The 53,721-nt window shown below is 56.9% G+C and carries 67 protein-coding genes and 1 pseudogene (2 of these 68 running past the window's edge); 26 read left to right on the forward strand and 42 right to left on the reverse strand.

Annotated elements, in window-relative coordinates:
- Positions 1–551, reverse strand: the 5' portion of a protein-coding gene (locus HUO12_RS09375; RefSeq protein ID WP_176273302.1) for an HAD family hydrolase. Its footprint begins 79 nt before the window's first position; the window shows 551 of its 630 coding nt (coding positions 1–551); its start codon is at positions 549–551; its stop codon lies beyond the left edge, outside the window.
- Positions 548–799, reverse strand: a complete 252-nt coding sequence (locus HUO12_RS09380; protein WP_176273303.1) for a DUF3572 domain-containing protein — start codon at positions 797–799, stop codon at positions 548–550. Before HUO12_RS09380 ends, HUO12_RS09375 begins: the two co-directional genes overlap by 4 nt.
- A 116-nt stretch (positions 800–915) precedes the next feature.
- Between HUO12_RS09380 and HUO12_RS09385 the strand changes: the two genes are divergently transcribed.
- The 3 genes from HUO12_RS09385 to spt all read left to right on the forward strand — a co-directional run bounded on the left by HUO12_RS09385 (position 916) and on the right by spt (position 2,907).
- The gene (locus HUO12_RS09385; protein ID WP_176273304.1) at positions 916–1,281 is read left to right on the forward strand and encodes a response regulator; all 366 of its coding nucleotides are present in this window, start codon (positions 916–918) and stop codon (positions 1,279–1,281) included.
- Between the two features lie 141 nt (positions 1,282–1,422).
- On the forward strand, positions 1,423–1,665 hold the full coding sequence (locus HUO12_RS09390; RefSeq protein WP_176273305.1) for an acyl carrier protein: 243 nt from the start codon (positions 1,423–1,425) through the stop codon (positions 1,663–1,665).
- Positions 1,666–1,680: 15 nt separating this feature from the next.
- Positions 1,681–2,907: a serine palmitoyltransferase gene (gene spt / locus HUO12_RS09395; RefSeq protein WP_176273306.1), complete on the forward strand. Its 1,227-nt coding sequence runs from the start codon at positions 1,681–1,683 to the stop codon at positions 2,905–2,907.
- 76 nt (positions 2,908–2,983) lie between these two features.
- Here spt and HUO12_RS09400 read toward each other — a convergent pair whose 3' ends face one another.
- Positions 2,984–3,823 (reverse strand): sterol desaturase family protein, encoded by an 840-nt coding sequence (locus HUO12_RS09400; RefSeq protein WP_176273307.1) that lies wholly within the window; start codon positions 3,821–3,823, stop codon positions 2,984–2,986.
- 49 nt (positions 3,824–3,872) lie between these two features.
- Here HUO12_RS09400 and HUO12_RS09405 point away from each other — a divergent pair, with 49 nt between their 5' ends.
- Positions 3,873–4,556 carry a Crp/Fnr family transcriptional regulator gene (locus HUO12_RS09405; protein WP_176273308.1) on the forward strand — a complete coding sequence of 228 codons (684 nt, stop codon included), beginning with the start codon at positions 3,873–3,875 and terminating at the stop codon, positions 4,554–4,556.
- Between the two features lie 5 nt (positions 4,557–4,561).
- Here HUO12_RS09405 and HUO12_RS09410 read toward each other — a convergent pair whose 3' ends face one another.
- Positions 4,562–5,206, reverse strand: coding sequence for a YqaA family protein (locus tag HUO12_RS09410; RefSeq protein WP_232367493.1), 645 nt, complete (start codon positions 5,204–5,206; stop codon positions 4,562–4,564).
- Between the two features lie 159 nt (positions 5,207–5,365).
- Between HUO12_RS09410 and HUO12_RS09415 the strand changes: the two genes are divergently transcribed.
- From HUO12_RS09415 to HUO12_RS09435, 5 genes and pseudogenes are all read left to right on the forward strand, one after another.
- Positions 5,366–5,872: a hypothetical protein gene (locus HUO12_RS09415; protein ID WP_332310397.1), complete on the forward strand. Its 507-nt coding sequence runs from the start codon at positions 5,366–5,368 to the stop codon at positions 5,870–5,872.
- A 151-nt stretch (positions 5,873–6,023) separates the two neighbouring features.
- Positions 6,024–6,296 (forward strand): annotated as a pseudogene (locus tag HUO12_RS09420) (terminase large subunit domain-containing protein); the annotation flags it as partial.
- A gap of 43 nt (positions 6,297–6,339) precedes the next feature.
- Entirely contained in the window at positions 6,340–6,711 is a 372-nt protein-coding gene (locus HUO12_RS09425) for a DUF2793 domain-containing protein (RefSeq protein ID WP_176273309.1), read from the forward strand.
- A gap of 188 nt (positions 6,712–6,899) precedes the next feature.
- Positions 6,900–7,970, forward strand: coding sequence for an OmpA family protein (locus HUO12_RS09430; protein ID WP_176273310.1), 1,071 nt, complete (start codon positions 6,900–6,902; stop codon positions 7,968–7,970).
- A gap of 118 nt (positions 7,971–8,088) precedes the next feature.
- Positions 8,089–8,649, forward strand: coding sequence for a superoxide dismutase family protein (locus HUO12_RS09435; protein WP_176273311.1), 561 nt, complete (start codon positions 8,089–8,091; stop codon positions 8,647–8,649).
- A 53-nt stretch (positions 8,650–8,702) separates the two neighbouring features.
- On the opposite strand, the gene HUO12_RS09440 is transcribed toward HUO12_RS09435, so the two are convergent.
- The 7 genes from HUO12_RS09440 to HUO12_RS14615 all read right to left on the reverse strand — a co-directional run bounded on the left by HUO12_RS09440 (position 8,703) and on the right by HUO12_RS14615 (position 15,706).
- Positions 8,703–10,337, reverse strand: a complete 1,635-nt coding sequence (locus HUO12_RS09440; RefSeq protein ID WP_176273312.1) for an MFS transporter — start codon at positions 10,335–10,337, stop codon at positions 8,703–8,705.
- 26 nt (positions 10,338–10,363) lie between these two features.
- A complete protein-coding gene (queC, locus tag HUO12_RS09445; RefSeq protein ID WP_176273313.1) occupies positions 10,364–11,059 on the reverse strand; it encodes a 7-cyano-7-deazaguanine synthase QueC in 696 nt (231 codons plus the stop codon).
- A 48-nt stretch (positions 11,060–11,107) separates the two neighbouring features.
- A complete protein-coding gene (locus HUO12_RS09450) occupies positions 11,108–11,527 on the reverse strand; it encodes a hypothetical protein (protein WP_176273314.1) in 420 nt (139 codons plus the stop codon).
- A 118-nt stretch (positions 11,528–11,645) separates the two neighbouring features.
- Entirely contained in the window at positions 11,646–12,560 is a 915-nt protein-coding gene (hslO, locus tag HUO12_RS09455; RefSeq protein WP_176273315.1) for an Hsp33 family molecular chaperone HslO, read from the reverse strand.
- Positions 12,561–12,629: 69 nt separating this feature from the next.
- Positions 12,630–13,592 carry an ornithine carbamoyltransferase gene (gene argF, locus HUO12_RS09460; protein WP_176273316.1) on the reverse strand — a complete coding sequence of 321 codons (963 nt, stop codon included), beginning with the start codon at positions 13,590–13,592 and terminating at the stop codon, positions 12,630–12,632.
- The gene (locus HUO12_RS09465) at positions 13,592–14,779 is read right to left on the reverse strand and encodes an aspartate aminotransferase family protein (RefSeq protein ID WP_176273317.1); all 1,188 of its coding nucleotides are present in this window, start codon (positions 14,777–14,779) and stop codon (positions 13,592–13,594) included. Before HUO12_RS09465 ends, argF begins: the two co-directional genes overlap by 1 nt.
- A 141-nt stretch (positions 14,780–14,920) precedes the next feature.
- Positions 14,921–15,706, reverse strand: coding sequence for a cold-shock protein (locus tag HUO12_RS14615; RefSeq protein ID WP_176273318.1), 786 nt, complete (start codon positions 15,704–15,706; stop codon positions 14,921–14,923).
- A gap of 283 nt (positions 15,707–15,989) precedes the next feature.
- Here HUO12_RS14615 and HUO12_RS09475 point away from each other — a divergent pair, with 283 nt between their 5' ends.
- From HUO12_RS09475 to HUO12_RS09495, 5 genes are read left to right on the forward strand one after another with little or no spacing between them, the layout of a single operon-like run.
- A complete protein-coding gene (locus HUO12_RS09475) occupies positions 15,990–16,430 on the forward strand; it encodes a TIGR01244 family sulfur transferase (protein ID WP_176273319.1) in 441 nt (146 codons plus the stop codon).
- Positions 16,431–16,450: 20 nt separating this feature from the next.
- Positions 16,451–16,867: a hypothetical protein gene (locus HUO12_RS09480; protein WP_176273320.1), complete on the forward strand. Its 417-nt coding sequence runs from the start codon at positions 16,451–16,453 to the stop codon at positions 16,865–16,867.
- Complete coding sequence (locus tag HUO12_RS09485; protein ID WP_176273321.1) at positions 16,860–17,819, forward strand: sterol desaturase family protein; 960 nt, start codon at positions 16,860–16,862, stop codon at positions 17,817–17,819. The genes HUO12_RS09480 and HUO12_RS09485 overlap by 8 nt, the downstream gene beginning before the upstream one ends.
- Positions 17,820–17,843: 24 nt before the next feature.
- On the forward strand, positions 17,844–19,430 hold the full coding sequence (locus tag HUO12_RS09490) for a GMC family oxidoreductase (RefSeq protein ID WP_176273322.1): 1,587 nt from the start codon (positions 17,844–17,846) through the stop codon (positions 19,428–19,430).
- A 53-nt stretch (positions 19,431–19,483) separates the two neighbouring features.
- Positions 19,484–19,867, forward strand: a complete 384-nt coding sequence (locus HUO12_RS09495) for a DUF4870 family protein (RefSeq protein WP_176273323.1) — start codon at positions 19,484–19,486, stop codon at positions 19,865–19,867.
- Here the strand turns inward: HUO12_RS09495 and HUO12_RS09500 are convergent.
- Positions 19,864–20,094: a hypothetical protein gene (locus HUO12_RS09500; protein WP_232367358.1), complete on the reverse strand. Its 231-nt coding sequence runs from the start codon at positions 20,092–20,094 to the stop codon at positions 19,864–19,866. The genes HUO12_RS09495 and HUO12_RS09500 overlap by 4 nt on opposite strands.
- Complete coding sequence (locus HUO12_RS09505; protein ID WP_176273324.1) at positions 20,091–20,348, reverse strand: YdcH family protein; 258 nt, start codon at positions 20,346–20,348, stop codon at positions 20,091–20,093. The genes HUO12_RS09500 and HUO12_RS09505 overlap by 4 nt, the downstream gene beginning before the upstream one ends.
- Before the next feature lie 193 nt (positions 20,349–20,541).
- On the opposite strand from HUO12_RS09505, the gene HUO12_RS09510 reads away from it, so the two are divergent.
- On the forward strand, positions 20,542–21,117 hold the full coding sequence (locus HUO12_RS09510; RefSeq protein WP_176273325.1) for a hypothetical protein: 576 nt from the start codon (positions 20,542–20,544) through the stop codon (positions 21,115–21,117).
- Positions 21,114–21,521, forward strand: coding sequence for a hypothetical protein (locus HUO12_RS09515; RefSeq protein ID WP_176273326.1), 408 nt, complete (start codon positions 21,114–21,116; stop codon positions 21,519–21,521). The genes HUO12_RS09510 and HUO12_RS09515 overlap by 4 nt, the downstream gene beginning before the upstream one ends.
- On the opposite strand, the gene HUO12_RS09520 is transcribed toward HUO12_RS09515, so the two are convergent.
- The 3 genes from HUO12_RS09520 to HUO12_RS09530 form a co-directional block, all read right to left on the reverse strand.
- A complete protein-coding gene (locus HUO12_RS09520; protein ID WP_217905185.1) occupies positions 21,518–21,955 on the reverse strand; it encodes a hypothetical protein in 438 nt (145 codons plus the stop codon). The genes HUO12_RS09515 and HUO12_RS09520 overlap by 4 nt on opposite strands.
- Positions 21,956–22,134: 179 nt before the next feature.
- Positions 22,135–22,932: a hypothetical protein gene (locus tag HUO12_RS09525; protein ID WP_176273327.1), complete on the reverse strand. Its 798-nt coding sequence runs from the start codon at positions 22,930–22,932 to the stop codon at positions 22,135–22,137.
- Entirely contained in the window at positions 22,929–23,978 is a 1,050-nt protein-coding gene (locus HUO12_RS09530; protein WP_176273328.1) for a ribonucleotide-diphosphate reductase subunit beta, read from the reverse strand. The genes HUO12_RS09525 and HUO12_RS09530 overlap by 4 nt, the downstream gene beginning before the upstream one ends.
- Positions 23,979–24,218: 240 nt before the next feature.
- Here HUO12_RS09530 and HUO12_RS09535 point away from each other — a divergent pair, with 240 nt between their 5' ends.
- Entirely contained in the window at positions 24,219–25,319 is a 1,101-nt protein-coding gene (locus HUO12_RS09535) for a GNAT family N-acetyltransferase (RefSeq protein ID WP_176273329.1), read from the forward strand.
- On the opposite strand, the gene HUO12_RS09540 is transcribed toward HUO12_RS09535, so the two are convergent.
- The 12 genes from HUO12_RS09540 to HUO12_RS09595 all read right to left on the reverse strand — a co-directional run bounded on the left by HUO12_RS09540 (position 25,316) and on the right by HUO12_RS09595 (position 35,175).
- On the reverse strand, positions 25,316–25,924 hold the full coding sequence (locus HUO12_RS09540; RefSeq protein WP_176273330.1) for a class I SAM-dependent methyltransferase: 609 nt from the start codon (positions 25,922–25,924) through the stop codon (positions 25,316–25,318). The genes HUO12_RS09535 and HUO12_RS09540 overlap by 4 nt on opposite strands.
- Positions 25,921–26,586, reverse strand: a complete 666-nt coding sequence (locus HUO12_RS09545) for a polysaccharide deacetylase family protein (protein ID WP_176273331.1) — start codon at positions 26,584–26,586, stop codon at positions 25,921–25,923. Before HUO12_RS09545 ends, HUO12_RS09540 begins: the two co-directional genes overlap by 4 nt.
- Entirely contained in the window at positions 26,583–27,659 is a 1,077-nt protein-coding gene (locus HUO12_RS09550) for a glycosyltransferase family 2 protein (protein ID WP_217905186.1), read from the reverse strand. The genes HUO12_RS09545 and HUO12_RS09550 overlap by 4 nt, the downstream gene beginning before the upstream one ends.
- A gap of 50 nt (positions 27,660–27,709) precedes the next feature.
- A complete protein-coding gene (locus HUO12_RS09555) occupies positions 27,710–27,997 on the reverse strand; it encodes a hypothetical protein (protein ID WP_176273332.1) in 288 nt (95 codons plus the stop codon).
- 16 nt (positions 27,998–28,013) lie between these two features.
- Positions 28,014–28,238 carry a hypothetical protein gene (locus HUO12_RS09560; protein WP_176273333.1) on the reverse strand — a complete coding sequence of 75 codons (225 nt, stop codon included), beginning with the start codon at positions 28,236–28,238 and terminating at the stop codon, positions 28,014–28,016.
- Positions 28,214–28,417, reverse strand: a complete 204-nt coding sequence (locus HUO12_RS09565) for a hypothetical protein (protein WP_176273334.1) — start codon at positions 28,415–28,417, stop codon at positions 28,214–28,216. Before HUO12_RS09565 ends, HUO12_RS09560 begins: the two co-directional genes overlap by 25 nt.
- Positions 28,418–28,532: 115 nt before the next feature.
- Positions 28,533–28,880 (reverse strand): PilZ domain-containing protein, encoded by a 348-nt coding sequence (locus HUO12_RS09570; RefSeq protein WP_176273335.1) that lies wholly within the window; start codon positions 28,878–28,880, stop codon positions 28,533–28,535.
- Between the two features lie 64 nt (positions 28,881–28,944).
- Positions 28,945–29,127, reverse strand: a complete 183-nt coding sequence (locus tag HUO12_RS09575) for a hypothetical protein (RefSeq protein ID WP_176273336.1) — start codon at positions 29,125–29,127, stop codon at positions 28,945–28,947.
- 111 nt (positions 29,128–29,238) lie between these two features.
- Positions 29,239–31,302, reverse strand: coding sequence for a ribonucleoside-diphosphate reductase subunit alpha (locus HUO12_RS09580; protein WP_176273337.1), 2,064 nt, complete (start codon positions 31,300–31,302; stop codon positions 29,239–29,241).
- Between the two features lie 579 nt (positions 31,303–31,881).
- Positions 31,882–33,564: a serine hydrolase domain-containing protein gene (locus HUO12_RS09585; protein WP_176273338.1), complete on the reverse strand. Its 1,683-nt coding sequence runs from the start codon at positions 33,562–33,564 to the stop codon at positions 31,882–31,884.
- A gap of 96 nt (positions 33,565–33,660) precedes the next feature.
- Entirely contained in the window at positions 33,661–34,566 is a 906-nt protein-coding gene (locus HUO12_RS09590) for an alpha/beta fold hydrolase (protein WP_176273339.1), read from the reverse strand.
- A 114-nt stretch (positions 34,567–34,680) separates the two neighbouring features.
- On the reverse strand, positions 34,681–35,175 hold the full coding sequence (locus HUO12_RS09595; RefSeq protein WP_176273340.1) for a hypothetical protein: 495 nt from the start codon (positions 35,173–35,175) through the stop codon (positions 34,681–34,683).
- Between the two features lie 365 nt (positions 35,176–35,540).
- Between HUO12_RS09595 and HUO12_RS09600 the strand changes: the two genes are divergently transcribed.
- The 5 genes from HUO12_RS09600 (at position 35,541) to HUO12_RS09620 (ending at position 39,213) form a co-directional block, all read left to right on the forward strand.
- Entirely contained in the window at positions 35,541–36,104 is a 564-nt protein-coding gene (locus HUO12_RS09600) for an RNA polymerase sigma factor (protein ID WP_176273341.1), read from the forward strand.
- The gene (locus tag HUO12_RS14535) at positions 36,101–36,487 is read left to right on the forward strand and encodes a DUF6768 family protein (protein WP_232367359.1); all 387 of its coding nucleotides are present in this window, start codon (positions 36,101–36,103) and stop codon (positions 36,485–36,487) included. Before HUO12_RS09600 ends, HUO12_RS14535 begins: the two co-directional genes overlap by 4 nt.
- Positions 36,488–36,558: 71 nt before the next feature.
- Entirely contained in the window at positions 36,559–37,251 is a 693-nt protein-coding gene (locus tag HUO12_RS09610; RefSeq protein ID WP_232367360.1) for a DUF4197 family protein, read from the forward strand.
- A 139-nt stretch (positions 37,252–37,390) separates the two neighbouring features.
- Positions 37,391–37,786: a BlaI/MecI/CopY family transcriptional regulator gene (locus HUO12_RS09615; RefSeq protein WP_176273342.1), complete on the forward strand. Its 396-nt coding sequence runs from the start codon at positions 37,391–37,393 to the stop codon at positions 37,784–37,786.
- Positions 37,783–39,213, forward strand: a complete 1,431-nt coding sequence (locus tag HUO12_RS09620; RefSeq protein ID WP_176273343.1) for a M23/M56 family metallopeptidase — start codon at positions 37,783–37,785, stop codon at positions 39,211–39,213. Before HUO12_RS09615 ends, HUO12_RS09620 begins: the two co-directional genes overlap by 4 nt.
- 63 nt (positions 39,214–39,276) lie before the next feature.
- Here HUO12_RS09620 and nadB read toward each other — a convergent pair whose 3' ends face one another.
- The 4 genes from nadB to HUO12_RS09640 form a co-directional block, all read right to left on the reverse strand.
- Positions 39,277–40,863: an L-aspartate oxidase gene (nadB, locus tag HUO12_RS09625; RefSeq protein ID WP_176273344.1), complete on the reverse strand. Its 1,587-nt coding sequence runs from the start codon at positions 40,861–40,863 to the stop codon at positions 39,277–39,279.
- A gap of 82 nt (positions 40,864–40,945) precedes the next feature.
- A complete protein-coding gene (locus tag HUO12_RS09630) occupies positions 40,946–41,476 on the reverse strand; it encodes a DUF6265 family protein (RefSeq protein ID WP_176273345.1) in 531 nt (176 codons plus the stop codon).
- Positions 41,477–41,479: 3 nt separating this feature from the next.
- Complete coding sequence (locus HUO12_RS09635; protein ID WP_176273346.1) at positions 41,480–42,337, reverse strand: AraC family transcriptional regulator; 858 nt, start codon at positions 42,335–42,337, stop codon at positions 41,480–41,482.
- Positions 42,338–42,434: 97 nt separating this feature from the next.
- On the reverse strand, positions 42,435–43,370 hold the full coding sequence (locus HUO12_RS09640; RefSeq protein WP_176273347.1) for an ABC transporter ATP-binding protein: 936 nt from the start codon (positions 43,368–43,370) through the stop codon (positions 42,435–42,437).
- A gap of 89 nt (positions 43,371–43,459) precedes the next feature.
- On the opposite strand from HUO12_RS09640, the gene HUO12_RS09645 reads away from it, so the two are divergent.
- Both HUO12_RS09645 and HUO12_RS09650 read left to right on the forward strand, forming a co-directional pair.
- The gene (locus tag HUO12_RS09645) at positions 43,460–43,720 is read left to right on the forward strand and encodes a zinc-finger domain-containing protein (protein ID WP_176273348.1); all 261 of its coding nucleotides are present in this window, start codon (positions 43,460–43,462) and stop codon (positions 43,718–43,720) included.
- Between the two features lie 106 nt (positions 43,721–43,826).
- Positions 43,827–44,258 (forward strand): hypothetical protein, encoded by a 432-nt coding sequence (locus tag HUO12_RS09650; protein ID WP_176273349.1) that lies wholly within the window; start codon positions 43,827–43,829, stop codon positions 44,256–44,258.
- Positions 44,259–44,276: 18 nt separating this feature from the next.
- Here HUO12_RS09650 and HUO12_RS09655 read toward each other — a convergent pair whose 3' ends face one another.
- Positions 44,277–44,810 carry a hypothetical protein gene (locus HUO12_RS09655; RefSeq protein WP_176273350.1) on the reverse strand — a complete coding sequence of 178 codons (534 nt, stop codon included), beginning with the start codon at positions 44,808–44,810 and terminating at the stop codon, positions 44,277–44,279.
- A gap of 181 nt (positions 44,811–44,991) precedes the next feature.
- A complete protein-coding gene (locus HUO12_RS09660) occupies positions 44,992–45,966 on the reverse strand; it encodes an NAD(P)H-dependent flavin oxidoreductase (RefSeq protein WP_176273351.1) in 975 nt (324 codons plus the stop codon).
- Positions 45,967–46,088: 122 nt separating this feature from the next.
- Here HUO12_RS09660 and HUO12_RS09665 point away from each other — a divergent pair, with 122 nt between their 5' ends.
- Together HUO12_RS09665 and HUO12_RS09670 are read left to right on the forward strand one after the other, a co-directional pair.
- Positions 46,089–47,051: an oxidoreductase gene (locus tag HUO12_RS09665; protein ID WP_176273352.1), complete on the forward strand. Its 963-nt coding sequence runs from the start codon at positions 46,089–46,091 to the stop codon at positions 47,049–47,051.
- Positions 47,048–47,509: a hypothetical protein gene (locus HUO12_RS09670; protein ID WP_176273353.1), complete on the forward strand. Its 462-nt coding sequence runs from the start codon at positions 47,048–47,050 to the stop codon at positions 47,507–47,509. The genes HUO12_RS09665 and HUO12_RS09670 overlap by 4 nt, the downstream gene beginning before the upstream one ends.
- 16 nt (positions 47,510–47,525) lie before the next feature.
- On the opposite strand, the gene HUO12_RS09675 is transcribed toward HUO12_RS09670, so the two are convergent.
- The 8 genes from HUO12_RS09675 to HUO12_RS09705 form a co-directional block, all read right to left on the reverse strand.
- Positions 47,526–48,170: an endonuclease III domain-containing protein gene (locus tag HUO12_RS09675; RefSeq protein WP_176273354.1), complete on the reverse strand. Its 645-nt coding sequence runs from the start codon at positions 48,168–48,170 to the stop codon at positions 47,526–47,528.
- A 7-nt stretch (positions 48,171–48,177) separates the two neighbouring features.
- Complete coding sequence (locus tag HUO12_RS09680; protein ID WP_176273355.1) at positions 48,178–48,891, reverse strand: endonuclease III domain-containing protein; 714 nt, start codon at positions 48,889–48,891, stop codon at positions 48,178–48,180.
- Positions 48,866–49,384 (reverse strand): metal-dependent hydrolase, encoded by a 519-nt coding sequence (locus HUO12_RS09685; protein ID WP_217905187.1) that lies wholly within the window; start codon positions 49,382–49,384, stop codon positions 48,866–48,868. Before HUO12_RS09685 ends, HUO12_RS09680 begins: the two co-directional genes overlap by 26 nt.
- Before the next feature lie 18 nt (positions 49,385–49,402).
- Entirely contained in the window at positions 49,403–50,362 is a 960-nt protein-coding gene (locus tag HUO12_RS09690; RefSeq protein ID WP_176273357.1) for a serine hydrolase domain-containing protein, read from the reverse strand.
- A 59-nt stretch (positions 50,363–50,421) separates the two neighbouring features.
- Positions 50,422–50,544, reverse strand: coding sequence for a hypothetical protein (locus HUO12_RS14620; protein WP_269748043.1), 123 nt, complete (start codon positions 50,542–50,544; stop codon positions 50,422–50,424).
- A 3-nt stretch (positions 50,545–50,547) separates the two neighbouring features.
- The gene (locus tag HUO12_RS09695) at positions 50,548–51,267 is read right to left on the reverse strand and encodes a sulfotransferase family 2 domain-containing protein (protein ID WP_176273358.1); all 720 of its coding nucleotides are present in this window, start codon (positions 51,265–51,267) and stop codon (positions 50,548–50,550) included.
- 46 nt (positions 51,268–51,313) lie between these two features.
- Positions 51,314–52,888, reverse strand: a complete 1,575-nt coding sequence (guaA, locus tag HUO12_RS09700) for a glutamine-hydrolyzing GMP synthase (protein WP_176273359.1) — start codon at positions 52,886–52,888, stop codon at positions 51,314–51,316.
- A 682-nt stretch (positions 52,889–53,570) separates the two neighbouring features.
- Positions 53,571–53,721, reverse strand: partial view of a class I adenylate-forming enzyme family protein gene (locus tag HUO12_RS09705; RefSeq protein WP_176273360.1) — the 3' end only. The gene runs 1,391 nt beyond the window's last position; 151 of the gene's 1,542 nt are visible here — the last part of the coding sequence; the start codon falls outside the window, past its right edge — the gene reads right to left on this strand; its stop codon occupies positions 53,571–53,573.

Genomic DNA, 53,721 nt, shown 5'->3' on the forward strand with positions numbered 1-53,721 from the left:
CCTGCCTCATGCGCGCAGTCTATATGCGGCGCGATGTCCGGATCACCGCAAAGGTGCAGCCGCGTCACCTGCGGCACTTCTTCTGAAACGGACAAGTGATGCTGGGCCAGATCGTCGATGAAGATCGCTTGAGCGGGCGCATATTCTTCTATGATCGCTCTCAGCGCAGGACCCTTGGGTCCCTGATTTGTGAACACACGCGCATGGACCCCGTGATTCTTCAATTGCTCGGCACGATGATCGCGCCGCTTGTCGACAAGGTTTGTCAGAATCACGACTTCGGCATCCTCGGCCAAGCGGTTGATACCATCGACCGCACCGGCAATTGGCAATTGCCGATCCATCTCCGTATCGAAGAACTTGCCAAGATAGCGCCAGATTTCCTCCGGCGGCAGCACTTCTCCGCTTTCACGCCAGCGCATGGCAGTCGCGAAATTGTTGCCCTGCAAATTGAAGGTGATCTCACCGCCTTCTTCAAGCCACTCCTTGAAATGCGCGACCATGTGAAGGATCACTTCGTCGCAATCGCTGATGATAAGAGGGCGAGTCATTCTGGTGTTCCCTGGCGCAATTGAGCGCGCGCTGCGATAAGCTCTTCTGGCGTGACCGCAAGCGCCTCTGCGCATTGGACGAGATCAGGCTCATGATCAGCCAGGAAATCCAGCACTGCTAACATGACAATGGGATTGTCGAGACCGCTTCGCAGCGCGTCTGGATCAAGTCCGGTTAATGAAAGCAAGCGTTCCGCCCTTGGCTGATCGCTGCATGTCCAGCCAAGGGCCGCAAGCGCGAGAGCCATCGCGGCACTGTTGGAAGCGCCATTGGCCTCCGTATTCTTACCTGAATTTGTAGAGAGAATTGTCGCCGCCTTCACCTGGGTTTATACACGTTCACTAACAGGGAGCATTCCAGCCAGTGTCAAAGAGAATATTGGTCGTCGAAGATAACGATTTAAACCGCAAATTGTTCTGCGACGTCCTGAGAGCCAATGGATTTGAAGCCGAACCCTGCGCTGATGGGGCCGCCGCACTTGATACTGCGCGCGATATCACGCCTGATTTGATCATTATGGATATCCAGCTCGCCAATATTTCCGGCATTGACTTGATCCAGCAGGCCAAGGCGGACAGCACATTGTCCGATGTGCCTGTATTGGCTGTCACAGCCTATGCCGGAAAGGGCGATGAAGACCGCATCAGGGAAGCCGGAGCGGCAGGTTATCTGGCAAAGCCGATATCGATCATGCCGTTCATGAATGCGGTCAAAGGGCTTGTCGAATAAGAACATTCAAGCCGCGCAAGCCTATGTTCATGCCCGGTCGCCAAATGCGCAAAACTTGACAAGCTGCATCTTCAACCGCTTTTCACCCGTAATTGCGTGGCATCTCCCGCGCTCTCGAAGACTTAGAAAGGTTTCACCCTGATGGATCGCGCCGAAATCGACGCTACAATTCGCTCTTTGATCGAGCCCTTCAACAAGAAGGAAGTCGAGATCACGGACGAAACCACTTTCGCCAACGACCTGGAATTCGACAGCCTGACGGTTATGGATTTTGTCGCGGCAATCGAAGACGAATTCGACATCATCATTAGCATGAACCAGCAGGCGGAAATCGAGAATTTCGGCCAGCTCATCGATGCTGTAGCGAAGCTGCAAGACAGCTGAGGAAATAGTAGGCCGATGACTGACCAGGATCTCATGACAGAGAAGGGCGATCTCTTCTCCAAGTTCGATGATCTCATCCAGATGCGCGAAGGTCTGCTGGCGAGCGGGGTTGAAGATCCTTTCAATCTCGTGATGGAGAAAGTGCTTTCGCCTACGCGGGCGATTTGCAACGGGCGCGACACCATCCTGCTTGGTACATATAACTATATGGGCATGACGTTCGATCCGGATGTGATCGATGCGGGCAAGCAAGCGCTCGCTGATTACGGTTCGGGCACGACCGGAAGCCGCGTTCTAAATGGCACTTATCAGGGCCATAAGGAATGCGAGGACGCTCTGAAAGAGTTCTACGCCATGGACCACGCAATGGTGTTCTCGACCGGTTATCAGGCCAATCTCGGGATCATTGCGACCATCGCTGGCAAAGGCGATTACATCGTGCTCGACATCGACAGCCACGCATCAATCTATGATGGCTGCGCAATGGGCAAAGCCGAGATCGTGCCGTTTAAGCACAATGACATCGAAGCGATGGAGAAGCGCTTGCGGCGCATTCCGGAAGAGGCTGGCAAGCTCGTGGTTCTTGAAGGCGTCTATTCGATGTTGGGGGACGTTGCGCCGCTCAAAGAGATGGTCGCAATCGCGAAGAAATACGGGGCGATGGTCCTCGTCGACGAAGCGCACTCGATGGGCTTTATCGGTGAAAATGGCCGCGGCGTTTGCGAGGAAGCCGGCATTATTGATGATGTCGATTTCATCATCGGGACATTCTCGAAAAGCGTTGGGACAGTCGGCGGTTTTTGCGTCTCGAACCACCCGAAGTTTGAAGTCCTAAGGCTGGTATGCCGTCCTTATGTGTTCACTGCGAGCTTGCCGCCTAGCGTGGTAGCGACTGCGGCGACTTCTATCCGCAAGCTGATGCATGGCTCTAACAAGCGCGCGCACCTTTGGGAAAACTCTAAACGCTTGCACAAAGGGCTGACGGAGCTTGGTTTTGAGCTAGGGACGGACGAGCCTCAAAGCGCAATCGTAGCGGTCATCATGCCGGACCTGGAGCGAGGCGCTGCAATGTGGGAAGCGCTCTTAAAAGAAGGGCTTTATGTCAATCTCGCGCGACCGCCAGCGACACCGGCCAACATGACATTGCTGCGCTGTTCGCTTTGCGCAGAACACAGCGCAGAAGAGGTTGAAACCATTCTTGGAATGTTCGAGCGCGCGGGCAATGCGATAGGTATCATTTGACACAAAATGGGCGGCCGAGGCACGAAGCCTCGGCCGCCCGTCCTGCATGTCCCCCGACTGCAGTTGTAAGGCAAAGTTAAGCCCTTGCCTCCTCTCCAACTGATTGATCCGTCTGTGTTTTATTCTCTGGGAATACCGGCCACATGAGCTGCTGGCCGAGCGTAGCGGGTGCCAGGTTCTCAACGCCATAGCTTTCCGGATATCTGCGCGTGATCTTCGCTGTACCGAACAGAACATCCCAGAAAAACAGCAGGTTGCCGTAGTTCCCTTTGTAGTTGACGGCTGGATCATCGGCATGGCGACCATGATGCGCGTGATGCGTTGCCGGGGTCGAAATTGTCCGCTCAATCAACCACATAACAGGGGAGAGCCATTTGATGCGGTAAAGCGGCTTGTCCCAGGCGACGTCCGAATGCGCGCCGGTAATAACCGCAAGCTTTACAACGATATAGCCAGCATAGACCCACCCCAGACCAAGGTAGATAAGCACGCCAGACAGCCAGATGCCCGGCATCATCGCATAGTAAAACAGGTTATTCCGGTAGACCAGCCGCACGCTCATATATTGCGCGTTGTGATGCGCGCGGTGCAGATTGTAGAGCCATGAGAATGTGTGGCTCGCGCGGTGCCACCAATATTGCATCATATCATCGAGAATGAGGAACAGCGCGATCGCGGCAAAGACATTGATTTCGGAAAGCGCGCCTTCCCATTGCGGCGCGATCCAACCCGCCAAAGCAGCCGACGAGAACAGGATTGTCGGCTGTGTAAAGCCCAGCAACACAAACATACTGACCGCTTCGACAATGCCATCATCGCGCGTCTGCTCGGCTTTCGAAAACAAATTGGAGCGCAAGAGCTCCAGAAACGCGAAGCTGAGGAAGATCGCGAGAATCGCTAGGGTTGAACCGGGCATGTGACCTCTCCTTGTCGCAAACCGATATAACTGATAGCTCGCACACAGAATGTCAGATATTTTACAATTTGATCCGCGCTCGCTTAGCGCGCCCATGCTGTTCTCTGTGCTTGAGCCAGACCATCAGGCTTCGCTGCTGACAAACGCGCCCAAGCGGCAGTTCGCGGAAGGTGCGATCATCCAGAACAGAGGGGAGAAAGCGCAAGGCTTCTATCTGATCGAAACCGGCTCTGTTGCCATCGGCCAATTCCTCATGAGCGGAGATTTTCGCGGGGTTGCGCTGCTAGGCGCTGGAGATTCCTGGGGTGAGCTCGCCATGCTGACTGAGCGGCCAAGGGTCGTGGATGCGATTGCCAGAACGGATTGTACAGTACGGTTCATCGGTGAAAGCGACTTCGACGCCCTGGTCGCGCGCGAACCGGCGATCATGCGAAAACTGCTGGTGGCGCTGTCAGCGCAGCTGCAGGAATTGCTCAATGTGATGAGCGGCATCAGGCGCGGTTCCGCGATGCCGCGCGTTGCCGCCATGCTCAACACACTGGCTCGCAACATGACTTTGCCTGCGCAGATTTCTATCACGCAGCAGGAGCTGGCAGAGTTCCTCGGCCTGACCAGAGCCACAGTCAATGCGGCCTTGAACGCGCTTTCCGAGGCTGGCGCAATCACGAGAGGCTATGGCGCGATTACCGTTGTATCGCGAGTAAGTCTCGAAGAAGAAATGCTACAGGATTAGCCGGCTCAGGCTGGTGAGATCTCAGTCACCTGATCGCATTTGTGCGGCTCACCATCATCGCTTCCGCCAAGCTGTGTGATCGCTACAAAGCCAGCGACGACCAGCACGACAAAGATCGTTGTGACAGTGCCGAGATATTTGTCGATGATGCGCTTGATCGGCGCACCAAAAACCTGAAACAGAATGCCGACGACCATGAATATGAGCGCGCGTCCGGCAAGGGCCGCGAGCGTGAACGTCACAATGTTCATCTCGATGAAGCCCGCTGTGATCGTCATCAGCTTGAACGGGATCGGCGTTCCGGCAGCAAGGAACACCGCTGCCGCGCCTTGCTCGCGAATATAGCATGCTGCGACCGGGAAACTTTCCGACAGGCCCAGCACACCGAGCATCCATTCGCCGACGGTCTCATATAGGAAATAGCCAATGGTATAGCCGAACAGCCCGCCCAGCACCGAGGCTATTGTCGCTATCGCGGCAAAGCGGATCGCTTTCTTTGGCTCTGCCAGACACATCAGGCCAAGCAGTGGATGCGGCGGGATCGGAAAGAAGCTCGACTCGATAAAGCAGAAGAATGCCAGCCACCCTTGCGCATGCGGGTGAGCAGCTTTGTCCATCGTCCAGTCGTAAAGACCGCGGATCAATCGCATCATGGAAGGGAAGTATCCTTGCTGGTTTTGCGCGATTTACGGCAGGCCTCGCTAGCGCGCAACAGTGCGTTTGTAACCTATTTGGCACTTTTTGATTGACATCGTCACACTCTTTGGGTACAAAACAAGAACATCGCGATAGTGTGATTCGCTCAACCGGTGGCGCTCCAGCAGCGCTGCTGCCTCCCCCGCAGCATGGAATTCCGTATGACAGACACGCCGAAACAGAAAGTTTCGGGCGCCAATAAAGGGCGCTCGATCAATACACGCTGGCGCGACAACTTTATTCAAGAGCTCGCCCGCACCTCAAACGTCACGAAGTCTGCCAAAGCCGTCAACCAAACTACCAGTACCGTCTACCGGCTGCGCAGCAGTGATCCGGCTTTCGCGCAGAAGTGGCTGAACGCTTTGTGGGAAGGCTATGTCCATCTCGAAATGGAAGTGCTGCGCCGCCTTCGCGAAGGCGACCTCAAGACCGAAGATGGCGACAAGTACGATTTCGCCAATGCCATTCGTTTGCTGAGCGCGCACCGCGATAATGCCGCTGAAGCACAAGCGGCCAGACACAATGTGAGTGCGGCGGAGGTGCGCGCATCAATCGACAGGAAAGTGGAACAGATCCGCTCGCAAGTGCTGGCAGAGAAACAATCGCGTGCCGTCAACTAAGCTTGCGTGGCTCGCTGACACGACGCCTGAGCAACGCCGCAAACTGGTCAAGGTTCTTACACCCCGAGAACTCGGCGAGTTTATGACATATTGGGAGCACTGGGCGCGCAAAGAACAATTGCCGCCCGAGGGCGATTGGCGGACCTGGCTCATGCTCGCCGGACGCGGCTTCGGCAAGACACGTGCGGGTGCGGAATGGACGCGCATGATCGCAGAAAGCGATCCAAAGGCGCGCATCGCACTGATCTCGTCATCAATCGGTGAAGCGCGCAGTGTGATGGTCGAAGGCGAAAGCGGGATCCTCGCTTGCAGTCCCTTGGACAGAGTGCCGAGATTTGAACCGTCACGTCGAAGGCTGATTTTTGCCAATGGTGCGCAAGCGCAGTTGTTCTCTGCCGCAGAGCCTGAGAGCCTGCGCGGTCCGCAACACAGCCATGCTTCCAGGACAGAGCCAGAAAGAATTCTTCGTGAACGAAGCGCTCGGCATACTGGATGGCCTCTGGCAGGTCTCAGTCGAAGGAACAGTGGCAACCCCGCCGTCCGAACCGACTGTTGGCGAGTGCTGGATTGTGGCCTCAGCCGCAACCGGAGAGTGGATCGGGGAAGACAGCAAACTCGCACTGTGGAGCGAGAGCGGCTGGAGCTTCATATCGCCCGTTCAGGGGATGTTTGTTTTCGACAAGTCGTCCTCACAGTTTCGGCGATACGACAATGGCTGGAATGCCGCCGATCCGGCAAGCGCTCCGCAAGGTGGAAGTGTCATAGATGTGGAGGCACGCGCTGCAATTGGGGAGCTTGTCGCAGCTCTGCGCACATTCGGCGTATTCCCACCTTCTTAGAGGTGAAAACCACCGATTCTGCAGTATGTTAACCTTTGGTCGCCATATCCGCCTGACTTGAGCAGGAGCCGCGACATAATAGCGACTTTATTGCAACAGTGGGTAGGCATTGTCCGCTTGCCACGTAACAAGGTAAAAGTTAAAGAGCATCAGTGGCTTCAAACCGCGTTTAATAAGGGGAATACATAATGCGCAAACTCGTCATAGGAATGGCGATTGCATCAACGGCGCTTACAACGCCAGCGCTTGCCCGCGAAGACCAATGGTATGTTGGTGTCGACGGCGGCGTGATGATCGTCGAGGATGCAGATTGGGACATCGGTGGCAACAACGATGTTGCTACGACCGATTACGACACAGGCTTCGATTTCGGCGGTGTTGTAGGCTACGACTTCGGTGCTTTCCGTCTTGAGACGGAAGCAAGCTATCGTACGTCCGACCTCAACGACATCACATTGGGACCTGACCAGTTCAATGCAGAAGGCGGCGTTGACGCGCTCAGCTTTATGCTGAACGGTCTGTTCGACTTCGGTCCCGACGATGGCCTGCAAGGTTTCGCTGGTGGTGGTGTTGGTATTGCCCGCACTTCACTTGATCTTGTGAGCGATGTCGCAAGTTTCGACGATTCCGACACAGGTTTCGCATGGCAGCTTCTCGCTGGTATTCGCGCTCCGCTGACAAAGCATTGGGATGCTGGCCTCAAGTATCGTTATTTCAACGCACCGAATATCGGCATCATCGATTCTACGGGCGCAAATTTTGATACTGACGTGTCAACGCACTCTCTGATGGCGTCGATCGTGTACAACTTCGGCGGCGAAACGGTTCCACCACCGCCTCCTCCACCGCCTCCACCGCCACCACCACCGCCACCACCTCCACCGCCTCCTCCACCGCCGGCACCGGTCTGCAACACGGGTCCATACATCGTGTTCTTTGATTGGGATCAGTCGGACATCACAGCTGAAGCTGCGACGATCCTCGACAATGCAGTTACGGCTTATGCCGATTGCGGTACGGCTAGTGTGATGCTGGCAGGCCATGCTGACCGTTCTGGTAGCGTGACCTACAACATGGGCCTCGCGGAGCGTCGTAACGACTCAGTCCAGGCATATCTGGCTGGTCGCGGTGTTCCAGAAGATCGCATCTCGAGCGAAGCTTTCGGTGAATCGCAGCCCCGCGTGCCAACCGCGGATGGTGTTCGCGAACTGCAGAACCGCCGAGTCGAGATTTCTTACGGTCCGGGTTCGGGCATGTAAGGATCGCGACTAAGCGATAGCAATTTAAGGGGCCGGTTTTCCGGCCCCTTTTTTGTGTCTGGTAAACGAGGAGCTGCCCGCTAGAAGGTGAGAATCCGCTGATTCAGGAGAACACCTCGTGCGTGCATATTCATTCGCTACAATTAGCCTAATCGTTGTGCTTGGCGCATGCGGCACTGCTGATCCGGATGGCGCTACCACCGCGGACGACACAGTGACCGGGACCGGGATTGTCGGGACCGCGGCATTGAGTGACGGGGCAGGAAACCCGGTGGGCAACGTCACCCTTTCCGAAGAAAACGGACAGCTACTCCTGAAGTTTGAGGGCCAGGACTTACCCTCAGGAACGAGCGGATTTCACTTGCACACGACTGGCCTATGTGGAGCACCCGATTTCACTAGCGCTGGGGGACATTTGAACCCTGCGGACAAGGAGCACGGAGCAGACAATCCTGCAGGCAAGCATCTTGGCGACTTGCCAAACCTGATCATCAATGATGATGGTACCGCATCAGCAAGCCTGACTGTCTCTGAACGGAGCAAAGAAGCGTTGGCCGCCATCTTCGACGAGGATGGGACAGCGGTCATGGTCCATGCGGATGCCGATGACTATGCGACGGACCCTACTGGGAACGCAGGGTCGAGGATTGCATGTGGAGTGATTCAGAAGGCCAGCTAAGCTAACACTTTCGTGGGAGCTTCATGTCTTGAAGAACTGCCAAGCCAGATTGTTCAGTCTGGCTCACCAGCGGCTTTTGCACGCTCGAGCACCGTCTCATTTGCTTTCGGCACAAGTTTGATCGCGGCAACAAGCAGCGCTAGGCCGATGGGTGTGATCCACAGCGTTGACAGAACACCAATGCTCAAATCTCCATCGTTCTGAGCCGAAACATAGCCCGCGGTATACGGTCCCAGAGCCAGTCCAACCAAAGTCGTCGCCAAGAAGAACGTCGCTGTCGCGGTCCCGCGCATACGAGGCAGAACCAAGGCTTGGCTACTCGCGGCAGCAGCCCCCAGTGCAGAAGCGGCCAGCGCGCCGACGACCACATTGAGTATGATGAACAGTACGAAGCTGTCTGTCGTATATTGGACGATCGCGAAGGGGATGGGGCTCAATAGCCCGAAAAGTACTACCCAGATCCGGCCAGCCTGAGTTCGCTGGAAGAGTGCATCGGCCATTCGCCCGCCAAGAATGACCCCAAGGAAACCGCCAGCTGCGCCGCCCCCGCCAAGCCAAAAACCGAGCTCAGCTTTCGATACATCGAATACTCGTTCTGCAAAAGGCGCTCCCCAATATGAGGCCGAGTAGGCCATAAATGCTACAGTACCGTACCCGAGAATGGTGCAGAGGAATGCTGGCGACCCCCAAGTTAAAGCAAAGGTGGGATAGTCACGAACCCGGAGAGAAGTTGCCCACGAGAATACCGCGTAATAGCCTATCGCGAGAAGAAACCATTGGTCGGTGATCATGGGCAAATCGACCCCGATCACCGATCCAAGCGCGCTAACAATCACGCCCTCTCCGGACTGAAGCCAAACCGTAAGCATATGAGCTACAACAAATGCACCAAGAAAGACTGCAATGTTGAGCAGCAGGCTTTTCGTTCCGCGCTCATTGGCGCCAAAAAAGGTGAAGCCGGGAATGATCGTGTAGAGTTCTCTCACGAAACCCCGGAATGGTTTGGGATCTTCCGGAGTTTCCAAGCCGTCGATTGCTCCTCTGACCGGCTCGCGCAATGTGGCGACCCAAATTGCGAGCAATAGACCGGGCACACCGACTGCGATAAAAGCTGCCTGCCAGCCCACAAGGCCTAGCCAAGGATCGCCGTCTGGAAACGCAGAATTCCATCGATCAACGATCACGCCGCCGATCGCGAGTGATACCCCACCACCGATGTAGAGGCCGGAGCTGTAAATCGCGAGCGCAGTCGCACGAAGCCGCGCAGGAAACCAGTCCGAAATCAAAGAGTAGGCTGACGGGCTCGCCGTCGCCTCACCGACTCCCACGCCGATCCGCGCAACTGTGAGTGTCGCAGCATCCCTTGCAAAACCAGAGACTGCGGTCATGGCGGACCAAAGCGTCAGTCCCAAAGTCATCAAGCGCACGCGTTTCCAACTATCGGCCAGTTTCCCAAGCGGGATTCCGAAGAGCGCGTAGAAGATGGCGAATGCGGTCCCGTAGAGAAAGCCAAGATACGCATCATCAACGCCCAAATCGGCTTTGATGTCGTTCGCGAGGATTGAGAGGATTTGCCGGTCGATGAAGTTCAAGACATAGACCAGAACCAAGACGCTGAGTGCGTACCAGCTGTAAGAGGGGACCGGAGCATCAGCATTGCTCTCAGCTTGCGGCTGGTTGTCACTCATACTCTCTCCCTTGAATCTCATGCTTCTTAGGCTGCGTATTGCGTTGTGTCTTCAATCTTCGCTTCTGCAAATCCCTTTTTACGCAATCGGCAGGAATCGCACAGTCCGCATGCTTGGCCATCCGGACTAGGATCATAGCAAGACCACGACCAAGCCGGATCTAAGCCTAGCCGAGCGCATTCGTGCGCAATGTCAGCTTTAGTCATATGCTGTAACGGAGCATGGATTTGGACGCCGCGATCCTCAACACCCATCTTGGTGCCAAGTCGGGCAGTCTCCGCAAAACTCGAAATGAACTCGGGACGACAATCAGGGTATCCCGAATAGTCGAGTGCATTCACTCCGATAAAGACATCATGCGCGTCTTTTGCTTCGGCATAAGCGACGGTCAGCGATAGAAAAACCAGGTTTCTCGCCGGAACATATGTGACTGGAATATCTTGGCCCACGCCTTCCTTCGGCACTTCGACGTCATCCGTGAGAGCCGATCCGCCAAAGGCCCGCAAATCCAAATCAATCACACTGTGTGCTTTAGCACCCAAACGCTTCACGATGGCTCTCGCAGAATCAATCTCTCGCACATGACGCTGACCATAATTGATCGTTAATGCATGCAATGCGAAGCCTTGCTCAATCGCAAGCGCCGCGGACACCATTGAGTCCAGCCCACCAGAGAGCAGCACAACGGCCGGCTTCGTATTTTCTGAGAGTTTCGCGTTCATGTCCTCGGCTTAATGAAAGCCGCGCAAACTTCAATCAGTCTTGCTGATTTACTGGCAAGCGCCCTGGTAACGAGCTTCAGCGTAGACTTGAAAGGGGCGCTCGTTAGCAATGCCTTGGCTCGAGAGCTGCAACAGGGCTCGCGTTTCGCGCCTAATGGTCGTGCGACCATAGCCGTCACCTGGGCAAGAATACTGCACAGTCGCCATATCAGGCTCATTGGCGACGATGACATTGCTGCATCCGGATTTGCCATGTTTGAGCTTCAAAAGCTCACGGCCTGAGCGCACACAGATTGAGCGCGGCGGAGACCCATCGCGGAAGCGGATGCTCCATTGGCCTTTCTCAATTCCATCAAATACTGCGAGGCGAGTATCCTGCGCCTTCCCGGCAGGTGCAAAGGCAAGCGCAATGACGCCCGCAATTGCAAGCAGACAAGAAATAGTCGCAGCTTTGATCGTACGATTCACGATGGATCAGTCTTCCAGCAAGGCCCTCACGACAATGTGTGGACTCGAAGCAATTTATAGCACGTATTAGCTCAGCAGCGATAAACCGTTACTTAACGGCGACAAACGGAGTTCGTGGTCAATTTGGCAAGATGAACTCACGTGAGCAGAACGCGCAATCGACCACAATCTCACCAGCATCATTGCGCATCGCAGCGCGCTCATCTTCGGGAAAGCGCTCCAGTACTGCTGTGTAATGTTCGACTGAGCAGCGGCAACCGCGAGACAAAAGCGCGCCCGGCTGGACGTTGATCCGATCTTCTTCGTGATACAGCCTCCAGACAAGGCCCTCCATGGAAAGCGCTGGGTCAAGTAGTTCTGCATGGCTCAACGTCCCACCTACGATTGCCACATGCTCCCAATCCGGATGGTCATGTCGCACATGCAATCGCTCGCGGCCCTCTTCACCATCCGCCAAATGCTGTACCAAGATGCCTGCAGCTACACAGCCTTCAGAGCCGCTTTGCAGTGCAACGCGAATGAGCGTTGGGACTTGCTCTGATTGAACGAAGTAACGCTCGCACGCTTCAGTCAGGCTGTCGCCCTCGAGTGGCACAATTCCCTGATAGCGATTGCCTTTGCCGCCGGCGGCTGGACCGGTTTCGAATGTGACAGCAAGATGGCCCTTGCCAAACAGGGCTCGTAACGTGGGATTCGCGCCGAGGCCGCCCAGCTGCGCGGCATCGAATTCGGCATAGCCGCGCAGCTCCCCCTCCCGAAAATCGCAGACCAGCAGGCGAACAATCCCTTCTTGCGTCTGAGCTTGCATGGTGAGCTGACCACCATTCTTCAGCAGCCCTCCCATCAACGCACCCAGAACCAAGGCTTCAGCCAAGAGATGCTTGATCGGGGCCGGATAGTCATGGGCCGACAAGACGGTGTCGACCACCTTGTCCAGCCGGACCATCCGGCCACGCGCGTTGCGTGCAGGCAGGGAAAAGCCCAGCAATTGATCGGCAAAGATCTCAGGCGGTGCGGTCTGAATATTGGTCATGCGCGTTCATATGGAGGCTAACAAAGGGCTTTTTAAGCCCTCGAATGACCTCCATTTCTTTCGCTCAGCTTACTTGAGCAGACCGAATGCCCAAAGCAAGATGGATTTCTGCGCGTGGATCCGGTTTTCCGCTTCATGAAACACAACCGACTGAGGACCTTCGAACACAGCTTCATTAACCTCGTCTCCGACATGCGCCGGTAGACAATGCAAGAAGAGCGCATCGGACTTGGCCTGCGCCATCAAAGCCTCATTGACCTGATATGGTGCCATCGCAGCGCGCTTCTCCGCAGCATCTGCCTGGCCCATCGAAATCCATGTGTCAGTTACAATCACATCTGCGCCCATCGCAGCAGAGCTTGCGTTCTGTGTGAGGGTGACGGTGCACCCCGCATCGCGCGCCATCTCGACGAATTCGGCCTCAGGCTCATATCCGGCTGGTGTCGCGACCCGAACGTTGAACTTCATCAATGCCGCTGCTTCCAGAATGGAATGCAGCACATTGTTGCCGTCTCCGAACCAAGCCACTTCCAGCCCCGGCAATGACTTGCCATGTTCAATGACTGTCAGAAGATCGGCCACAATCTGGCATGGATGCGAACGATCAGTCAGTCCATTAATCACTGGAACATGGGCATGATCCGCGAGCTCTTCCGCCTTTGCATGATCGTCGGTTCGGATCATGATCGCATCAACCATGCGGCTCAATACGCGTGCGGTGTCCGCGATCGTTTCGCCGCGGCCAAGCTGACTGGTCGCACTGTCAAGGATCAGACAGGACCCGCCTAGCTGGCGCATCGCGATATCAAAGCTGACACGGGTGCGCGTGGAGTTCTTTTCGAAGATCATCGCCAACACGCGCCCATCGAGAGGCTTGTCCGCATCGGGCTTGGCCTTGGGCCAGCCTTTACGCAGTGCCTTGCGGTCAATTGCATCTGCCATCATCCCGGCAATGGCATTGCCACCTGCATCGGAGAGATCGAGAAAATTCTGCACCGCTGGCGCAAGATCAAGTGGTCTCGAATCGCTCATCAGCTTGCATCAGGCGAGTAGCTCGCCGCCCCAGCCGAAAGCTTTTCAAAGAATTCGTCCATCTCAGCATCACCGAGAACTAGCGGAGGCAGAACGCGCAGCGTGTTATCGCCCGCAGCGACAGTCAGCAGCTGGTGATTATCGCGCAGATGGACGAAGAATGGCCTGCTTTCCACTTTCATCTTGATGCCAAGCATCAATCCCTTGCCGCGCACGAGTTCGAACAGCTCCGGATAGTTTCCGATAAACTGTTCCAGCCGCGAGCGTAGTCGCTCACCTTTCTCGCGAACGCTGGAAAGGAACTCCTCGTTCGCCACAGCGTCCATCACCGCGCTGCCTGCTGCCATAGCAAGCGGATTGCCGCCGTAAGTGGAACCATGGGTACCAGGGACCATGCCGCGCGCGGACTTCTCAGTCGCGAGGCATGCGCCGAGAGGGAATCCCCCACCGATCCCTTTTGCTGTCGCCACGATGTCAGGCGTGATGCCGTATTGCTCGTAAGCGTATAGCGTGCCGGTGCGAGCAACGCCGCACTGCACTTCATCAAGCACCAGCATCAGATCATTCTCGTCAGCCAGTTTGCGCAGGCCTTGCATGAATTCTTCCGATGCCGGACGGATACCGCCTTCACCCTGTATCGGCTCGACGAGGAAGCCAGCCGTGTTTGGCCCCATCAGAGCCTTGGCCGATTCCAGATTATCGAACTCGGCATATTTGAACCCGGCCAGAAGCGGCGAGAAGCCGTGATGCATCTTCTCCTGATTAGACGCACTAATCGTGGCCATGGTCCGGCCGTGGAAGGCATTGGCAAAGGTAATGAGCTCAAACCGCGTCGTATCCCCATCGTGCTGGTGGTAAGCGCGCGCGGTTTTGATCGCAGTCTCAACCGCTTCTGCGCCTGAATTGGTGAAGAAGACCGTGTCGGCAAAGGTGTTATCGACCAGTTGCTGCGCGAGCTTCTCGCCTTGTGGACTGCCATAGAGATTTGAGACATGCATCAAGGTCTCAGCCTGTTTCTGAATAGCTGAAATTAGACCTTCATGGCTGTGACCGAGCAGATTGACCGCTATGCCACTCGCGAAATCGAGATAGCGCGTGCCGTCTTCGTCGATCAGATGGCAGTGTTCTCCTCGGACCGGACGCACACCGCACCGAGGGTAAACGGGCATCAGTGGAGTAATAGCCATAGCAGCACCTCAAATCTCGAATTCGGAAATAATGCAAAACCAAAGAGAAATGGCGACCCCCTGTCTCATGGACTGGGGCCGCCATTTGCTCCGTTTAGTTTGTCGCTAGCCGCGGGTCAAACCGCTGGCTGAGCAGGCTCATCAACCTTGAACGGGCACGAGGTTGACCGCCGAGTATTTCCCTCGTCGGTCGACTTCGAGATCGAACTCGAACCGTTCGCCTTCATTGATGCCTTGCAAGCCGGACCGCTCAACTGCACTGATGTGCACGAACGCATCGGGTTGACCGTCATCGCGCGTCAGGAAGCCAAAACCCTTCATCGAGTTGAAGAACTTGACTGTGCCTGTCGCTTTTTCACCGGTCAGCTCACGCTGCGGAGCTGCACTGCGCTGCTCTACCTGGATCACGTCACCGACAATCTGGATATCTTGTGCAGATACCTTGCCGCCACGGTCTACGAGATTGAACTCAAGCTCCTGACCTTCAGCCAATCCCTCAAGACCAGCACGCTCAACTGCACTGATGTGAATGAACACATCTTCGCCGCCGGTTTCCTGCTGAATGAAGCCGAATCCCTTCTGGCTGTTGAAGAATTTGACGGTGCCTTTGCCGGTTCCAACGACCTGTGCTGGCATGCGGTTGAATCCGCCGCCGTCACCGCCGCTGCCGCCACCGCCACGAGGGCCACCGCCTCCTGGGCCACCGCGATTGCCACCGCCGAAACGGTCGCCTCCACCGCCGCCGAAGCGATCTCCACCGCCGCCGCCGTAGCCGCCGCGATCATCGCGTCTGCCGCCAAAACCGCCGCGGTCATTACCAAAATCGGAAGGTGGCTTGTAGCCTTCACCGCCGAATGGATCGAAACTGTCTTCGCCGAATCCGTCGCGCTTGTCTTTGCCGCGCCGACGGCCTCTATCGTAACCCATAACTCAAAAAATACCTTGTCATCCCGCCCAAAAATCTACGGTGTCGGAAACAGGGACGGCATTCCGTTCCGAACACGCAAGAAGAGTAGACTCGACGCCTAAACCCCACCTCACCATTCGCGGCATAGCGCAAAAATACGCTTTGAGCGAATGATTTAAGGTTACAAAGCTTTATGGCGCAGCTTTGTGACATTTTGGCAAATCCTGAATTTTTGGCTAATTGGACATCCCGATCCCTGCATCGTCATGACAGTGCGCAGAAATTCAAGAAAGTTGCCGAACCATGCCCGATTTCCGCCTCTTATCCGACACGATGTTTGCCAGCCCTCAAATTTCGTCCGCGGATCTTGCGCTGGCGGCAGAACGTGGCGTCACACTTGTAATCAACAACCGGCCTGACGGCGAAGCGCCTGACGAACCACAAGGCCCTGAAATCGAAGCGGCGGCTAATGCCGCTGGGATGCGATATCTTGCTATCCCAATAGGTCATTCGGGATTTAGTGAACCGCAGGTCGAAGCCATGCAGCAAGCGCTCGCCGCGAATACTGGCAAAACGCTTGCATATTGCCGGTCAGGTACCCGCTCGACCTTTCTGTGGGCTCTCGCGCAAGCGCGCGCCGGTGCAAATCCGATTGAAATCGCTGCTGCCGCGAACGCTGCGGGCTACGATGTCTCACCAATCCAGCCCGCACTTGATATGTTCGCGAGCCAAGCCCGCGACTGACCAATCTCGACGAGCTGCCCGTGCTGATACCCGCTGAAACCTTGCAATTTGCAGGATCGCTCGTCGCGATTCTGATACTTGCATGGCTGGTAAAGCGCCTCGGACTTGGGAGAAATCCAACGCTTGCGGATGACGATCATGCGAAGACCGTCGCGGCTGAAGTGCATGATGGATTCGTAGCAGAATCGGTCGCGCGTGATGAAAAGGGTGAGGGTGCCTTACTGCGCGATGCCCGAGGGCGGACCATGGTGCTCAAGCCGCACGGTGTGCATTTTGCCGGCCGCATCCTCACATCAAGCGCTTCCGCAACGCTCTCGGGCAGTAGCCTTCAGATCATGTCTGGCGAGAAACGCTTCGGCGACGTGTATTTGACGATTGAAGACGCCGCCTATTGGGCTGAGGCCATCAATCGACTACACGAAGCGGGCAATGCCTGATTTTTCGCCTGTTGATTATGCCGTACCCGGCTTTGTGCTGCTCGTCCTGATCGAGATGATCTGGGCTTGGAAGCGCAAGCCGCAAGCTTACGAAGCCAAGGACACACTCACCAGCCTCGCCTTTGGGCTCGGAAGCACGGTGTCGGGCCTCATCTTCGGCGGATTTTTCTTCCTTCTGTTTCTGACCGTTTGGGAACACCGCGTCTTAGACTTCGGACCCGAATGGTGGGCTGTCTGGTGGACATGGCCGCTGTGCTTCGTACTCGACGACCTCAAATATTACTGGGTGCATCGCGCGGGGCATCGCATTCGCTGGATGTGGGCTGCTCATGTGAACCATCACTCGAGCCAGCACTACAATCTCTCGACAGCTTTGCGGCAGACTTGGACTGGGCCATTCACGTTCGGCTTCTTGTTCGCACTCCCATTAGTTCTTCTTGGCTTCCACCCAGCAATGATCGCGATCTGCGGTGGCTTCAATCTGATCTACCAGTTCTGGATCCACACAGAAGCAATCGACAAAATGCCGCGTTGGTTTGAGGCAGTCATGAACACGCCAAGCCATCACCGTGTGCATCACGCCACCAACCCGCGTTATCTCGATCGCAATTACGCGGGCGTTTTCATCATCTGGGACAAACTGTTCGGCACGTTCGAGCCCGAAACCGAAGACGAGAAAATTCGCTATGGGATCGTCAAGCAACTCGGCAGCTTCAACTTGTTATGGTCTGTGTTTCACGAGTGGGTTGGGATGCTTAGCGATATCTGGCGAGCACCATGGAAGCACAAGCTGTCTTACCTTCTGCGCGAGCCCGGCTGGACACATGACGGTAGCCACGACACCTCCGACATGATCCGTTCGCGCTGGAAAGAGCGACAAACACAAGCTGGCACTCAAGAAAACCAAGTTTCATTGCAAAACCCGATTGCGAGCGGGCGTGAGGCTGCCTAACATCGCTCTCCAAGAGGAGAGACAATGGACACGTTCGATTATGTCGTTATTGGTGGAGGCAGTGCGGGCAGCGCGGTCACAGGCCGGCTAGCAGAAGATGGAGCAAGCTCGGTTTGCTTGCTGGAAGCTGGCGGCCGCAACGACAACTTTCTGGTCAAGACGCCCGGCTTCATGCCGTTCCTTTTGAAGAATACCAATTACCGCTACGACACCGTCCCGCAGAAAGGCCTCAACGGTCGTATCGGTTATCAGCCGCGCGGCAAAGGGCTCGGTGGATCATCGGCAATCAACGCAATGGTCTATATTCGCGGAAATGCCTGGGACTATGACAACTGGGCCGCGATGGGCTGCACCGGCTGGGCCTATGCCGACGTATTGCCTTACTTCAAACGTAGCGAAGGCAATGTGCGCGGCAAGAGCGAGTATCACGGCGGCGAGGGTCCGCTCTCGGTCTCTGACCAGCATTGGACCAACCCCACCAGCCGCGCCTTCGTTGAGAGTGCCGCGGCGCTTCAACTGCCCACCACTGACGACTTCAACGATAACAGTCAGGCAGGCTTCGGCATTTATCAAGTGACCCAAAAAGATGGCGAGCGCTGGTCAGCCGCTCGCGCCTATGTCGAGCCTTTGCGCGAGAAGCCCAATCTCGACATTCGCACAGGCACTCTGGTTGAGAAGCTCGTGATCGAGAATGGCCGGGTGACCGGCGTTGCAATCAAGCGCGGCCGCAAGCGCGAAGTGGTGTCCGCATGCAAAGGCGTGATCCTGTCCGCTGGCGCATTTAACTCTCCGCAAATCCTGATGCTGTCCGGCATTGGTCCGGCCGAGCATTTGCGCGAACATGGCGTGGATGTCGTGCTCGACAAGCCTGCTGTTGGCAGCGATTTGCAGGATCATATCGACTATGTTTCCGGATGGGAGACGGAATCCAAAGAGCCGATTGGTGACTCGCTGTCGGGCACCTGGAAGATGGTCAAAGGCATTGTCGAACATCGGCGCAAGCGCACGGGCATCATGACGACGCCTTATGCCGAAAGCGGCGGTTTCTGGACTGTCATGCCCGATAGCCCGGCACCAGATATCCAGTGGCATTTCGTACCGGCCATGCTCGAAGACCATGGCCGCGAGAAGATCAAAGGCCATGGCTTCTCCCTCCATGCCTGCGTGCTGCGCCCGGAAAGCCGCGGCACGGTCCGATTGAATTCCGGCAATGCTGCCGATGCGCCACGGATCGATCCGAACTTCCTCGAAGATGACCGCGACATCGCGACACTGCGCGCAGGTGTGCGCCTGTCGCACCGCATTGCAGAAGCTCCGCCGCTTACGGACTATAAGCCCAAGGATCGCCACGCGATCGATTTGAATGATGATGCCGCGCTTGACGAGCTCATCCGCAACCGCGCAGACACCGTCTACCACCCTGTGGGCACTTGCCGCATGGGATCAGACGAAAACGCGGTAGTCGACCCGAGCTTGAAGGCCCGCGGGATCGATGGCCTTTGGATCGCCGATGCGTCAATCATGCCGAAGATCGTGTCCGGAAACACCAACGCGCCGAGCATCATGATCGGCGAGCGTTGCGCTGACTTTGTGAAAGCCGCCACCGCTTGATGCGCGCTCCTCATCCTGTATGCTGCCCGGATTGATCGAGGGAAATATCAGCCATGGACGACAAGAGCACACCGACACAGCGCAATAGCGGCCCGCCTGCAACAGGCGGCTTCGACCTCAATCGGCCGAGCATTATCAGCCTGCTCTATCTGGCGAGCTTCGTGACAGGTGTCACCGGCCTTGTCGGCATCGTTCTTGCGCATATCTGGCGCGGCGAAAGCCACGAGCCATGGGTCTCTTCGCACTACACCTATCTCATTCGCACCTTCTGGATCGGCTTTGCTGCGAGCGTTGTGGCCTTCTTTCTCAGCTTTATCCTGATCGGTGTGCTGCTCTTCCCGCTTATCGCGATCTGGGTCGGCGTGCGCAGCGTTCTGAGCATGGTCAAAGCGCAAAAGCACGAGCCCATGCCGGAGCCTGAAACACTCGCTTTCTAGGGCTCGCTCGCCTCGCTTTCATCATTGGCGACATTGGTCATCTCCGTATCCGGCAGATCGACCTCAACCGCGTTGGGATCCTCTCGCGAGACGATCAGCTCGCCGCCGCTCATGTCCTCGGCATCCGCCTCATAGCTTTTCTCTTCAGCCTGGTTGCACGCCGCCACCGCAAGCGTTGCAACCAGCGCCAAAGTCAAGCGCGGTCCGTGTTCGTCGTGCCCCCTCATGCGGCAAGCTCCCTCGCTTTTGTAACGATCGCGGTAATCTCGTCGAGCAATTCGAGCCGCTGCTTCTTCAGCGTCTCCATCCGCTCATCACTGGCAGCCTCGGCCTGAGCTTCGATGCGGTGCACATCGCGGTTTACCGTGTGATACGCCTCCGCAAGCCGCGCGAAATGCGCATCCGACTGCTTCAATCGCGTCAGCACTTCGCGATCACGCTTGAAGATCGCCGTGAGTTCATTGGGTGTGTGCTGGGACATGGGCCGAGCCTCTCCTTTTTCCATTGGTAGAAGGAGACAATGGCCGATCAAACCGCCACGCGCCTTGATCCAGATCAAGCATGTTGGATACGCATGTTACACAGTCCAGGGAGAAAAACTTCGCACACCCAATTCGGGCGTAAAGTGCTGATAGGATGAGAAAAATCGCCATTCCATTCGCTTAGCAGCGCAAATGGCGTGTAGGACAGGGATATTCGCGCCGCCAGCATGGACACATCCAGCTTGGCAAGCGGCGCGCGGCGCGCTTATCCTGCGTCCTATGGGAAAAGTGCGCGCTTGCGAATTGCCCGAAGGCAGCCTGCTCGCCGGATTTGGCGGGGCAGATGACTATCGCGATTGTTTCTGCCGCGAGGTGCCGGGCGAAGTGTCGCTCGAGCAATATATCGAGCGGTTTTATTCGAGCGCGGTGTTCCGGCCGGAGCGGGTTGTGCTTGGCCTGATCGGGAGAGGCGCGTCAGCGGAGGACATCCGCGCGCTGGCCAGCGGCGAGAGCGATCAGATTGCTGTGTGGAAAGTGGTAGAACGCAAACCCGATGAGATCCTGCTGCTCTCGCGTGACACCAACACGGCGAGTTGGCTGGCGGTGTCCTCAAGTAGCGAAGCGGTAGGACAGACAAAAAATAAAACCAAACTCCTCTTCGGTTCATGGGTTGGCGGCATCAATGAATCTCGCTGGCGCGTGATGCTCGCCCCGCATGTGTGGTACTCGCGGCTGCTGCTGGAGAGCGCGGCGAAGGGGCTGTCATGATGCGGATTGTCACAGCGGCCTTCGCCTATTTCGCGATTGTTTTCGGACTGGGTTTCGTGCTGGGAACGCTGCGCGTGCTGTGGCTCGCCCCGATGGTGGGCGAGACGATTGCCGGATTTATCGAGATGCCGATCATTCTCGGCGCAAGCTGGCTCGCCGCGCTGTGGCTGGTCGGCAAATTCGCGATCACACGCAGCCGCGAAGCGCTCGCCATGGGTGCGCTCGCCTTTGCGCTGCTTATGATGGCTGAAGTGGGGCTCGGCGTGGGCCTGTTTGAAATGACCCCGCGCGAATGGCTCGCCTCGGTCACGCAACCGCCGGGTCTCTACGGCTTGATCGGACAGGTTGTCTTTGGCCTTATGCCTTGGCTGGTGGTGTTGAGGGGGCTGGCTAGAAGCCGCTAGGCTTGGTCGGCGTGCTCAATGACGCGGCGGCAAAGCGCCACAAATTGCTCGTAACTCAGATCGTTTTTCGCGTCATTTGTGCGCCACGCGCAAATCACGAAGTCATAGCGACCATCCTCACCCGAAACGTGGTCAACCGTCGGTAGCAGCGCAAACTGCGCCTTGTATTCTGATCGGCCTGCCTTCGACTTGGCATTGTCATAAGTGCTGATGAGCGACCAATCGAGCTTCTCACCTGTGTAATAGTCATGTGTGCCATGGTCGCAGACAGCAGCGTGAATGGCCTTGCGATATTCCTCCCCACTAATGGCGTGATCCACACGCTTGCGATCACGCCTGAGGTGAGTGGCAGCCTTGCGCCGAAGCCAGCGAATATAGGTGGAATGGTCGATGCCCAGCTCGGGCGGAACGGTGTACCAACTCTTGTCAGACATGCTGTCGGAATGCCGCAGGGTTGAGAGGGCGGTCAAGCAGGGTGAATAGCAATCGACCGCTCAGGAAGGATCGGAACGGCGGGACTATTGGCGGTGAGAGATGTTGCGCCATTTCTACCGCCTTTCCCTTGCAATATATGTTCGAGTCCATCGGCTGCAATAAAAGCAGTTAGTGCATCCTAGTCAGAGAAAGATTTGGCTATGACTGCAAACGGATTTAGCTCGATTTTCCTACTTTCCGTCCCGTCGATCACCTTGAACTTTGTCGCGCACTCCTTGTCTACGATCAGCCTATTGTTGTCCTTATCGACGGCCAGAAAGCTGTCGGCATCGTCCTTCAGAATAACCTTTTCATGGCATCGAGGCCCTGAAATACTATCAAGTTCTACTCGAACAAGAGAGGCGTACTGCCCATCCTCAAGACCATTCAATGAGACTGATATAAACGCGAACGACAGCCAGAAGATTGGCATAATTGCATTCACAGTCAGACCTTTATGCACTGCAAAGGCCGATAGCGATGATGCGAATAGAAGAACCAACGGGAAAATCATCAAGAACCAAAATATGTAGCCTTCGATCATTGAGGATACGGCACCAACCACAAGGAGAGCCAAAGCAAGCAAACCTACAAATGCGTGCTGTGAGTATTTCAATCCTTTGGCCACTCTCGCACCAGCTTTTGAGTGCCGCGATTCAATCTGATCATCAGTTTGGTACGACCAAGCCCCAATAATCAGACCAAGCCCACCGAATAGATACAATGGCGCGACTTCCGCGAGAGAGACAGAGAATACTTCGGTCGGTGATGCGAAATATATCAGTCCGTTACCGAACGAGTAGTAATAAAAAAAGAGGTAAACGAAGCAACAGAATATGTGAAGTGCTGGAATCAGCACGAAAAGGTCTTTGGCTTTGCTTAGCCAGGGGTCCAGCCACTTGAGAGCATCTGGACTCACCGCACCTCCGTCACTCACTCCGCAGCTTCGGTTTCCCCGAACATGTCCGGGCCTTCATCGACAGCCTCTTCCTCGTTCGCCGCCTTCGCCTTCTGGCGCTTGTCAAAGCTTGACCACACGTCCTGCCAATTGCCCTTCGTCGCGCCCTTCGAATATTCGGTCGCGCGGGTTTCGAAGAAGTTCGCATGCTCCACGCCGTTCAGCAGCGGGGCGAGCCAGGGCAGCGGGTGGTCTTCGACCATGTAGATCGGCTGCAGGCCGAGCTGGCCCAGGCGCCAGTCCGCGATGTAGCGGATATACTTCTTGATCTCCTTCGCGGTCATGCCGCTGACGGGGCCCATCTCGAAAGCGAGATCGATGAAGTTGTCTTCCAGGCGCACCGACTTCTGGCAGATGTCGATGATGTCTTCCTTCACCGCCTTGGTGTAGCAATCGCGCTCGCGCACGAATTCGTGGAACAGCCGCACGATGCCCTCGCAGTGGAGGCTCTCGTCGCGCACCGACCAGCTGACGATCTGGCCCATGCCCTTCATCTTGTTGAAGCGCGGGAAGTTCATCAGCATCGCGAAGCTCGCGAACAGCTGCATGCCTTCGGTAAAGCCGCCGAACACCGCGAGCGTGCGGGCGATATCCTCGTCCGTGTCCACGCCGAACAGCTGCAGGTAATCATGCTTGTCCTTCATTTCCTCATATTCGAGGAACGCGCTGTACTCGCTCTCCGGCATGCCGATCGTGTCAAGCAAGTGGCTATACGCCGCGATGTGCACCGTCTCCATATTGGAGAACGCGGTGAGCATCATCTTGACTTCAGTCGGCTTGAACACGCGGCCATATTTGTCGTGGTAGCAATCCTGCACTTCGACGTCGGCCTGCGTGAAGAACCGGAAGATCTGTGTGAGCAGGTTGCGCTCATGCTCAGTGATCTTTTGCGCCCAGTCGCGGCAGTCCTCGCCCAGCGGCACTTCCTCTGGCATCCAGTGGATCTGCTGCTGGCGTTTCCAGAACTCGTAAGCCCACGGATATTCAAAGGGCTTGTAGGTCTTACGGGCTTCGAGCAACGACATCTTGTGGTCTCCAGTGAATCAGTGCGAAATTTCAATATAGAGAATCATTCGCTGAAAACGAAGGCAAGAGCGGTATTTAGGCTGGGGATAGAACGTGCTTTTTTTGAGTCCGGCTGAGGCGGGTTGCAAGCCGCGCAACCCGCTGCATTGCGAAGTGTGCAATCTGCCCTCTTGCCAGCCGCCCAAGGCATGGCCAATGCTGGCGTTTGAGACGCAAAAAAGTGAGCGAACGCAAGCAGAGTGATCGACATTGCCCAGGCACATTCCGGCGACTGGCCTGCGATCGCGCGCTTCGTCGAGCGGTGCTATGGCGCATCTGCGCGATACAAAGGTGAAGCGCGATGGCGCTGGCAGATGGAGCAAGCGCCTTACCCGATGGCAAGCGCATCCCATCCGCCGAGCTGGATCGCGCACGACGGTGCAGAAGTGGTCGGCCAAATCTCGCTTCAACCAGGACGCCTATGGCTAAGCGGTGAGCCGCTCGACATTGGCTGGATCGTCGATGTGATGATCGACGAACGCTATCGCGGGAAAGGGCTCGGGCATCGCCTCTATGGCGCTATCCTTGATGCCGGGCATGTTGCAGTGACACTCACCATGGCGCCAGCCACGCGGCAGATTGCGATGCGCGCTGGCAGCGTCGAACTGCCTCCGGTGGCTCAATTGCTGCGCGCGCAAAACCTCTCGCAAGCAACGATACGCCGCTGGGCGGAACACTCCGCTGAAGCCGGTGGCAGAGCAGGCCGGATCAGGCATGTGACGCCTGTTGCAAAGGCTGTGCTCGACCTCGTCTCGATCATGAGCAAGCCGCGCTCGCAAAACCCGGACTTAGTGTCAAAGGTGCATGCTGTGGACCGCGTCGACAAACGAGACCTCGAGCAATGGCAAGAACGCATACAAAGCGGAGCGCTCACAGGCTTCGACCGTTCCGACGCATTCTGGCGTTGGCGGTTCGAGAACGCGCCAGACCTCGACTATCGTTTCGCCAAGCTCTCAGGCGACGGCAAGGCACGCGGCATTATGGCTTGGCGCGAACCGCTGTCCTGCGAACTGCCAGTTGGCACGATTGCCGATGTGCTTTGCGATCCTGAAGATGGTGAAGGAATGGAGGCACTGCTCCACTATGGCTTGAGCGAATTACAGCATTGCGAAGCTGTGATTGCGGGCGCCTCGACAGAGTGCGAAATCACAGCCTATCGCAAGGCGGGGTTCAAGCCGGTAAAATGGCACCGTCCGACTGTGTCAGCTCGTGACACGGCAGTACTCGAAAAGATTGAGTCAGCAAGCCAGTGGCGCATGACAAAAGCTGACCACGATTGGGACCAGGTCCATCCGTGTTAATTCGCATCGCTGTCGGCAGCTTTGCGAGACCAGGCCCGGCATATCCAGCGCAGATCCCCCTCTTCGATCGCCTCCAATTGCTCCCAGCCCGAGCCGTTCAGCAGCTGTTCGAGCGGCGCAAATCGCGCGTCGTAAACTGTAACGAACACTTGGTCGGACATTGACTGCAAGCTGGCAATCAGGCCGGCAGGATCAGCCGAATAATAGAGCACCTCGCAGGCAGTAATAAGGTCGAACCTTTGACCGGGAAACAGCGCTTCGATATCCTCGCCTGCGCCGACTTCGAATTGCGCATCCGGGCAACGCGCTCTCGCCCGTTGAATTGCCCGCGTACTGACATCGAGCCCGGTCAGGCGCTCGCAAACCTCGGCAAGGACAAGCGATTGCGCGCCTTCTCCACATCCCAGCTCAAGCAAATGGCCCACTTTGCCAAAGCGCTGTTCGATCCTGCGATTGGTCTCAACAAAACGTGCGCGCTCATTCGCGTTATCGAGCCCCCACGGGTCGCTTGCGCGGTACAATGCGTCAAGCCGATCATACCGCCCGCTAAATTGAGAACCGCGTAGCCAGAAGCGCTGCCATAGTGTTGAGAAGAAGCCGCTCACGCTATATGCCTGCGATATAGCTGCCCGCCCGCCTGGCGAGCGCGCTGTGCGAGGGTCCAGCGACCTGAGAGAAGCACATCCAGCCGCTCTTCTTTCATATCGGCGCGCAGGGTATTGCGCGGCCATATCTTCGCTGCGCGATCGCGCAAAGGGCCGCCATCACTGGTATGAATGCGGGTAAAGCGGCGGTCCTTGAGCCAGTTCATGACCCGGCGATCATAAGCGCCAAAAGGGATCGCAACCTCGTCAACCGCCTGGCCCAGCGCATCCTCAATCTCCGCTCTCGCTGTGACGGTTTCATCCTCAAGCGCTTTATCGTCAAGCTTGCGCCAATCGACATGGTCACGACCATGAAGACCGATTGTCATGCCCATGTCCTTAAGCGCAATCAGATCCTCACGAGACAGGTATTTCGGCTGCGACAGCCGTCCCGCAAGGACAAAAAAGCGCGCGGAGAAGCCTCGCTCTGCCAGAACGGATGCACCAATCAGATCAGACTTGTTTCCATCATCAAAGGTAAAGCTGAATTGCGTCCGATCACTTCGGCTAGTGATGCGATCCACCAGCTTCGTGAAGTGCTCCACGCCAAGCCAGTAAGGGCGTTCGTCATCGTCCACACCGCTATGCGGATCGCCAAGCCCATGCAGATTGAGCACAATCATCGCGGCATGCGCTCGCGATGTCTGGGAGAGAATGCAAGGTCATGGGATTGCGGCGCCAAAAGCGCGCGCACATCAGCTGGCGGCGGAAGTTCCAATGCGCCAGCGATGATTGCACGCGCTTCGCTGAACGCGCCGACAGGGATGAGCTGTATGACCTTTGCCAAAACGAACACATAGGCGCCTACCGCGCTTAAAGGTAGAAAGCGTCGTACAAAACGCATGCGATTTCGATAGTTGAAATAATTGGCAAAGGGCGATGGACGCCGTCCGATTGATGTGGTGCCAATCACAGTTCCACCGTGGTGCAAGACCTCTGCTTCCGGCACCACCCGAAGCTCCAAATCACCGCGCCGGAAAGCCCAATCCACTTCCTCATAATAGAGGAAGTAATCCTCCTCCATCAGGCCGACATTCTCAAGGAACCGACGGGATGCAACACAATTCGCCCCAGTAATGAAATCAAGTTCGTCCGCGACCGGCATGCGCGCTGAAGCGGCTTCGCGCCCCCAATTCACCGACTGGCAAACACCGGTCCAGCGTGAAACTTTTCCGCCATCCGTCTGGACACGATCAGGGTGGTCGTGAAATCGTGTGCGGCCGCCCATCAGCGCGAAATTGCCGTCGGCACCGGCCCTTGCGTAGTTCTCAGCTGTGTCAGGCAACACCACACAATCGGGGTTGAGTAGCCAGAACAGTTCAATCTCCGCATCTTGCATCAGCAATGAAAGGCCGCGATTTGTAGCTTCCGCGAAACCGCCGTTCACAGGCGAGCGAATGAGTGTCAACGTAGCGTCGCTGCCCTCAAGATTTTCGCTAACTTTCTCAGCAAAGCTAACAGTCTCTGCGTGTTCGTTTGCCCATGCACGAACTACGTCGCACGTATCATCCTCGCTTGCATTGTCAGTAATGACAATGCGGAGACGCACACCTTGGCTAAGGAGGAGACTGGACAAACAGTTGGCGATGATCTTGGCGGAATTGTAGGTGACAATTGCAACGCCAATCACGGGCTGGTCCACAGGCTGAACCATCGCGGTCTGCACTTGCTGATCGTGAACTGGATCGCCTGACATGGCCTTGCAATGTCATGCAGAGTTTCAGTTTTCAAGCGGGCGGGTTGGCTCTAACCCCTGCTACGGCTCTTCGAGCCGAAAAAGCTTCCGCCGCCCAGCACGGTTATCCCGAGGAAGAAGCCAAAATCGTACCAACCGCCGGTGTTTGGCACCGCATAGACCGCGATCTCAGGTGAGAAGAGCGAGCCGATCCATGCCCACGGGAAGACAAAGCCGTGCCACAGCCCCCACCAGAAACCCGGCACATCAGCGCCGCTTGCGACACCTGCATCGATCTGGTTCGCGCAGGCTGAGAGCAGCAAAGCGAACGCGGCTGCGCATAGGATCCGGGTGGTCATGCAAACTTCTCCAGGCTCAGGTCAGCAATCGCAGGATTATAAACCATACAACGCCAATGAACAGCAGCGCGATCAGCGCTTGCGTCATGACAATGCCTGCGCCTTTACCGCGCTGGCCTTGCCTGAATGCGGCGATCAGCATGATCACGGCTATGATAGTGCCAGCAACACCGATCCAGATTGGGTTCACAAGCGAAGCTCCACGAATATGGGCATTCAGAACAATACGATCGCGCCCCATTCCGGCACGAGGATGTTGAGAACGACATAGAGCGCGAATGGCAAGATCAGTGATGCAAGCGCGAGGAATGGAAACGCAGCTTCCGAAATCGCGCCGGTTGAACGCAGCTTAATGAAAATCGGGATTTCTGTAAGCGCGATAAAGCCGAAGGCGAGCGGCAGAAACAGACCGAGCGTCATGTCAGGTCTGCGCCGATAAAGTGCTGAATTGCCATGCTGCGCCCTCTCCCATTGAGAATGAGAGACTAGGCCAGTTGACCGCCGAACGGCAAGTGCTTGATTTGAATGTTACGCTTTAGACAAACCGCAAAGCTTCGACGCCGGGCGCGCCGTCCGGGATTTCCGCACCAATGGCAGACCAGTCCTGCGCTGCCAGCTTCTGCAACAGCTCGTCGCTTAGCGGACTACGAAACTCCAGCCCCACCTGGTCGCCGCGGCGCCATGTCGCTTGCACCATATGCGGGCCAGTATTGGCAAAATAGAGATGAAGCCGCTCGCCCTTGCGGATTTGCTCGGAAGGATCGAGCAATTTGCACCCGCCGTCAGACACGTCCGCAAGCAAGCTCTGCCATTCGCGGCCATTGCTGTTGCGACAGCCAGCGAGCGCTTGCAGCTCTTTGCGGGAAGTCTTGCGGGTTTTCATGGTGAAGCCGGCGGTAAGGCTAAATCACCAAGAAATCCTTGCCAGATGGCTTGGGCGCGGGAGGTCAACCGCCGCGATAGAAATTGGCTAAGGCGATCATCATGATCATGCACAGGCCGAGCACCAGATGCTTGCGTCCGCCTGCCTGGTCGCCGGAACGCAGCAGCACTGCACCGCGCCATGCATTCAGGATCGCAAGCACGCCAACGATGACGACAGCGCTGATAAAGAGTGTGTCACGATCCATGTGGTTTCCCCTCGTCCCGGACTTCGATCCTATCTCGCTGAACTGGAAAAAGAAACAGCCCGACAAGTTACCTTGCCGGGCCGTCTCGATGTTTACTTTCTAAATCGGTCCTTACTGACAGGCCAGGCATTCCTCATAATCGGTCTGCTGCTCGCCAAGTTCTGCCTTCAATTCGATCTTCTGCGCGTCGGCTGTGTTGTCCGCTTCCACGCCGCCGGCAAAGCCTGCGCGCTGGACTGACTTCGAGCGGAGATAATAGAGCGACTTGATGCCTTTCTCCCATGCCTGGAAGTGCAGCATCATCAGGTCCCACTTGTCGACGTCTGCCGGGATGAACAGGTTCAGAGACTGCGCCTGATCGACATAAGGCGAACGGTCTGCTGCGAATTCGAGCAGCCAGCGCTGGTCGATTTCGAAGCTGGTCTTGAAGGCCGCTTTCTCTTCATCATCGAGGAAGTCCAGGTGCTGGACGCTGCCGCCCTGCTCAAGGATCGAGTTCCATACTTGCGTTGAATCCTTGCTCTTCTCGCGCAGGATCTTCTCAAGATACGGGTTCTTCACAATGAAGGAGCCGGACAGCGTCTTGTGCGTGTAGATGTTTGCAGGGATCGGCTCGATACAAGCCGACGTACCGCCGCAAATGATCGAGATCGACGCGGTCGGCGCGATCGCCATCTTGCAGCTGAAGCGCTCCATCGCGCCCATTTCTTCTGCATCCGGGCATGCACCGCGTTCTTGCGCGAGCAGCATGCTCGCCTCGGACGCCTTGCCCTGGATATGCTTGAACATCTTCAGGTTCCAGACCTTCGCCATCGGGCTTTCAAAGCCGATCTTCTTGGACTGAAGGAAAGAGTGGAAGCCCATCACGCCGAGGCCGACGCTCCGTTCGCGGCTGGCGGAGTATTTCGCGCGCGCCATTTCATCGGGCGCACGGTCGATATAGTCCTGCAGCACATTGTCGAGGAAGCGCATGACGTCCTCGATAAAGGTCTTGTCGCCGTTCCACTCATCCCATTTCTCAAGATTGAGCGATGAGAGGCAGCACACAGCCGTGCGGTCATTGCCCAAGTGGTCAATACCGGTCGGCAGGGTGATTTCCGAGCACAGGTTGGACGTTGACACCTTAAGGCCGAGATCGCGGTGATGCTTGGGCATCATGCGGTTCACAGTGTCGTTGAACACGATGTAAGGCTCGCCCGTTGCCAGGCGGGTTTCAACGAGCTTCTGGAACAGCGAGCGCGCATCAACAGTGCCGCGCACTTCGCCGGTCTTAGGCGATTTCAAGTCAAACTCTGCGCCATCACGCACCGCTTCCATGAACTCGTCGGTGACGAGCACGCCATGGTGCAGGTTCAGCGCCTTGCGGTTGAAGTCGCCCGATGGCTTGCGGATTTCGAGGAACTCTTCGATTTCGGGGTGCGAAATATCGAGATAGCAAGCCGCCGAACCGCGCCGCAGCGACCCTTGCGAGATCGCGAGCGTGAGCGAGTCCATCACGCGCACGAACGGAATGATGCCGCTGGTCTTGCCGTTAAGGCCGACCGGCTCACCAATGCCGCGCACATGGCCCCAATAGGTGCCGATGCCGCCACCTTTGGACGCAAGCCAGACATTCTCGTTCCAGGTTCCAACGATGCCGTTCAAGCTGTCTTCGACCGAATTCAGATAGCAGCTGATCGGTAGACCGCGGCTGGTGCCGCCATTGGACAGCACGGGCGTGGCTGGCATGAACCACAGATTGGAAATGTAGTCATAAAGACGCTGGGCATGATCCTGATCATCGGCATAGGCATCGGCCACGCGCGCAAAGAGGTCCTGGTAGCTTTCATTGGGCAGCAGGTAGCGGTCGGTCAGAGTTTCCTTGCCGAACTCGGTCAGATTGTCGTCGCGCGCTTCATCGGTCACGATCGTGAACCGGCGCGGATTGACCTTCTTGCTGTCGCCATCAACCGCGGCCTTGGCTGCTTCAGCCACAGCACCGGCAAGCGCTTCACCTGCTTTTTCCGCGATCAGCTCTTCCGAGCCTTTGTCCTGCTTTTCCATTGTTACTGCCTTCGCGCTCTTTTGCGCCGCCTTCTTTGCGGACCGAGTCTTCGCTTTGGGTGTGTCGCTCACACCTTCCGCGTTCTCTGTTTCCAGCCCCATTGCTGCGTCGTCCCCGGTCCTGAATTCCATGTCTGTTAAGCCCCACTCTCTTCGCTTCGTTCACGCTACGCGTTTACCCGCGCATGTTCCTGATGTGTTCGACTCGGTGAGATCACCCTCACCTAGCAAGTTTTCAGCGCCAACGGGGGATTAGTTTTCCCGTCTTTGCCCACAGTTACGCTGTGAATTGCCCGAAAAAGACCTGACTCTACCCCCGGCATGAGAAATAGGGTTCCTCATGTCGTATAACTAGGTCTTGTGGGTGAACCCGCAGCTCCAACTACTAGATACTGAATCAGAGGCGGTTCATGTGCAAGAGGGTTAATATCAATTTTACGTTGCGTAATGGCGCAAACTGCTAGTGTGTTATGCCAGCGATACGCCGCGACGCGTGGACAATCCTAGGGTTTTCGACTGCGCAAGCCCAAAAATGAATCTGCGAAAAAATTTTTGCGGGCAAAAGGATGCTTGAGGGGTTGTGAATCAATAGAATCCTGTCGCGCAAGATTCGAATCCGGATCGCTAACCGTTAGCAGCAAAAAACGGGCTCGCTGATTGTGAATCGGCGAGCCATTCTTTGGCTTCAGTTCGTTCTGAAATGCGAATCGGTCAGTCGGTATCCTGGACCCGATCGAGCCGCATTTCCTGACCGCCCTGGCCGATTACCGCTGCAGCGATTGCGCCGTCTTCCTCAACCATGCGAACAGAGGCGTCGACGCCTTGCACGGCAAACTCAGTCTGGCTCTCAGCCACCAGATTAAGCACCGGCTGCGAATTAAGCTTAGCCGTCAGCTTGCCGTCTTCGTCCACAGCAAGCACCAGCGTTCCGATCTCGCTGGTGTAGGAGCCTGCGTACGTCGCCATCACTTCTGGCGCGATAAGGACTACGGGCGCGGCCTCTACCGGACCGACCCAAGTGGCGACTTCGGGTTGCGATGCACCGTTCTGATGCATCTCCATCTGAAGATCTCCGTCCGCATCGCGTGTGATCGCGAACCATGTGAGACTGGATGAGCCATAGAAGAAGCGGTCATCGCCAACCGGGTAGACTTCGCTTTCCGAGCGGCCCGTGCGCAAAGTGTAGAGCTTTCCATCGCGTTCGTAGAACTTGCGCGTTTCCTGATCGTTGATACGGAACTCGCCCAGCAACGGGCTGACCGCATCCATGTCGAGCGGCACCGCAGCAAAGTTCTCAAACGGGTCGCCCAAAGCCATTGCTGCCACTCGGACAGTTACACCGCTTGCAGACATGCCGGGCGAATCAGTGTTGTTGAACACCGCGATGAAAATGTCTTCATCGGGCAGATAGATGCTGTCGGTGTTGAAGCCATTGATGCCGCCGCCATGGCCAATCACTTCGCGACCGCGAATGTCCTGACGGTCCAGGCCGAGACCATATTCGTTCTCAGACCCATCGTTGAGGACGGTAGGCGCAATCATCTGAGCGTAGAGCTTGTCACTCAGCACTTCGCCACTATGCAGCGCATTGCCCCAAGTCGCCAAGTCGAGCACGGAGCCGCGCAAAGCGCCTGCAGCCGCCGGAACGCTCGCATGGATGCCTCCCGCGGGCTGGATCTCCCCTTCGCCGGTGCGTGTATAACCGATCGCCATGTCAGACGTCGTTGCTTCGTCGGCGAAGCTTGCAATTGTTGAAGTGCCGAGCGGCACGGAAATCTGCTCGACAACCACTTGATCCCACGGCTTGCCTGTGACCGCTTCGATTACCGCGCCAACCAGGATGTAGCCGCTATTGTTATAAGCCCACGCGTCTCCGGGCGCGAAGTCCATATCGCGATCCCTGAAAACTTCGATCATCTCGGCAGTAGAGAAATTGCGCGTAAGATTGGCAGGGTTCATCCACCCTGGAATGCTGGTGTAGGACGAAATGCCGGACGTGTGATTGAGGAGTTGGCGAACAGTCACATCAGCACCGGCCTCGGGGTAATCAGGCACGAATTTCGACAGCGGATCATCCAGCGAGAGCGCACCTTGTGCGACCAATTGCAGCAGCGCCGCAGAAGCGATTTGCTTTGTAATCGAGCCTAGCCGGAACACGGTCTCCGGCTTGATCGCTTCGCCCTGTTCAATGTTGGCCATGCCAATGCCGTTAGCATAAACGACTTCGCCACCTTCTGTGACGACGACTGCGACACCAGGCTCATCTGCTTCGAAATTGGCGCTCAGGAGCGCATCCACGTCCTCGGCAAAGCCTTCCGGTACCGCGAGTGCTGGCGTGGCGGTGAATGCGGCGGTCGCAAGCAAAGCCGCTGCGAAACGTGTACGAAGTTGCAAAACATCTCTCCCAATTACTGTATTACAACGATAATACAGTGCGGCGGGATTTCAAGTGCCTTTGCAATCAATCATCTCATGCGGGCGGCGAATGCCCTAGGCGGCCTGACGTGCGCTCTGTGAGCTATGCGCATGCTCTGCGATCGCATCGGCCATTGTGTCGACCAGTTCCGAAGGCAAATCATGGCCCCAGCCGGGATAGGTCTTAAGCGTTGCACCGGGAATGGCAGCAGCGGTTGCTTTGCCGCCCTCCAGCTTAACGAGAGGATCGGCTTCACCATGCAGGACAAGCGTTGGTGTCGATACCGACTTCAAGCGCTCGGTCCGGTCGCCGTCATCGATGATCGCAGCAAGCTGACGAGGAAGCCCTGCGGGATACACACTGCGCTTCACGCTTTCACGAACGCGTGTCTCAAGCCGCTCTGGGTCAAGACGATAGCCCGGACTGCCAATCGCAAGCGCGACCATCTTGCCGCGCTCCACCAGGTATTCCTCATCCATCGACTTCAATGGCGCTGTGAGCGCTTTGATTGCAGGCTTGTCTGCCTGTGGCAGCTTCGGATTGCCGGTGGTTGAAAAGATCGAGGTCAGGCTCAGCAAACGGTGCTCGTGCTCGATCGCCATGAGCTGCGCGATCATACCGCCCATGCTCGCGCCAACCACATGCGCCTGCTCGATCTCTAACGCCTCCAGCACGCCCGCCGCATCTGCTGCCATATCGCTGAGCGAGTACGGCACTTTGGGCGGAAAGCCGAGCCGCGAAAACAGGATCTGACGCAGGACACCAGGCGCCTTCGCTCCATCGAACTTGTGGCTAAGCCCGATATCGCGATTGTCGAACCGGATCACCCGGAAGCCGCGCATCGCAAGCGCTTCAACAAACTCTATCGGCCACAAAGTCATCTGGGCGCCGAGCCCCATGACAAGCAGCATGGGCGGTGCATCTTTGGCACCGTGTTCGTCGTAGAAAAGCTCTAATCCATTCGCTTGAATATGCGGCATAATGCGATGCGCCCCTTGCCTTGATACTATTTACTGACACGGCGCGATGGACACGCCCTTGATGTCACATAAATGCATTAAGGCAAAAGGCACAACCGCAAGCTGTCCAAGAGACTAGAGCGCAATCGCGATATATGTGCGCTTGCCGCCATTAGCTGCAAGCCGCGCGCGTTCGCTCTTAGCCAGCTCTTTGGCAAATTGGTCCCGCTGTTGGCGCGATTCAGCAAAGATGATGTTTGCGACGAAGGTCTGGTCCTGAACATTGCGCACGGGCGCTTCATCCAAGTCCTGCAAACGCCGCACAGCGTCTTTCGCGAGCCTGTCAGTCAACATATTGCCGGTCTTCTGCATATATTCGAAATTGTGGGCCTTGCCCTTGTCGTTGAGCGTGAAGCGCAGCTGCACAATGCCGTTCTTGGGCTGATATCCGGGTTTGTGCTGCGCAAGATAGAGCTGACGCTCTAGATCTGAAGTGATCTCGGCCGTCCAGGCTTCCATCGCGGCTTCTGACTGGACCACGATTGGCTCGCTGCCAGCAAGCGCCGGAGTGGCAAGACCTGCAAGTACAAGCGCAGCAGGGGCGAACAAGCGGGGGAATGTATTCTTCATCGGTTCATCCTTTCGTGAAATCGTCACGGATGACCGGCCATCATGTGTCTCGAGCCGCGCAGCACCAGTCCCATTGCGTAACGCAGCTTGGGCATGCGGTCGATCGAGAGACAGCCTGGACAAGCTCGCATCGCGGGGACAAGCGCTTGGGGGGCCAGACTGCCTCCTGATATGTAAAATGCGCCTCACGCGCTGCCACTTCAATCGCGCATCGACCAGTGGTTCGCTAGGATCGCCACAAGTCCCATCTTACCCGACCAATCGCAAACGAGCCTCGACAAACGCCGCAGACAGAAATTTGCTGCTAGAGTGAACCGGATAGCGGGCCAGATGCACTGTACAGGCATGATGGACGGGAAAAAATTATGGCTGAGCACAATTCGCGCAAGATGCGTGGCCGCGCGCTGGACGCTTATCTGGTGGCAAGTGCGCAAGCCGGTAGCCGAACAGCTCTCAATCAGTTGGCGCGCAGATGGCACCCCAAACTGCTCGCCCATGCAAGGCGGCTCACAGGCGAGGCAGAGCTCGCCGAAGAGGCTGTCCAGCACGGATGGAGCGCAATTGTCCGCGGCATCAGCCGCCTCAAAGAGGCAAGCGCTTTTCCGGCTTGGGCATACCGCATTGTCTCGCGCAGCTGTGCGGGGGAAATCGGACGGATTACGCGTCGGCGCAAGCTCGCGGTGGCGTTTGCTCGCGAGCCGCAAGCGACCGCTTCAGAACCGATTGAACCGGACGAACACAGCACCTTGCGCGCAGCCATCCGCGAGCTTGATCCGCCCCATCGCGCGGCCATTGCGCTCTATCACTTTGAAGAGCTCAGCGTCGCGGAAGTCGCCGTCGCGCTCGATATCCCTGCAGGCACAGTGAAAACGCGCCTGATGAATGCCCGCAAAAAATTGCGCCAAATCCTTGAAGGAGAAGCCTCATGACCACCAAAACCACCGACGAGCTCGACCAGATGATCGACGCCGCGCTTGATGCAGAAGAGCGCGAGCTGCTCAGCCAGATCGGCGAAGAGCCGGGCTACTTCAGCCAGGTCTGGGGCCTGTTTGGCGGGCAGCTCGGCTGGGTTACCTGGCTCTTGATGATCATCCAGACTGTGATGTTCATCGCAAGTGTCTATGCCGCGATCCAATTCTTCAATGCGACCGACACACTTGTAGCCCTGCACTGGGGCCTGCCCGCTGTCGCGCTGCTTCTCATGTCTGCCATGACCAAATTCCTGCTCTGGCCGAGCATGCAAACCAATCGCGTCCTGCGCGAATTGAAGCGCGTTGAGCTCCAGATCGCGCGCGCCAATCATCGCGGTTGATAGGCGAGCGCCTTGCTTAATCGCTCCTCATCTGGAAGACTTCACGTCAGACGGATGAGGAGGTAAGGGTTATGGCGCAGTTTCAAATGCTTGGACGCAGAGGGTTTATTGCCGGAGCGGGGGCTGGATTGCTTGTCCTTCCCTTTGCATCACCGCTGCGCGCACAAGGCCTGACGGACCTCCTCGCGATGGCGTCTGACAGTGCGCTCGACAAGCTGGCTCAACCCGATGCGTTTTATGATGACGAAGACATCCGCATCAAACTGCCGCTGATCGGCGGGCTGGATCTTGGCGGCATTGGCGGCGCTTTGGGCGGTCTGTTCGGCAGACGCTCGCGCATCAATCCGCTGGCTGGCCTCACACGGACCGTCAACGATGCTGCAGGCGCGGCGGCTGGCGAAGCCAAGCCCATCTTCCGCGAAAGCATCGGCGCGCTTGAACTGTCAGACGCGCCGGGCATAATCGGTAACGATGATGGCGGCACGCGGTACTTGCGTGAAAGCTCTGGTGGGACCCTGAATGGCAAGCTGCGCCCGCTGGTGGATGACGCAATGACCAGCCTTGGCGCTTATGGCCAGCTTGATGAGCTGGGCGAGAAGTATGAGCTTGTCCGCGATGCGGGGCTAACCAGCGAGAAGCTGGGAGACAGCGTGACTGAGCAAGCGCTCGACGGCATCTTTGCCTATATGGGCAAGGAAGAAGCGAAGTTCCGCGCGAACCCGCTGGAGAAGGCTGGTGGTTTGCTAAAGGGCTTGCTGGATTGAGTGATTCCGGCCCGCCCCTTTCGACGCATAAAAGTCGATGGCCGACGAAGAGCGATAATCGGACGAAGCGAACGTTTTGGAGATACCAAGCGATTTCATAGCCATTGACGATTGGTGACATTTGTCGCCATATGGCGACATGAAACCATCACAAACCGAGTTGCCGATCTTGCAGCACCTTTGGGGTAAAGGAGCTCAGAGTGTGGGCGAAATCCATCAGGCTGTAGGCCCGGAGCTGAATTGGTCGCGTTCCTCTACGCGCAAAACCGTTGAACGGATGGTCGAAAAGGGCCTGTTGTCGGTCAGTGAGGAACATGGCCTCAACATTTACCGCGCTAAAGCACGCAAAGTGCCAACACTAGCAGGATTGATCCGAAATTTTGCCAACGATGTTTTGGGCCTGGATGGACCGCTACCCGTAGCGAGCCTCGTCAAAAGTCGCCTCTTGGATGAGAGCGAGCTGGCCGAACTCGAAGCTCTGCTAGGGCAAGAAGATAAGGCAGACAGGACTGCAGGAAAGCGCGACAGGTCATGAGCGAAATGCTTTTCTATTTGTTGGCGCTTCTGGCCACCGGCGGGATTATATGCCTCACCCTGTTCGCCGTTTCATCGGCCATGCCGATCTTGAAATTTTGGGGCGGCCTTTGGGCAACGGGACTGATCGTGAGTGTATTTATTCCGCTCGCCGGTGGAGCTTTGACAGTCCTCGCGCCCAGCATGCAGACACCGGCCATTCTGTCTGCAACGCCCGGCGTACTTCATACCGTTTTCGATGCCAGCCTCTTCTCGGGACCGGGTGAGATGACAGGCAATGTCTCGCCCATTATCATCCGTGACGTCGGTCCCACACTTCTTTTAGGGCTCTACATCACTGTCCTTTTGACTGGGCTCATCCGGCTTATCGCAGGGCGACGGCGTGCACAAGCGATGGCATTTCAGGCGCAAGGCCCATACGAGCTCGATGGTATCGCATTCTGGGTATCGTCGGAAGCCGGAGCACCTTTTGCGATCAGCCGAGGGTTCGGACAAGACAATGCACGCATCATCATGCCGGCTCGGTTCGAAGCACAGCTCAACGATTTATCACTCTCACTCATCCTCAGGCACGAACAGGCGCATATCAAGCGTCGGGATGACCAGCTTGGCCTGCTTTTACGGGTTGTTGTCGCGGTTTGCTGGTTCAGCCCGTTTGCGCACATCTTGTTCGCGCGCTGGAGCCAGTCCGCAGAAATCCAATGCGACGCTGCAGCTGTCGCGAACCGTCCAACCGAAATGCGGCGCGTCTTTGCAAATACGTTGCTTGAGGCGCTTCACATAACGGCGGACCGGGTACGGCAATACCCGGCCGCCTCCTTCTCAACCCATCGAATTTGGAGCGAAAAGATGAGAATTACTCAGATTATGAAAGGAAGCCCCGCTGTTTTCAAGCGCAGCGTTGGGGCCATCGTGTTGGCCTGTCTCGCTGTACCGGCAACAGCGATTGGCGCAATGTCGATCGCAGCGCATGGCAAACAAGCGGCATATACGGTAACGACGCCGCCGGCCACACAAGTGATCGCGCATATCAAAATTGTTGAAGGCAAGATTACTGCACGCTTTGGGCAGAGAGCCGATCCCTTCGATGATGGAAAAATCAAAACCCATAATGGCATCGATATCGCTGCTCCAATTGGAACGCCTATTAGAGCTCCATCTGACGGCGTGATTGTTGAAGCGACAAAACTGTTTGATAATAAACCGGCCTACGGTCTAGTCGTGGTGCATATGTCTGGCGATGGCACTCAGACCTTGTTTTCACATTTGGATGAATTCAGCGTCGTGACGGGTCAGAGCGTTACAGCCGGGCAAGAGATCGCCAAAGTCGGCAATTCCGGGCGTAGCACGGGTCCACATGTTCATGTAGAAACTATCCGCAATGGCGAACGGGTTGACCCGCTATCGATCTGGCCGACGCTTCAATAAGCAGCTCATTGCAGGAATGAATGTCCAGAAAACGCCAAGAGGGCGTCCAGCAATGGGCGCCCTCTATGGCACCAATACCGTATCCCGCGCTACGCTATCCGTCTCCGGATAGTCGAGGGTGTAGTGCAGTCCCCGGCTTTCATGCCGCGCGAGCGCGGACTTCACGATCAGCTCGGCTGCCTGCAGCAGATTGCGCAACTCGATCAAGTCAGTCGTGACAACAAAGCTGCCGTAATAGTCTTCGACTTCCTGCTTCAGCAAAGCGATGCGGTTCGCGGCCCGCTCCAGCCGCTTGGTCGTCCGCACGATCCCGACATAGTTCCACATGAAGCGGCGGATCTCTGTCCAGTTCTGCTTGATAACGACTTCTTCATCGGAGTCGGTCACACGGCTTTCATCCCATTCGCGGATCGCAGGCGGCTCTGGCAGCTTGTCCCAGTTCTCCAAGATATCCTTCGCTGCAGCTTCACCGAAAACGAAGCATTCCAGCAGCGAATTCGACGCCAGCCGGTTCGCGCCGTGTAGCCCGCTTTCCGTGCATTCGCCTGCCGCCCACAGGCCCGGCAGATCGGTCCGCGCGTCAAGCCCGATCAGTACGCCGCCGCATGTGTAATGCTGCGCTGGCACGACCGGGATAGGTTCTTTGGTCATATCGATGCCGAGCCCGATCAGCTTGTCGTAAATCGTCGGGAAGTGCTGCTTCACAAACTCCGGAGATTCGTGGCTGATATCGAGATGGACATAGTCCAAGCCATAGCGCTTGATCTGATCGTCATTCGCGCGCGCTACGATGTCGCGCGGCGCAAGCTCCATGCGCTCTCCATCATAATCCGCCATGTAGCGATGGCCGGTTTCCGGGTGCAGCAGATGCCCACCTTCGCCGCGCACAGCCTCTGTAATGAGGAAGTTCTTGACCTCCAGATTGTAGAGGCAAGTCGGGTGGAACTGCATCATCTCCATATTCGCAACGCGCGCACCTGCACGCCATGCCATCGCGATGCCATCGCCCGTCGCGCCGCGCGGCGCGGTTGAGAACTGATAGACGCGCCCCGCTCCGCCCGCTGCGAGAATGGTCGCTTTCGCCACATGTGCCTCGACCCGGCCGGTCTCTTCATTGAGCGCATAAGCGCCCCATACGCGGCCTTCGGCGGAGAACTTCTCGCCATGGCGACCGGTAATGAAATCAATGCAGGTACGTCCTGCCAGCATCGTAATGTTGGGATTGGCTTCGGCAGCTTTGAGAAGCGCCTCCTGAACCGCCCAGCCTGTCGCATCGTTGACGTGGACGATGCGGCGATGCGAATGCCCGCCCTCGCGGGTGAGATGCAGATCGCCGTCTTCAGTGTTGAACGGCACACCTAGCTCGACCAGCCGGTCGATCGATTGTGGCGCGTTTTCAATGACGAACTCGACGGTTTCCTGCCGGTTGAGCCCCGCGCCTGCCACCATCGTATCGCGAACATGGTTTTCGAACGTGTCGCCTGCATCGAGCACCGCAGCGATCCCGCCTTGCGCCCAGGCTGTCGAGCCACCTGTCAGCGAACCCTTGGCCAGCACCAGCACCCGGTTGTGCTCTGCAAGCTCAAGCGCCGCGGTCAATCCCGCTGCACCAGAACCGATAATAAGGACGTCGTAAGTCTTGCCAGTCATGGCGCGTCTCATGGCGGGAAGGACGCGCAAGAGCAAGCGTCAGGGCGCTTGTCCGATCAGCAAGCGCCCTTTGGAAATGCCGTTACTTCACACGGTCATAAGTGAAATCGAAACTCCCAAGCGAGCCATCATCCTTGCGTACCGCCACAGACACATGGAGCTTATCGCTGCCTTCCTGCGTGAATGTCACGGGGCCGAATTTCCAGGTGTCGTCACTGCGTTCCATCAGAGGAAACTCCAGCGCAGCTGACCCTTCCTTGCCCTCCCACCCGGTGAGGTCCGAAGTGAAATGCTTCAATCGCATGGTCAGGCTATCGCCGTCGGGCGTAACAGTGATGAGTTCGTAAAACTCGATCCCGCCCTCGCTATCGCCTTGCCAGAAATGGCCGACCATCTGGTTCTCGTCGGCATAGGTGAAGGTCTCGCCAGCCGGGTTGCCTCCAATCCCTTTGCCTTCCCACGATCCTTCCAGCCAGGCCATATCGGCGAGCGTCGCTGCAGGGCGTTCCACTTCTGATGCGGTTTCGGTCGCACTATCCTCTGCAAAGGTGGGCGCAGCAATCACTCCGCTGAATGCCAGTGCTCCAGCTAGGATCATTGTTGTAAAGCGCATGTCTCAACCCTCCTTAAGCATCAGGTGAATGTCCGCGATCAATTCCTCTTCTGCCACACTTTCCGGATCGGAATGATAGAAGTTGAGCGGGTTATTGTCAGCAAGCTCCAGATCAAGCGCGATCGCAATCCGGTAGAGATTATCCAGCGCTTCATGGACACGGTCATAGTCGCCCTTGTGCCGCAGCCTGAGAGCATGGCCGCCTGTGATCTCGAGCGCTTTGAGGTCATCTTGCGGCTCTACGTCAGCGCTGGTCGAAACCGCGCAATCGAATCGGCAAGCCTCGGTCGGCACATCGCGCGGATCATCATGCGGCACCCCGTAAAGCCCGGTAATATCCTCTGGCCCGACCTGCTGCATGACCAGTTCAAACAGTCGATCAAAGCCATAATTGAGGTCTTCGTAAGCGCCAACCGCGCGCGATGCGACGAGCGTCAAAGGCTGCAATTGCGTCATCTCGATCGCGATTACGCCACCTTCCTCTGCAGGTCTCTTCAGCCGCTCCGCGACTTCGGAAAACAGCGCAGGGTCGGCTTGCAGCTGCGAAGCGGTGGCTCCCGTCAGCGCCTTCAACGCGCGGGCATAGGACTGGCTTGAGCTATACGCGCTCGCGCCTGTCGCGCCCATGATCCCGTCAGGCCCCTTCAGCTCAGGCAAGCTGCCGCCGATACGTGCGCGGGTCAGCGTCTGCTGCGGTGTCTCGCCAGTCATCAGACGGAAAATGCGATGGAAATGAAATTCGGACATAGCTGCTGCCTCCGCCAATGCGCTGAGGTCAGGCCAGTCACCCGTTTGCGCTCCCCCTTCGATGGACTGAAGCGTGCGTTCGATCCGTTGCGTGTAGTTCGCAGCGATAGTCATGAGCATGAACCTCCCTTTCGATGCTCAAGGATTAGCGCGCGCGTTAGCCCTGCGCGTTCCCGATCTTGCGTTCTTTCAGGAAGGCCAGCAAGCGCGCTCAGCCGGAGCCCGTGAGCTGGACGAATACATCTTCCAGATCGGCTTCGCGCGTTGTCACATCCTCGATTGCCAAGCCCTGATCCTGCAGGATCGCAAGCACTTGGCCTGCGGTGAGCTTGTCTTTATCATAAGTGACTTCGACCGAGCGCGCACCGGCAAGCTCGACCTTGGAGAATTCGGCATGGCTCGGCGGCCCTGACAAATCGCGATCAACTGTGACGGAGACGATCTTCTCGCGCGCCATTTCAATGAGCTCGCGCGTCGGCTTGTTGGCAATGCATTCGCCGTGATTGATGATCGCGATCCGGTCACACAGCTGCTCTGCTTCTTCGAGATAGTGCGTAGTGAGCACGACGGTTACGCCATCATCATTAAGGCGCGTGACAAGCTCCCAAAGCTGGCGACGAAGTTCAACATCGACACCTGCGGTTGGCTCATCGAGCACGAGGATCGGCGGCGAATGGACCATCGCCTTCGCAACCAGCAGACGGCGCTTCATCCCTCCTGACAACGTACGGGCATAGGCATCGCGCTTGTCGGCAAGCCGAACGGCTTCCAACAGCTCCTCACTGCGGCGCAGCTCTTTTGCAATGCCGTAGAAGCCGCCCTGGTTTTCAAGCACTTCAAATGGCGTGAAGAACGGGTCGAATACGATCTCTTGCGGAACGATACCGATCGCGCGGCTCGCATTGCGGCGCTGCTGATCGATATCAAAGCCCCAGATTTCCGCGCTGCCGCCGGTTTTCATGACCATTCCAGCGAGGATATTGATGAGCGTTGATTTGCCCGCGCCGTTCGGTCCCAAAAGGCCGAAAATCTCGCCCTGAGGTACGTCAAAACTGACGCCCTTCAAGGCTTCCTTGCCCGGCTCGCCCTTGGCGCCGGCATAGGTCTTTCTAAGTTCACGAATAGAAATGGCAGGCGGTGTTTGCATGACGCGCAGCCCTAGTGGCTATCGACGCTGACTGCAAAGGCTTCGTCACCCGTTGCGAATCTTGCGCGATCGCATTATCGGCAAGGGCTATGAACATTGCTCCGCCCGAAGTCATCCATGTAGACACGCGCCGCGTCAGCTGTGACGGTGCGAGCGATATTCGCACCGGCAAGAATTATCGTCCAGCGGCGCTCGGCCATCCCCGCATCTATCTGGAGATCGATGAGCATGGCTATGTCGATTGCGGCTATTGCGACCGACGGTTTGTCCTGAAGGGCGGTCCCGCTGACGGTGTTGATCAAGCGAGCCTGCCGGACATTGCCGAAGGCGCTGATCCCGGCCACCGCTAAGGGGCCAGACTGACCCGATTGTTCGCCTCACCGCGCACATTGAACCTGTCAGCCTGCGTTCAGGCGGCGATGATACGCTGTCACCTTCAGCTGTAGGAGACTCGCTATGACTCAACGTTTCCCTGTAATCGCCGCTGCAGCGTTTGCTTGCGCAGCACTTTCTGCTCCGGCGGCAATGGCCGCGGAAAAGCAATCTGGCGAAGACGAGCTTGCGGAACTCCTTGAAGGACGCGAAGCCGGCGAACCGACATCATGCATCAGCGATTTCCGTACGGGCCGCAATCTGCGGGTCATTGACGGGACAGCGCTGGTATATGGTCGCGGCAAGACGATTTACGTCAATCGCACGCGCAATCCCAAGCGGCTCGACGATGATGATGTGTTGGTTTCACGCCGCTACGGCTCTCAGATTTGCCGCCAGGACATTATCACGCGCGTTGATCGCGGAAGCGGCTTTTACAATGGTAATGTCTTCTTAGCGGAGTTTGTGCCTTACACCCGCGTCGATAAGGAAGAAGAGCAAGCGGCAGAAAGCTGATCGCTTGCAAGCTTTCGTTTAAACGCGAGGGCTGCATTCCTGCGCATACATACGATAGCGCGAAAGGACCTCCGGCGTCAGCGGATCGATCAGATTCGCTGGCAGCGGTTCAGTAGTCCGTCCGTGACGCGTGAGTATGCGTGCTTCTGAACACCTCCGATGTCTGCCATTTGTGGACGAAGAAAAGCGCCATGCATCTGTTTGTTCCGGCTGATCGTCACTCTCTTCCGCCAGTGCCACCAGTGACTGGATCACGCCTTCGTCCGAAAGATCGCCGGTGCGAATCAATTCTTGCAGACGCTCGGCCTGCAACGGAGCCTCTTCGATCTCGTCGATAGAAAGCGGAGTGACCGCCATGCTTGGGCTGTTGGTCGAGGCAGGAGAGCGACGCGGACTGAACGCCAATGGCGAGCTCTCATTGCGATTCTCGACATGCGCCGAGGCCGTGTAAGCTGGAGAGGTCGTACGGACAGAGCGACCGGCCGCCCAGCAACTGAAACACAGCGCGGTAATCGCGATATACTCGCCTCCATGGGCCAGAATTTCGAACATAGCTCACCCCATCCTGCGCACGATCCCTATGCGCCTGCGAGTTGTAAAACCTAGAGGTGTCAGTTCTAGAGACGGGCTCTTCCGCGCCGTCCCCAAGCATATAGATTACATCGAGAATCGCGGTAATTCGGTTCACTACCTAGCCGGGAACCAACTTACGTTAACGATTTTCTTAACCTTTTCAGGCGCTCGCGAGTGCATTCATCCGTTTAAGAATAGCATCGGCTTCGCTCATGATCCGATCTATCAGCTCTTTGCAAGTCGGGATGTCATTGATGAGCCCCGCGACCATGCCGCAGCTCCACGCGCCGGCGTCCATGTCGCCTTCCATCATTATCCGCGGATAAACGCCTGCAACCTGCTCGATGATATCTTCGAACTTGAGGTCCGCGCCCTTCTCCTTCTCGATCTTGAGAAGCTCTTCGACCGCGTCATTGGTCATAACCCGCTCGGTGTTGCGCAACGGACGCATGACAAGACGGGTATCAAGTTCTGATGCCGCGACAATCGCCTGCTTCACGTTCTCGTGCACCGGCGCTTCCTTGGTTGCGATGAAGCGTGTGCCCATATTCATGCCTTCTGCGCCCATGGCGAGGCTCGCGACAAGGCTGCGGCCATCGGCCATGCCGCCAGATGAAACGAACGGAATTTCCAGCTCGTCCGCGGCGCGCGGCAAAAGGATCATGTTGGGAATATCGTCTTCGCCCGGATGCCCGCCGCATTCAAAGCCATCAACCGAGACCGCATCACAGCCGATGGACTGCGCTTTCAAGGCATGACGAACGCTGGTGCATTTGTGGATCACCTTGACCCCGGCATCCTTGAAATAGGGAAGCACCTGCACCGGATTGTTGCCCGCTGTCTCCACGACTTTAACCCCGCCTTCGATGATCGTGCGCACTAGGCCGGGATAGTCCGGCGCGTTCACCGTCGGCAGGAATGTGAGATTCACGCCAAAGGGCTTGTCCGTCATGTCGCGGCACTTCGCAATTTCATTCGCGAGCTTTTCAGGCGTGCCTTGAGTGAGACCTGTTATGATGCCTAGGCCCCCAGCATTGGACACCGCTGCCGCCATTTCTGCAAAGCCAACATAATGCATCCCGCCTTGGATAATCGGATGCTCGATGCCGAACATTTCAGTGATTGCGGTCTTCATGGTTGGCTCTCCCTTGATGCGAACTCTAGGCCCGAGGCGAATTGTCCCTTCGCTCTCGACCGATTGCAATTTCGCACCTATCCATACTGCTTGCCGCTCTGCTGGCAAGACGGGAGAGAAATATGGTTTCGCCGCAAGCACCGATTGAATCGCCGTTCGGCTATCGCTCGACAGCGCGCGAGGTGGTCGGCGGGATCGACCTTTCCGGCAAGCAGATTGTCGTAACGGGAGGGTACTCCGGCATCGGGACTGAAACAGTCCGCGCGCTTGCAGAAGCAGGTGCGCACGTGATTGTCGGGGCACGGCGACCGGATGCGGCTCGCGAAGTGCTGAGCGAGATGTCTGGCGAAATCACCATCCTTGAGCTTGATCTTTCAGATCCTGCTTCGATTGACGCGTTTGCCAACCAGGTCGCTCAGACAATAGAGCAGCTCGATATCCTGATCAACAATGCCGCGATCATGGCCAGCCCGCTCATGCGAGACGCGCGCGGATACGAGATGCAATTTGCGACCAATCACTTGGGCCATTTCCAGCTCACCGCGAGGCTCTGGCCATTGCTGAAAGCGGCTGACGGCGCGCGCGTTGTCACTCTGTCTTCGACCGGCCACCGCTTGAACGGACTGGATCTGGAGGATCCCAATTGGGAGCGCCGCGAATATGAGAAATGGCCTGCCTACGGCCAAGCCAAAAGCTGCAACGCGTTGTTCGCGCTGGAGCTCGACAAGCGCGGCGAGCCGCATGGCGTGCGCAGCTTCTCCGTGCATCCCGGCGGAATAGATACCCCGCTTCAGCGGCATCTGACTTTCGAAGAGAAAGTCGCGATGGGCTGGATGGATGAAGAAGGGAATGTGCACGAAGCCTTCAAGACGACCGAGCAGGGCGCGTCGACCACCATCTGGTGCGCAGTCTCGCCACTGCTTGACGGGATGGGCGGGGTTTATTGTGAGGACTGCAATATTGCGGCGCCGGGCGATCCGAAGGTGCCCATGGTGGGGGTTTACCCCCATGTTCAGGATGAGCAAGTGGCTGCCGCGCTTTGGACAAAGAGCGAAGAGCTCATCGGTCTGGAGTTCAGGCCATGACGCAAGCCGTCAAACGTCCACAAGCAACCGAGCTGTACTTCGCCAGCCTGATCGCAACCGCCATGGTCTATGCCGCTGGAATACTCATCTTTTCGGCACTGAGCTTCTTTGGCCAGCAGACCGGCGGCTGGGGAGCGGTGTTAAGTTCAATCATCTTCGCGATTTTCTTCGGCACCATTGCAGCGACGGCTATCGCTTTTCTGATAACCGGCCCGCTCGGCACAGGCATCGGTCTTGCCATTGTGCGCCTTACTCCGGCGGGCAGGTGGCAAGGGCCGGTCACAGGAGCCTTAGTCGCAATCGCGCTTGAAGCCTTCACGGTTCTGGTCGTGGCACAAGAGCGGATGGAATGGGAAGGCGGCAATGCCGTGATGCTTGCGATACCCATCATCCTCGCGATGATCGCAGGTGCGATTGTCCAACAGCGCGTGCTGCGCTGGCCGGAGCAACTCAGGTAGGCCCCGCACAGGGCGATTAGCCTATCGGCCCGGTCTCGCACAAATCGCTGACCACGCAAGCTTCGCATTGCGGCGCGCGCGATTTGCACACGCGCTTGCCGAACTGGATCAGCCAGAAGTGCCCGCCTGCTAGCGCCCATTGCGGGCTGCGCTCTTCCAGCTGTTCGGCCGTCTTGTCGGCAGTCTTGGCATCCGTCAGACCGATGCGATTACACACGCGGTGAACATGGGTGTCGACCGCAATCACGTCCTCGCCGAATGTGAAACTCATCACAATATCCGCGCATTTGCGCCCGATGCCCGGCAGGCTGAGGAGACCGTCCCGCGTACTCGGCACAACGCCGCCATGCTCTGCCAAAAGCGCTTCGTTGAACTTGCGGATATTGCGTGTCTTGTTGTTGTAGAGCCCGCACGGCTTGATCGCGGTTGCAATGGCTTCATCATCAAGCGCGAGCATCTCTTCAGGTGTAGATGCCAGAGCGAAAAGCGCCCGCGATGCCTTCGCCGTATTGCTGTCGAGAGATTGAGCGGAAAGCATGCAGGAAATGCAGCTGCGGTACGCGTCAGGCTGACCCTTGGGACCCTTGGCGTTTTTCGTGCGGCCGGGCATTGCGTCGGCCAAGCGGCGATAGACTTCTTCGACTTCTGTTTCGCTGAGCATGCTCAATTCAGCGAGTGGCGGAGCGGGAAGTTCCAGTCTTGCAATCCGCTTTCGCCGGGCAATCAGCGCATTCAGCTTTGCGCGGGCGGCAATAGGTCTGCCCCAGCTTCTTCAAGAGCAAGTGATGCTCGTCTATATCTTCGGCTGACCATTCCTCCGGCAGGATCGGCATCAGCGCATCATAGGTCTTTGCCGTGTCAGCCTTTTCCGGCACGATCCCCATGCGCTGCATGATCCGGCGATGATGCCCATCGATGACCATGGCTTTGCGATTGAGCGTGCTCGCATTCATCACGCCAGCCGAGTTCTTACGCGCAACGCCCGGAAGCTGCTCCAGCCATGCCATTGCTTTCGGCGTCTCCATCTCTACCAAATGCGAGAGATCGACACGTCCCCGCTCATGCTGGATAGCCTTCAAACAATCGCTGAGGCGCTGCGCTGCAACGCTGGGGAAGGTCTGGCGCTGCAAGCGCGCTTCCAACTGATCGACGGGAACATCCGCCACCGCATCCCAATTACCAAACTCTGCGACCAAGCCATCGGTCGAAGCATTGGACGCAGCCGTCTTGGTCTGCGCGCCGATCACACCATGCACCAGCACCCATTCCGGGCTACGTCGTTTGTCTGACGGCCGAATGATCCGGCCAAACGCCGCAATCATCGCGCTTTGCAAGCAGCGCAGAATGTCTGTGCGATTATCGGGACCCAGATCGAGCTGCATAGCGCGCAATCCATCCACCACTTGCTAACGCAGCGCAAGGCAGCCAGATCCATTTGAACTCCGACACAAGTGTTTCCCAGCCGCGCGCAGAAAAGAAACCGAGACCAATCGGCGAGACCCTGATCGGTGTGACAGGAGCAAACACCCTGGCATTTTCCCAAGGCCACCACAGGGCTGCGCCAAGTCCGCCATTGGTGAGCGTATCAAGCAGGCCGTGGCTCGCCATTGCAAAGCTCAGGAACAGAAATGCCGCGAGCGATCTCGCTTCTTTCCAGACAGCGGCGATAACCCCTGCCACCATGACTGCGAAGGCGAGCGAATGTGTCGCCCCGCGATGCCCCCATGGGTCTGCATAGTCGACACCAAGCGCAAATCCGATGACATCGGCATCAGGTGCCATGGCGAGGATAACGCCAGCAACGGTGAGCTTGGGCGAAATCACATCTCTGCCTGCGGCTGCGGCAAGAGCCAGCGGAACCAGTGCGTGAGACATAATGGTAGGCATGGTCTGTCAGTCGCGCTTTGCAAGCCATTGCGCTCTGGCGCTCTGGATCCCTTCATTGGTGCCATCCGCGCTCATCGCAGCAAAGCCACTATCACTTTCAGGTTCGTAAACCACCAGCGACTTATATGCACCGTTGCTGCCGCTTTGCCAGCTTAGAAGCTTTCCCTCTTCCGAGACGCGAAACCGTCCGCCCAGAGTGTAGCCTTCTTCAGGTGTCGCGATACTGGTTAAATCACTGAGCGCATTCTGGCTCAGCCCGCCTTTGTGCGGAAACCGGGCCAGCGCGAGCAAATCGGTTGGCGTAGTCGCAAGACCGCCTGCACAGGTGAGGAATGACGGAATGGGAATGCCGCGTTCTGCAGGCGGCGCTGCGCCTTCGCCGATCTCACCGACGAAAATCCGGCTCTGGCCCATTCCGGCAGGCTCCAGAACAATTTCGCGCAAGATTTCCGCGATCGGGCGGCCTGTCGCTTGCTCAAGGACCGCTTGAACAACCGCCCAGTTGATGAGGTCATAAGACCAGACCTCGCCCGGCGTATTCGCCAATTCGCCGGTGGCATATTTGACCAGGGCTTCGGACGCGCTGTTCGTGCGCAAGACTTCGCCCGCATCCGCTCGGAATGCGGGCATCAGGCCATCGGCAATCCCGCTACGGCTCTGGAGTACCTGCCGGAATGTCACGTCTGCGACGGGCGTGCTCTTCGCTTCCTCGAGGAGTGCGCTCAAAGGCGCATCAATATCCAGCGCCCCCCTATCGCTGAGCCGCAGAGCCGCGATGGTGCATGCGAACTTGCCGATTGAGCCGGCTTCATAGAGAGCGCCTGTCTCGCCGTCGCCTTCGACCTCAGTTGCGATCCGTCCATCCGAGCCGAGCTCCGCATAGCTATATGATTGCGCCATGGCTGGTTGCGCGATGACCAGGGCGGCAATGCTAGCCAGACCAGCAAATGAGACGTGAGTTTTCATGCGTATTCCTCTGGTAATCCAAGTGTTTGATTACCTGGATTTACTGTATTGCCGATGTACTACACATGCTTTCCGACGAACGTAGATCTGTGGCCGTCGATCGCCATGGCTTTGCGCTTGAGCGTGCTTGCATTCATGACGGCAGAAGAGTTCTTGCGTGCAAAGCCGGCAAGCTGCGTCATTTTTCAATGCTGGTGTTCGATCCAGTCACAGCACAGGTTATAAAACGCAAAATCGCGCGCATACCACCTTTCCAGATTGTTCTGCGCCTTTGCGCTTAACTCAGGCGTTGCTGTATAGTCAGTGCTATGCGCAAGCTTTTGGTCTTGAGCGATCGAAAGATCAGCTAAGCGAAGCGCAATGCCCGCTCGCTCAAGCAATTTATCGAAATCTGCGTTGAAATGTTCCTGCCGAATGATCCAGATCGGCGGATGCAATTCCAACGCAAAACCATATTGCGAAAACCAGTCTGACTGTTGCATCGCCGTGTGCGTGATCGACTGCGCGGCTGCCCATGCCAATCGGCCTCGCGTGGTTTCTTCAAACAGGCTTTCTGCAAGGTCGCTGGCGTGTTCGAAATGGGCAAAGGCTTCTGCCTCGTGCGCGCTCCATTCGTTGTAGAGGCGCGGTGCACCTTTGCGCTTGCGTGAGTAGAACCCGGATTTGAAACGTGCGCTCGGGCTGCGAACTGAGAAAAAGTAGCGTGCACCGTCGGGCAGCACTGAAAACTTGTCACCATGCCTAACCCGAACAAATTCAGCATGGCCCTTGGCTTGAACTTGCTCGCACAATTGCCGAACCTGTGTGCCAGCGTTTTTGCCAATATGCAGAAAGAAAATCGCTTCGCCTTTGGTGCGATCGAATGCAGCTCTGAAATGATCGCAATTGGCGCGCCGAATTCCCAAGTGAGAAAGAACAGAACCAATTTTCTCCTGAAGCCCGGTTATCTTCTCACTCCCATTCGATCGTGCCGGGCGGCTTCGACGTATAGTCATAGACCACGCGGTTGATGCCCTGCACTTCATTGACGATGCGTGTGGCCACTCCTGTCAGAAAGCCCGCATCGAACGGATAGACATCAGCGGTCATCCCGTCAGTCGAAGTCACCGCGCGAAGTCCGCAGACGCTGTCATAGGTCCGGCCATCGCCCATGACGCCCACGGTCTTGACCGGGAGCAGCACAGCAAAGGCCTGCCAGATCGCGTCATAGAGCCCGGCCTTTCGGATTTCGTCGAGATAGATCGCATCAGCCTTGCGCAAGATGTCGCAGCGCTCTTTTGTGACTTCGCCCGGAATGCGGATTGCGAGACCCGGCCCCGGAAATGGATGGCGGCCTACAAACATGTCAGGCAATCCGAGCTCGCGGCCAAGGTCGCGCACTTCATCTTTGAAGAGTTCGCGCAATGGCTCGACGAGCTGCATGTTCATGCGCTCTGGCAAGCCGCCGACATTGTGATGGCTCTTGATCGTCACCGATGGACCGCCGGTGAAGCTGACGCTTTCAATAACATCGGGATAGAGCGTCCCTTGAGCGAGGAAATCTGCCCCGCCGATCTTCTGCGCTTCAGCTTCAAACACATCGATGAAGGTCTTGCCGATAAACTTGCGCTTCTTTTCCGGGTCGGTCTGGCCTGCAAGGCCGGACAGGAACATGTCCTCGGCATCCACCACCACAAGCGGAATATTGTAATGGTCGCGGAACATCGTCTCGACCTGTTCACGTTCATTGAGCCGCAGCAAGCCATGATCGACGAACACGCAAGTCAGCTGATCGCCAATCGCTTCATGGATCAGGATTGCCGCGACTGAACTGTCAACCCCGCCGGACAGGCCGCAAATGACTTTACCGTCACCCACCTGCTCGCGAATCTCACGGACTTTTGTCTCGCGGTAAGCGGCCATCGTCCAGTCGCCTTTGAGGCCGCAGACATGGCGGACGAAATTCGCCAGCAGCTTGCCGCCATCGGGCGTGTGCACCACTTCAGGGTGAAACTGTGTGCCGTAAAACTTGCGCTTCTCGTCAGCGATGACTGCGAAAGGCGCGCCATCGCTGGTTGCGACAATCTCAAAGCCCGGCGCAAATTGCGTGACCTTGTCGCCATGGCTCATCCAGACTTGGTGCCGCTCGCCTTCCTTCCAGAGCCCGTCAAACAGCGCGCATTCTTTCGTGACAGTCAGATAAGCGCGGCCAAACTCGCCGCCTTCGCCTGTCTCATGGCCCGGCCGAACTTCCCCGCCAAGCTGGTGAGACATGACTTGCTGGCCATAGCAGATGCCGAGAATGGGAACGCCTGCCTCGAATAGGATATCCGGCGCGCGCGGCGACCCTGCTTCAGGGACGCTGGCGGGCGAGCCGGAAAGGATGATGCCTTTAGGCTTCATGCGGTGGAAGGCTTCCTCCGCGAGGCTGAAAGGTGCGATCTCGGAATAGACGCCAGCTTCGCGCACTCGCCGCGCAATCAACTGGGTAACCTGGCTACCAAAATCAACAATAAGGATGGAATCGGGGAGATGAGCGTCGTCCATGCGGCTATCCTTTGGCGGGGCGACGTGCTTGAGTCCAGAACCCCGGCCAGCGCTTTGCGCAATTACAGTGAAAGACCTCCGAGGAGCTCCTTCAAAGCATCAAAAGTTTGTTGCAAAAAGCGCAAAGGTTTTCCCGGTTATGTCATTTGAGTTCAATTCGGTGAAACACTATTTGGTGCTCATCGCACACGACACGAGGCTCCTCTCCCCCTCCAGTGATGCGACCATGCGAAGAGATGTAGGGACAAGCGAAACGCTTCATTGCATCACAGTCTTCGCAAGCCATGCGTTAGCGAGCGGACTCTTCCCCCTCTCCAGTCTGCACACTGCAATGGCGCTGAATGAGACGCGGTCGAGCCGCACGTCCCCCAATAGTCGGTCGACCGCGTCTTGTTCTCCACCGGGAGGATTGGCCCCCCGTTCGAAGGCAGTTGTCAGCACTTCAGGCTCCGATCGATCACAGTGATCGATAATGTTGTTATTGCGCTGCGTAACTAAATTGCGCGCACCAACGGATCTCCATTCAGATCGCCGGAACGCACTCAGCGCTCAGGCTCAACACAAAGGAGACACGACATGACCATTGCTGCAGAAAAACTGTTCTCACTGGTTCTGGCGGTTGCGATCAGCAGCGTCAGCTTTCAAACCTTCATCGTCTGATACCCCCCAACGAACGCATAATTCAGTCCATTGCCTCAGCCATATCGCGCAGTTCTGTTTTCAAGAGCTTGCCGATATGGCTGCGCGGCATTTCATCGATGATCGTCAGCGCTGACAGACGCTGCGTTTTGCCAAGCCGCGAATTGACCGAGGCGAGGATCGCTTCGCTAGTC

The organism is Altererythrobacter lutimaris, from assembly GCF_013371495.1.
Classification (GTDB): Bacteria; Pseudomonadota; Alphaproteobacteria; order Sphingomonadales; family Sphingomonadaceae; genus Erythrobacter; species Erythrobacter lutimaris_A.

What these genes read in the sequence shown, in the direction of transcription:
- HUO12_RS14620 (WP_269748043.1), bottom strand. Translation starts at nt 50,544, where the DNA reads ATGACGCAGCTTGCCGGCTTTGCACGCAAGAACTCTTCTGCCGTCATG.
- nadB (WP_176273344.1), bottom strand. Translation starts at nt 40,863, where the DNA reads ATGACTGGCAAGACTTACGACGTCCTTATTATCGGTTCTGGTGCAGCG.
- HUO12_RS09675 (WP_176273354.1), bottom strand. Translation starts at nt 48,170, where the DNA reads ATGCTCAGCGAAACAGAAGTCGAAGAAGTCTATCGCCGCTTGGCCGAC.
- HUO12_RS09410 (WP_232367493.1), bottom strand. Translation starts at nt 5,206, where the DNA reads ATGCGATTGATCCGCGGTCTTTACGACTGGACGATGGACAAAGCTGCT.
- HUO12_RS09610 (WP_232367360.1), top strand. Translation starts at nt 36,559, where the DNA reads ATGGCGCAGTTTCAAATGCTTGGACGCAGAGGGTTTATTGCCGGAGCG.
- HUO12_RS09660 (WP_176273351.1), bottom strand. Translation starts at nt 45,966, where the DNA reads ATGAAGACCGCAATCACTGAAATGTTCGGCATCGAGCATCCGATTATC.
- HUO12_RS09645 (WP_176273348.1), top strand. Translation starts at nt 43,460, where the DNA reads ATGAACATTGCTCCGCCCGAAGTCATCCATGTAGACACGCGCCGCGTC.
- HUO12_RS09530 (WP_176273328.1), bottom strand. Translation starts at nt 23,978, where the DNA reads ATGTCGTTGCTCGAAGCCCGTAAGACCTACAAGCCCTTTGAATATCCG.
- HUO12_RS09380 (WP_176273303.1), bottom strand. Translation starts at nt 799, where the DNA reads ATGGCTCTCGCGCTTGCGGCCCTTGGCTGGACATGCAGCGATCAGCCA.
- HUO12_RS09390 (WP_176273305.1), top strand. Translation starts at nt 1,423, where the DNA reads ATGGATCGCGCCGAAATCGACGCTACAATTCGCTCTTTGATCGAGCCC.
- HUO12_RS09495 (WP_176273323.1), top strand. Translation starts at nt 19,484, where the DNA reads ATGGACGACAAGAGCACACCGACACAGCGCAATAGCGGCCCGCCTGCA.
- HUO12_RS09680 (WP_176273355.1), bottom strand. Translation starts at nt 48,891, where the DNA reads ATGCAGCTCGATCTGGGTCCCGATAATCGCACAGACATTCTGCGCTGC.
- HUO12_RS09650 (WP_176273349.1), top strand. Translation starts at nt 43,827, where the DNA reads ATGACTCAACGTTTCCCTGTAATCGCCGCTGCAGCGTTTGCTTGCGCA.
- HUO12_RS09580 (WP_176273337.1), bottom strand. Translation starts at nt 31,302, where the DNA reads ATGGAATTCAGGACCGGGGACGACGCAGCAATGGGGCTGGAAACAGAG.
- HUO12_RS09630 (WP_176273345.1), bottom strand. Translation starts at nt 41,476, where the DNA reads ATGCGCTTTACAACAATGATCCTAGCTGGAGCACTGGCATTCAGCGGA.
- HUO12_RS09575 (WP_176273336.1), bottom strand. Translation starts at nt 29,127, where the DNA reads ATGGATCGTGACACACTCTTTATCAGCGCTGTCGTCATCGTTGGCGTG.
- HUO12_RS09685 (WP_217905187.1), bottom strand. Translation starts at nt 49,384, where the DNA reads ATGTCTCACGCACTGGTTCCGCTGGCTCTTGCCGCAGCCGCAGGCAGA.
- argF (WP_176273316.1), bottom strand. Translation starts at nt 13,592, where the DNA reads ATGAGCGATTCGAGACCACTTGATCTTGCGCCAGCGGTGCAGAATTTT.
- HUO12_RS09510 (WP_176273325.1), top strand. Translation starts at nt 20,542, where the DNA reads ATGGCGTGTAGGACAGGGATATTCGCGCCGCCAGCATGGACACATCCA.
- HUO12_RS09485 (WP_176273321.1), top strand. Translation starts at nt 16,860, where the DNA reads ATGCCTGATTTTTCGCCTGTTGATTATGCCGTACCCGGCTTTGTGCTG.
- HUO12_RS09490 (WP_176273322.1), top strand. Translation starts at nt 17,844, where the DNA reads ATGGACACGTTCGATTATGTCGTTATTGGTGGAGGCAGTGCGGGCAGC.
- HUO12_RS09440 (WP_176273312.1), bottom strand. Translation starts at nt 10,337, where the DNA reads ATGAGTGACAACCAGCCGCAAGCTGAGAGCAATGCTGATGCTCCGGTC.
- HUO12_RS09505 (WP_176273324.1), bottom strand. Translation starts at nt 20,348, where the DNA reads ATGTCCCAGCACACACCCAATGAACTCACGGCGATCTTCAAGCGTGAT.
- HUO12_RS09475 (WP_176273319.1), top strand. Translation starts at nt 15,990, where the DNA reads ATGCCCGATTTCCGCCTCTTATCCGACACGATGTTTGCCAGCCCTCAA.
- HUO12_RS09640 (WP_176273347.1), bottom strand. Translation starts at nt 43,370, where the DNA reads ATGCAAACACCGCCTGCCATTTCTATTCGTGAACTTAGAAAGACCTAT.
- guaA (WP_176273359.1), bottom strand. Translation starts at nt 52,888, where the DNA reads ATGGACGACGCTCATCTCCCCGATTCCATCCTTATTGTTGATTTTGGT.
- queC (WP_176273313.1), bottom strand. Translation starts at nt 11,059, where the DNA reads ATGAACGCGAAACTCTCAGAAAATACGAAGCCGGCCGTTGTGCTGCTC.
- HUO12_RS09635 (WP_176273346.1), bottom strand. Translation starts at nt 42,337, where the DNA reads ATGACTATCGCTGCGAACTACACGCAACGGATCGAACGCACGCTTCAG.
- HUO12_RS09615 (WP_176273342.1), top strand. Translation starts at nt 37,391, where the DNA reads ATGAAACCATCACAAACCGAGTTGCCGATCTTGCAGCACCTTTGGGGT.
- HUO12_RS09560 (WP_176273333.1), bottom strand. Translation starts at nt 28,238, where the DNA reads ATGGGGCGCGATCGTATTGTTCTGAATGCCCATATTCGTGGAGCTTCG.
- HUO12_RS09520 (WP_217905185.1), bottom strand. Translation starts at nt 21,955, where the DNA reads ATGTCTGACAAGAGTTGGTACACCGTTCCGCCCGAGCTGGGCATCGAC.
- HUO12_RS09670 (WP_176273353.1), top strand. Translation starts at nt 47,048, where the DNA reads ATGACGCAAGCCGTCAAACGTCCACAAGCAACCGAGCTGTACTTCGCC.
- HUO12_RS09690 (WP_176273357.1), bottom strand. Translation starts at nt 50,362, where the DNA reads ATGAAAACTCACGTCTCATTTGCTGGTCTGGCTAGCATTGCCGCCCTG.
- hslO (WP_176273315.1), bottom strand. Translation starts at nt 12,560, where the DNA reads ATGACCAATATTCAGACCGCACCGCCTGAGATCTTTGCCGATCAATTG.
- spt (WP_176273306.1), top strand. Translation starts at nt 1,681, where the DNA reads ATGACTGACCAGGATCTCATGACAGAGAAGGGCGATCTCTTCTCCAAG.
- HUO12_RS09665 (WP_176273352.1), top strand. Translation starts at nt 46,089, where the DNA reads ATGGTTTCGCCGCAAGCACCGATTGAATCGCCGTTCGGCTATCGCTCG.
- HUO12_RS09430 (WP_176273310.1), top strand. Translation starts at nt 6,900, where the DNA reads ATGCGCAAACTCGTCATAGGAATGGCGATTGCATCAACGGCGCTTACA.
- HUO12_RS09555 (WP_176273332.1), bottom strand. Translation starts at nt 27,997, where the DNA reads ATGACCACCCGGATCCTATGCGCAGCCGCGTTCGCTTTGCTGCTCTCA.
- HUO12_RS14615 (WP_176273318.1), bottom strand. Translation starts at nt 15,706, where the DNA reads ATGGGTTACGATAGAGGCCGTCGGCGCGGCAAAGACAAGCGCGACGGA.
- HUO12_RS09600 (WP_176273341.1), top strand. Translation starts at nt 35,541, where the DNA reads ATGGCTGAGCACAATTCGCGCAAGATGCGTGGCCGCGCGCTGGACGCT.
- HUO12_RS09570 (WP_176273335.1), bottom strand. Translation starts at nt 28,880, where the DNA reads ATGAAAACCCGCAAGACTTCCCGCAAAGAGCTGCAAGCGCTCGCTGGC.
- HUO12_RS09500 (WP_232367358.1), bottom strand. Translation starts at nt 20,094, where the DNA reads ATGAGGGGGCACGACGAACACGGACCGCGCTTGACTTTGGCGCTGGTT.
- HUO12_RS09590 (WP_176273339.1), bottom strand. Translation starts at nt 34,566, where the DNA reads ATGCCGCATATTCAAGCGAATGGATTAGAGCTTTTCTACGACGAACAC.
- HUO12_RS09405 (WP_176273308.1), top strand. Translation starts at nt 3,873, where the DNA reads ATGTCAGATATTTTACAATTTGATCCGCGCTCGCTTAGCGCGCCCATG.
- HUO12_RS09550 (WP_217905186.1), bottom strand. Translation starts at nt 27,659, where the DNA reads ATGTCAGGCGATCCAGTTCACGATCAGCAAGTGCAGACCGCGATGGTT.
- HUO12_RS14535 (WP_232367359.1), top strand. Translation starts at nt 36,101, where the DNA reads ATGACCACCAAAACCACCGACGAGCTCGACCAGATGATCGACGCCGCG.
- HUO12_RS09465 (WP_176273317.1), bottom strand. Translation starts at nt 14,779, where the DNA reads ATGGCTATTACTCCACTGATGCCCGTTTACCCTCGGTGCGGTGTGCGT.
- HUO12_RS09565 (WP_176273334.1), bottom strand. Translation starts at nt 28,417, where the DNA reads ATGACGCTCGGTCTGTTTCTGCCGCTCGCCTTCGGCTTTATCGCGCTT.
- HUO12_RS09515 (WP_176273326.1), top strand. Translation starts at nt 21,114, where the DNA reads ATGATGCGGATTGTCACAGCGGCCTTCGCCTATTTCGCGATTGTTTTC.
- HUO12_RS09620 (WP_176273343.1), top strand. Translation starts at nt 37,783, where the DNA reads ATGAGCGAAATGCTTTTCTATTTGTTGGCGCTTCTGGCCACCGGCGGG.
- HUO12_RS09655 (WP_176273350.1), bottom strand. Translation starts at nt 44,810, where the DNA reads ATGTTCGAAATTCTGGCCCATGGAGGCGAGTATATCGCGATTACCGCG.
- HUO12_RS09595 (WP_176273340.1), bottom strand. Translation starts at nt 35,175, where the DNA reads ATGAAGAATACATTCCCCCGCTTGTTCGCCCCTGCTGCGCTTGTACTT.
- HUO12_RS09400 (WP_176273307.1), bottom strand. Translation starts at nt 3,823, where the DNA reads ATGCCCGGTTCAACCCTAGCGATTCTCGCGATCTTCCTCAGCTTCGCG.
- HUO12_RS09545 (WP_176273331.1), bottom strand. Translation starts at nt 26,586, where the DNA reads ATGATTGTGCTCAATCTGCATGGGCTTGGCGATCCGCATAGCGGTGTG.